The following is a 56,365-nucleotide window of genomic DNA, read 5'->3' on the forward strand; positions in this document are numbered from 1 at the left end:
GTGCTGTTGCCGTTCTTCTCGTTCATGACGTTCCTGATCGCGGTGCCGACCGGTGTGAAGTTCTTCAACTGGATCGGCACGATGTGGAAGGGCTCGCTGTCCTTCGAGACGCCGATGCTGTGGGCGATCGGCTTCCTGATCACCTTCACGTTCGGTGGTCTGACCGGCGTCATCCTGGCCTCGCCGCCGATGGACTTCCACATCTCCGACTCGTACTTCGTCGTGGCGCACTTCCACTACGTGGTTTTCGGCACGGTCGTCTTCGCGATGTTTGCCGGTTTCCACTTCTGGTGGCCGAAGTTCACCGGAAAGATGCTGGACGAGCGGCTCGGCAAGATCACCTTCTGGACGCTGTTCGTGGGCTTCCACGGCACCTTCCTCGTCCAGCACTGGCTCGGCGCGGAAGGCATGCTGCGCCGCATCCCCGACTATCTCGCCGCCGATGGATTCACCACTCTGAACACCGTCTCCAGCATCTTCTCCTTCCTCCTCGGACTCTCCCTCCTGCCATTCCTCTACAACGTCTGGAAGACCGCGAAGTACGGCGAGGAGGTCGAGACCGATGACCCTTGGGGCTACGGCCGTTCGCTGGAATGGGCGACGTCCTGCCCGCCGCCGCGGCACAACTTTCTCACGCTGCCGCGTATTCGCTCCGAATCCCCGGCGTTCGACCTGCACCACCCGGAGATCGCCCGCGAGATCGACGCCATGACGGCTGCCGAGGACGCCGCCGTCGCCGAAATCGGAGCACGCACATGAGTGAGGGAACGCGGATGGGCGGAGAAGCGCAGCAGGCCGAGGGAACGGAGAGCGGCGGAGAAATGCAGAAGGCCGAGGGGACGGGAAGCAGCGGAGGAATGCGGAGGGCCGCGGAAATGCAGCTGGACCAGGCCGTCAACGAGATCGAGGGATTTCTCCTCTGGGAGGCGGAGAAGGACCGGGCACGCACCCGAGCGGAGGCCTTCTGCGCCGGCCTGCCCTGGCTCACCGACACCCAGCGGCGGGAAGTGGAGCTGCGCTACTGCCAGGACCAGTGCGACGCGTCGCGGGCCTACCTGGAGCGCATCGCGACCCGGAGCGCCGCTTTGCGGACCGAGTACGAAGGTGTCTACCGGGCCCTGCGGCGACGGTTGATCACCGCATTCCTGAGCGGCTCGGTGGCCGTGGCGGTGCTGGTGGCCATGGTGGCCGTCGGTATGAGCGCACGCTGAGAGGGTGACGCCCGCCCGTGGAGCGGCCGTCACCCCTGGCTCATCGGGGCGCTCAGCCGGTGACGGTGATCTGGGAGGCGGGATCGGTCGTGTCGCTGACCGTGTAGGCGGCGTTGAACGTCGAGGTCGTCGCGCTGGTCGGACAGCCGAAACCGCCCACGACCTTCACCGGCACCGACGCATTGGTGAAGGTGAGGGTGGACGGCGCGCCGTTGGTCCAGCTGCCGTTCACCGTTGCCGCCGAGGTGGGGGCCGCGGTCACCGTGCAGGACGCCAGCCCGCTGGTCCGGAGCACGAACCCGCCGGCCGGGATGGTCAGTCCGGCGGTCACCGGTGTCCCGTACTGCATGGCCACGCCCCAGGTGCCGGTCGTGGTGACGGTCGCGCTGACACCCGGCATGCTCGTCGTGCAGGAGCCGTAGGTCGCCGGGGTGGTGGAACTGCTCACCGGGCCGGCCGGGTTCTGGTTGCCGGGCGCCGCCGGGACCTGCCCACTGGAGACGGAGGTCGAGCAGGTGACGGTCACCACTCCGGCCTTGAAGGTGGCCTTGCCGCTGAGCGTGGCGGTGAAGCTGTGACCTGCGGGGCTCACGGTCGTGGACGGCGCGGTGGCGGAGGGCGTCCCGGTCGGCTGCGCGGTCGCGGGGCTCGTCACGGCGAGGGCGAGCCCGAGGGCCGCGACGATCCCGGTTCCGGCGGTGCGTAAGACGCGCTGACGGGGCGTGCGGCGGGTGGGGTGCGTCATCGTCATCGTGGTTCTCCTTCTGAGGGGTGGGTGCCGGAGGAGCGGTACGGCAGGTGGTGCGGGCAGCGGTCCGTCCCGTACGCGGACGAGGGTGTGGGGGAGCGCGTACGGGCGGACGGCGGACAGCGGACGGCGGACGGCGGGGCGGGAGCTGGCTAGGGTTCGCAGGGCGCGGGCGCGCCGCTGCCCGGCGCGGCAGCGGATCCGGGTGCCTCGGGGGCTTCGGGTTCCGTCGGTGCGACCGGCTGCCAGGCAAAGATCATCGAGCCGCCGAGAATCCCGATGACGGTGCCGATCAGAAAGCCACCGAGGTTGGACATCACCAGCGCGGCCGCCGCACACAGCACGGTGAGCACGCCTGCGATACCCCGGTAATGCGGGGCGAACCACGCCGAGAGCCCCATCACGATCATCACCAGCCCCATCAGGACCGACGGGATGCCGGCGATCCCCTGTTGCAGCATGATCTTCAGCGGTGCCAGGGGGATGGCGCAGATCTCGGCGCCGGCGATGACGGCCGCCAGACCGCCCCAGAAGGGCCGTCCCGTCCGCCAGCGCCGCCAGGTCAGAAGCATTCCTTCTTGCCCTTGGAGATCTTCATGCTCAGACCGGACAGCTTGAAGGTGCCCGCATTGGTGGCCCAGGCGGTCTGCCGGAGCTTGCTGATGCTGACGTCATCGGCCTGCTGGGCGAAGAGGTCCTGCATGCCCTGGGCGCTGTCCGGTCCCTTGTCGAGGGTGGAGGCGTCCCGGCCGATCTCGATCTGGTGGAAGGACGCGTTGCCGGAGAGCTGGGTGGCGTCCACGAAGAGATTGGTCGCCTCGACGGGCGTGCTGCCCGTCCCGGCGCTGAGGTTGAGCGAGATGTCGCCGACGACGGGAAGATGGGTGACGACCGACTGGCACAGATGGTTCAGCTGGGCGGTCTTGATGGCGGTGACGGCGACCGGCAGGAGATCTCCCCTGGCGTTCGTGTCCACACTGCCGTACTGGGCGAATCCGTCGCCCTTGAGGCTGTCAGCGGAGACCTTGAACTGCTGTCCCGAGACGGCGAATGACGCCGCCAGTGCCCCGTTGGCCAGGGCGATGCCCAGGGCTGCGGTGCCGGCGAGCGCCGGGACGGACAGCACGGCGAACTTCCGCCAGCTGATGCGTCCCGTGACGGGTCTGCCTTGTGCGTCTTTCATGGCGGTATGTCCCCTTCGAGGAGCGGTGGAGCGCACTGTCGAAACGCGTGGGGGAATGCGTGGGCGCAGGGTTGCGCGTGGTGCTGAAGGCGCGCGCGGGGGAGCCGGGGTGAGCAGAGAGGGAGAACGTGCGGCTCGGGCGCAGACGGTGCTGAGCGGTGCGCGCAGAAGGCGAACTGCCGGGTGTTACTGGCGAGTTGAATGTAAGTCTGCCAATGACAGCTGGCAAGGTTGAGGGAGGAACCGGTTTCGGACATACCGCTGGTCCGGCTTCCTCTGTACGGCTCCGCGCGCATTGGGTGGTGGCCCAACGGGGCTACGGGCAGATGCGGTGCGCCGCGTCCGCCCGGGGGCCCATACGCCGGCGGGACGCCCACCCTCCTCGATCGGGGTGGGCGTCCCGCCCGTATGCCGGTGCGTCTCCGCCGCCGCGCTCCTGCGCCACGGCGTCGTCGTCAACCGTAGTGAACCTGCAGTTCCTTGACGCCATTGATCCAGGCCGAGCGGAGCCGGCGCGGGTCGCCCGCCAGGGAGATGCCGGGCACGGCATCCGCGATGGCGCCGAAGATCAGGTTGATCTCCAGGACGGCGAGGGACTTGCCGAGGCAGAAGTGCGGGCCGCCGCCCCCGAATCCCAGATGAGGGTTCGGGTCCCGGGTGATGTCGAAGACCTCGGGGCGGTCGAAGACCTCCGGGTCGTTGTTGGCGGAGGAGTAGAAGATCCCTACCCGCTGGCCCTTCTTGATCTCCGCGCCGCCCAGCTCGGTGTCCTGGGTGGCGGTGCGCTGGAAGGAGACCACCGGGGTCGCCCACCGGACGATCTCCTCGGCCGCCGTCCCGGGGCGCTCGCGCTTGTAGAGCTCCCACTGGTCGGGATGGGTGAGGAAGGCATGCATCCCGTGTGTGATCGCGTTACGTGTGGTCTCGTTGCCGGCCACCGCCAGCAGCAGCACGAAGAAGCCGAACTCGTCGGAGCCGAGATTCCCTTCGTGCTCCGCCGCCACCAGTTGGCTGACGATGTCCTTGGCCGGGCATTCCTTGCGGACCGCGGCCAGGTTCATCGCGTAGGAGATCAGCTCCGTGGCCGCGTTGAGGCCGACCTCTTCGGTGATGGCCAGTTCGGGATCGTCGTACGCGATCATCTTGTTCGACCAGTCGAAGATGCGCGCCCGGTCGTCCTGGGGGATGCCGATGAGTTCCGCGATGGCCTGGAGGGGGAGTTCGCAGGCGATGTCGGTGACGAAGTCCCCCGAGCCCTTCCGGCGCGCCTCAGCGACGATCTGCGCCGCCCGGTGGCGCAGCGCGTCCTCCAGGGCACGGATCGAGCGCGGGGTGAAGCCGCGCTGCACAATCTGACGGACCCTGGTGTGCTCGGGCGGGTCCATGTTCAGCATGATGAGTTTCTGTACGTCGATCTGGTCGCGGGTCATGGCCGCGTTGAAGCGGATGATCGAGGTGTTGAGGTTCGCGGAGAAGATCTCGGGCTTGGTGGACACCTCCTTGACGTCCTGGTGACGGGTGACGACCCAGTACCCGTCGTCACCGAAGCCGGCAATGCCGTGCGGCTGGGCGTTCCACCACACGGGCGCGGTCCGCCGCAGCTGTGCGAACTCGGGGAGTGGAACGCGGGACTGGTAGACGTCGGGATCGGTGAAGTCGAACCCGTCGGGCAGCGCGGGACATGGCATCGGCGGCTCCTGGTCCATCCGAGAAGTCTGACGGTTCCTCAGATATGGGTCGCGGTGAAGGTAATAACGAGTTCTACAAGTGGCAAGGGGCGTGGCGACTCCGGTTGTGGACAAGGGTGTTGCACGCCCCTTGCGCCCCGGAGCGCGTCTCATAAGACTGTTTGTAGAAGTAGAACGCGTACTAGTTCTTCTTCCGTGGGTGCCGGGACATCCGCGGACGCGAGGAGAGGACGAGTCAGTCATGGCCGCGGAACCCGTCATCGTCGAAGCAGTACGCACCCCCATCGGCAAGCGCGGAGGTGCGCTCGCCAACCTCCATCCCGCCTACCTCCTGGGTGAGACCTACCGCGAACTCCTCGCCCGTACGGGCATCCAGCCCGACTGTGTCGAACAGATCGTCGGCGGCACCGTAACCCACGCCGGCGAACAGTCCATGAACCCGGCACGCAACGCCTGGCTGACGATGGGCCTCCCGTACGAGACCGCCGCGACCACCGTGGACTGTCAGTGCGGATCCTCCCAGCAGGCCAACCACATGGTCGCCAACATGATCGCAGGCGGTGTCATCGATATCGGCATCGGCTGCGGCGTCGAGGCGATGTCCCGGGTACCGCTCGGCAGCGGCTCCAAGCACGGCCCCGGCAAGCCCTGGCCCGACGAGTGGAACGTCGACCTGCCCAACCAGTTCGAAGCGGCCGAACGCATCGCCCGAAACCGGGGGCTGACCCGGGAGAACGTCGATTCGCTCGGCCTGATCTCACAGGAGCGGGCGGCCACCGCCTGGGCCGAGGAGCGCTACAAACGGGAGACCTTCGCCGTCCAGGTACCCACCACCGAGGACGAGCAGGCCGCGGGCCAGGGCATGTGGCGGCTGGTCGACCATGACGAGGGACTGCGCGACACCAGCATGGAGGCGCTGGGCGGCCTCAAGCCCGTCATGCCGACCGCCGTCCACACGGCGGGCAACTCCTCCCAGATATCCGACGGCGCCGCCGCGCTGATGTGGGCGTCCAAGCGCATGGCACGCGCCCTCAGACTCAAGCCACGGGCCCGCATCGTGGCCCAGGCGCTCGTCGGCGCCGATCCGCACTTCCATCTGGACGGCCCCATCGACGCCACCCGCGCGGTGCTCGGCAAGGCCGGGATGTCCCTCAAGGACATTGACCTGGTCGAGATCAACGAAGCCTTCGCGTCCGTCGTGCTCTCCTGGGCGCAGGTCTTCGAACAGGACCTGGAGAAGGTGAATGTGAACGGCGGCGCCATCGCCCTCGGCCACCCGGTCGGCGCCACCGGCGCCCGGCTCATCACCACCGCACTTCACGAACTCGAACGCAGGGACAAGGAATTCGCCCTGATCACCATGTGCGCGGGCGGGGCGCTGGCGACGGGCACGATCATCCAGCGGCTGTAGCGGCTGTAGCGGCTGTAGCGGCTGTTGCGGCGAGCCGCCGGCCGTCGGCCTCCGAGGACCGCCGGGCGAGGGGCGGGGGTGTTCCCCGGCCCCTCCCCGACCTGAGGAAAACCACAGCTGAGTTGGGTGGAAATCCGCATTCTGCGGCGCGCGCGATCTCCGTACCGTCAACGACATGACGAACAGAACACCGCGCCAGCACTCGCCCTCCCCATCCTCTTCCCGTTCCCCTTCCTCCTCTCCCGCTCCCACTCCCACTCCCACTCCCGCTCCCGCTCCCGCTCCCTCCTCTTCCCCTCCGGCAGCGGCCGGGACCGGGCTCGCCTCCGGTGGGCCGTCCGCATCCGGTACGCGCGCCGGGGCGGGGGCATCGCGCGGGCAAAGACGCGTCCCGCGCGGCCTGGCCGCCGGCGCCGCCCTCGTGCTGGCGGCCCTCACCACGGCCCCGGCCCTCGCGGCGCCGTCGGCAGTGACGACACAGCCGGCAGAGTCCGGAGAGACGGTCCGCGCGGTCGCCGCACCGCGGACCGGCCAGGGGCGAGGGACACTCCTCTCCCTCACGCCCCTCGGCCGGCAGAGCCGGGCCGAGGTCATCACCCAGGCACAGAAACAAGGCATGGAGGCCGGCACCGCCCGGCATGGCGTCGCCGCATACCGCCTGACCTACCGCACGATCACCCCCGACGGCCGCCCCACCACCGCCTCCGGGCTGCTCGCCCTCCCCACGGGCAGCGGCTCCCGCCACCTCCCGCCGGTCGTCCACGCCCACGGCACCCTCGCCTACCGCGGCTACGCCCCCTCGATGACGGACGGCCCCGACCGGGCGGTGTCGGTGCTGTACGCCTCGGCCGGCCGCGCCGCCATCGCCCCCGACTACCTCGGCCTCGGCACCGGCCCCGGCCGCCACCCGTACATGGACGCCCGGTCCTCCGCCTCGGCCTCCCTCGACATGCTCCGGGCAGCGCACTCGGCCGCCCCGAAGCTCGGCGCCGCCCTCGACCGCACGGTGTCCCTCACCGGTTTCTCGCAGGGCGGGCAGGTGGCCATGGAACTGGGCCGCGAGCTGCACCGCGGCGCCGACCCCCGGTTCCGCCTCGGGATGCTTGCCCCGGTCGGCGGGCCGTATGACCTCGACGGCGCGGAACTCCCCGGGATGTTCGACGGCCGCATCGACCCCGGGTCCGCCGTCTTCTACCTCTCCTTCTTCCTCACCGCCCAGAACCGCCTGCACCCGCTCTACAACGACCCCGCCGAAGTGTTCCGCGCCCCCTACGCCGACCGGGTCGAGGACCTCTTCGACAGTGAACACCCGGCGGAAGACATCGCCGGCAAGCTGCCCGAACGCCTCGAAGACCTGCTGACAGACACCTGGTACCAAAAACTCCGGCACCCTTCCGGGGCCCTGCTGGAAGCGCTCCGCGCCAACGACCGCACCTGCGACTGGAAGCCGGGCCGAGGCGTGCGGATAACCCTCTACTCCGCCACCGGCGACCGGGATGTCCCCCTAGCCAACACCCGCAGCTGCGCACGGCAGTTGGCCGACCACGGCGCCAGGGCCACGGTTGTCGACCAGGGCGCCGACGCCGACCACAACACGTCCTTCCTGCGCTCGGAGCCGTCACTCGCCCGCACGCTGCCCCGCGCCCGCTGATACGGCTCCGGAGGGGATACGGCTCCGGAGGGCCCCTGGGGCGTCCGGCGATGCGGCCGACGATCACCCGCGGCCAGCGGTCACCGGCCAGAGGTCAGCGGTCACTGGCCAGCGGTCACCGGCCAGAGGCCAGCGGTCACCGGCCACCCGGCAGGGGTGGGCCGCAGGTCAGCGGGAGGCGGCCCCTCGGGGCGGATCGGGAGCGAAGGAGGTGGGGACGTCGAAGGCCGCGCGGCGCGTGGCGCGGCGCAGGGCCTTGAGGACGGTGCCCCCGAGGGTGAAGGTGAGGATCACGGTGACCAGAGCCCGGGGGAGGTCCCAACCGAGGGAGGTGGCAAGGCAGTAGGCGAGATAGCGGGCGAGGTTCTGATCGAGCGGGTCGCCCGGGACGAAGGAGACCCCTGAGGTCAGGCCCGCGATATAGGGCCAGCCCTGGAGGTTCATGACCAGGCCGTAGAGGACGGCGGAGATGGCTCCGTAGGCGGCGAGCACGACGAGTTCACCGCGGCCGCGCAGCCGGTCGGGCCCCGGCAGCAGGCCGGCGCCCATCGACACCCACCCCATCGTCAGCATCTGGAACGGCATCCAGGGGCCGACACCGCCGGTCAGCAGCGCCGACGCGAACATCGCCACGGAACCCAGTACGAATCCGAACCCGGGCCCCAGGACCCGGCCCGAGAGCACCATCAGGAAGAACATCGGCTCGATGCCGGCCGTCCCCGCGCCCAGGGGGCGCATCGCGGCCCCGGCCGCGGCCAGTACGCCGAGCATCGCGATGGCCTTGGCGTCCAGGCCGCTGTCGGCAATGGTGGCCACGACGACGGCGAGCAGCATCGGCAGCAGCGCGGCGAACAGCCAGGGCGCGTCCTTGGAATGGGCGAGCCCGGAGGCGGAGTCGGCGAGCAGCGGCCAGCCGAAAGCCATCACGCCGATGGCCGAGATCAGGGCCAGAGCGGCAATGGAGCGGGGACCGAGCCGAACGGCACGGACCTGGTGACCGGTGCCGGGGCGGCCGGAGCCGGAGACGGGGCCGAGGCCCTCCGGACGGGGTGGGGGCACGGTCATGCGAGGGCCTCCAGGGCGCGGGCCACCTGAGGAACGGTCAGCCAGGGCAGCGGAGCGAGGACCTTGGCGACCTGCGGCGCGAAGGAAGGAGAGGAGACCACGACCTCATCGGTGGGACCGTCGGCGACGATCTCGCCGTCGGCGAGGATGACGACGCGGTGCGCCAGTTCGGCGGCGAGTTCCACGTCATGGGTGGCCAGGACGATGGCGTGGCCCTCGGCGGCCAGGTCGCGCAGCACCTCGATCAGACGGGCCTTGGCGGCGTAGTCCAGACCGCGGGTGGGCTCGTCGAGAAGGAGCAGAGGCGGACGGGCGGTCAGCACGACCGCGAGGGCAAGGGCGAGCCGTTGGCCCTCGGACAGATCACGGGGGTGAACGGATTCCGGGACATCCGGCAGCAGCCGGGCGACCAGGGCCCGGCAGCTGCCGGCGGGGGCGCCCGCGTCCTGGTCGGCCGCGGTGCACTCGGCGGCGACGGTGTCCGCGTAGAGGAGGTCACGAGGTTCCTGGGGGACCAGCCCGACATGCCGCAGGAGGTCTCCGGGACTGGTGCGGTGCGGGACGGCGCCACCGACCCGCACCGTGCCGGACGACGGCTGATGCATCCCGACGAGGGTGGTGAGCAGGGTGGATTTCCCCGCACCGTTACGCCCCATCAGAGCGATCGTCTCGCCACCCCGCACGGTCAGATCCACCCCGTGCAGCGCCTCGGTCCGCCCCCGGCGCACACCGAGCCCGGAGACGTCCGCGGCAGCATCCGGCGTTGCCGGCGTGCCCCCCGTGCCCCTTCCTGGCGCCTGTGGCGGGACGCCCGTCAGCTGCTCGCGCAGGGGGGCGGCCTTGCGGCGGGCATCGCGGACGGAGAGGGGGAGAGGGGACCAGCGGGCGAGGCGGCCGAGGGCCACGACCGGAGGGTGGACGGGAGAGACGGCCATGATCTCGGCGGGGGTGCCCATGACCGGGGGCGCGCCGGGGGAGGGAAGCAGGATGACCTGGTCGGCGTACTGGACCACGCGCTCCAGACGGTGTTCGGCCAGCAGGACCGTGGTACCGAGGTCATGCACCAGCCGCTGGAGGACGGAGAGCACCTCTTCGGCCGCGGCGGGGTCGAGCGCCGAGGTCGGCTCGTCGAGGACCAGGACCTTGGGGTGGGTGGTGAGGACCGACCCGATCGCCACCCGCTGCATCTGCCCGCCCGAGAGCGTGGTGATCGCACGGTCGCGCAGCTCGGCCAGGCCCAGCAGGTCGAGGGTCTCCTCGACACGGCGGCGCATCACCTCGGGGGTGAGGCCGAGCGATTCCATGCCGTAGGCGAGTTCGTCCTCGACGGTGTCGGTGACGAAGTGGGCCAGCGGGTCCTGGCCCACGGTGCCGACGACATCGGCCAGTTCACGCGGTTTGTGGGTGCGGGTGTCACGGCCGTCGACGGTGACCCGGCCGCGCAGAGTGCCGCCGGTGAAGTGCGGGACGAGGCCGCAGACGGCGTTCAGGACGGTGGACTTGCCGACGCCGGACGGGCCGACCAGGAGACACAGTTCGCCCTCGGGGACGGTCAGGTCGATGCCCTGGACGGCGGGCGCCGCGGCATCACCGTAGGTGACCGAGACCTGCTCGAACCGGATCACGGGGTGGGCTCCTTCGTACACGGATCGACATCAGAGGCACGGCGGCCGCCACGGGACGCACCACGGGACCCGGCACGGTCCGCGCTCGACGGGAGCGGGGCGACGAACGCGGGCAGCAGCCCCACGAGAACGGAAACGGCCGGCCAGAGAGGGAGGACGGGGGCGGTGAGCGGGACGGCGGGCGGGTGCAGGGCGGCCGGCGCATAGTCGTTCGCCCAGATCATCAGGGCGGCGACGGCCATGCCGGAGCCCGCGACCAGCCAGGCGCGGGCGCCCCACCGCTCGGGTCGGTAGCGGCTGCGCACCGTCCGGCGGCCACCGAGCCACAGCCCGGCGAGCGCCGCCGCCAGCCCGGCGAGGAGCAGTGGCAGCCCGTAGCCGCCCCCGGTGTCGCCCAACAGCCCATAGGTTCCTGCGCAGACGCCGAGCAGCCCGCTGAGGGTGAGCACGGACGTGGTGTGCCGTACGGCGGGCGGCACCTGGGCGCTGCGGCCGTAGCCGCGCGCGTCCATGGCCGCGGCCAGCGCCACCGAACGCTCCAGCGCACCCTCCAGCACCGGCAGCCCGACCTGGAGGAGTGCCTTGAACCCGCGGTCGGGACGCCCGCGCAGCCGGCGGGCGGCGCGCAGCCGCTGGACGTCGGCGACCAGGTTCGGTGCGAAGGTCATCGCGACGACCACCGCGACGCCCGCTTCGTAGAGCGCACCGGGCAGGGACTTCAGGAGCCGGGCGGGGTTGGCGAGCGCATTGGCGGCGCCCACACAGATGAGGAGGGTGGCCAGTTTCAGCCCGTCGTACAGGGCGAAGACCATGCCCTCCGCGGTGACCCGGCCACCGATCCGGACGCCCTTCGCCCAGTCCGGCAGCGGCACTTCGGGCAAGGTGACGAGGGTGTGCGTACCGGGAATCGGCGAGCCGAGGAAGAAGGCGAAGACCAGCCGGATGGCGATCACGACCAGCCCGAGTTTGACGAACGCGCCGTACGAGCGGGCCCACGGCGCGTCCGTGCGGCGCGCCGCGACGACATACCCGGCCACGCCCACCAGCAGCCCCAGCAGCAGCGGATCGGTGGTGCGGGAGGCCGCGGTGGCCAGGCCCAGCGCCCACAGCCACCAGGCGCCGGAGTGCAGCGCGGTGGTGCGGGTCGCCTGCGGGGCGCTCATCCGCGTCGGCGGCGTGCCTGCCACACCGCTGCCGCACCCAGGAGGACGACGGCCGCGACCCCGCCGAGCAGCCCGGCGGACGGCCCGCCGTCCCCGCTCCCGTCGCCCCCGCCGTTCGCGCCGTCACGGTCCCCCGCCGCCCCCGCGGACGGCGCAGCGGAGGCCCCGGCCCCCTTCGACCCGTTCACGGCCTCCGCGCACCCCGCCTTCGGATAGCCGGCGATGGCACACAGCAAGGCGTTGGCGTCGTAGCGCAGCGGCCGGGCGACCGCCGCCAGCGCCTCGCCCGCCGAGGCGTCCTCGGACACCTGGGCACACTCCGACCTGGCCTTCGGCGGCCGCTCGCCGCCGGGCGCGTCCGCCGCGGTGCCGAAGTCCAGGACGATGCCGATCCGCTTGCGGCCGTCCTTGGCGGGGGTGTCGCGGCAGATCGCATCGAAGCCGGCGGCCGTGCGCGGCTTGCCGGCCGCGGCGGAGTCTGCGCCGACGGTGAAGCGGAAGCCCTCGACCGCGCCGTCGGCCGGCCGCAGGGTGGCCGGCCCCTGGGTGGCATACGTCCAGGAGCCGCCCTTGCTGTCCCAGAACGACCAGTAGCGATACTCCTGCCCCTGCGCGGGCCCGGCGGCCAGGCCGGTGACCGTACCGGCCAGCAGCACGGCGCCGGCGATCCTGGTACGCCGCATCAGAGCTGGTTCTTCTTACGGTTGCTCAGCAGGAACCCGATGCCGGCGCCGATGGCGAGGCCGACGCCGATGACCCACCACACGCTGATGCTGCCGCCGTCCGTGGAGTCCTCGGCGTCCTCGGTGTCCTTTTGCGGTGCGGCGGCCGGCTTGGGGCCGGTGGCGTTGAGCGCGGCCACCAGGTCGGTGCCGCCGAAGGAGCGGGGGTCGGTGCCGGTGGCATGCGCGGCCAGCACCAGCTGGGCGTACGCGGCGGGGCCGCTCTGCCCGGCCCAGTCCGCTGCGTTCTTCTCCAGCCACTTCAGCGGCTTCGCGGCGGCGGCACCGTGCCCGCCGGCCGCCAGCGCCACCACGGCGTCGGCGGTGTTGCCGACGTCGGGCTGCTTCTCGGCGCCCGGCATCGCGGAGAGCAGATGCTGCCCGTTCTTGTCGAGCTGGGCGACGAGGTAGGCGCCGCCGCCCTCCGCTGCCTGTGCCGGATCGCCCTTGCCCGCCTTCTCGCTCCCGTCCTTGCAGTTCAGCGGCTTGACCGGGGTCTCTTCCCGGTGATCGGCGGGCGCGACGACAAAGCCCTTGCCGCGGGCTCCGGTCGCGGCGGCCGCCGTGGCGTCGGCGTTCGGGGCGGCGCCCTTGAGCTGGAAGGTGAACGCGCCGCGCTCGCCCTCCTTCGCGTCGCAGCCCAGCTGGAAGGTGAGCAGCCCGTCGTAGGGGGTCTTGCCGCCCTTCTTCGACGTCACCGACTGCGGCTTCTCACCCGCCGCCGCGAGGGCGCCGATGACCACGGACGTGGAGTTGGCGTCGCTGGCCGAACCGGCCATCGAACTCCAGCCGCCGTCCTCGTTCTGCACCGATTTCAGCCAGTCCACGGCCTTCTTCACGGCGTCACCGTGCCCGCCGAGCGCGGCCAGCGCCTGCACCGCGGCGGCCGTCTGGTTGGTGTCCCGCATGGTCTTGCTGTCGCAGGGCTTGCCGGGCTCGGCGCGGAAGGCGGTGAACGAGCCGTCGGCGCACTGCTGCCCGACCAGCCAGCGCACGGCGGGCGCCGCGGGCCGCAGCCCCACCGTGTCCTGTGCCAGCAGCGCGAGCGACTGCCGCCAGACCCCGTCGTACTGCGGGTCCTTGGTGCCGTACAGGCCGTCCGGCAGCTTCTTGGGGGACGCGGACGGGGAGTCGGCGTACGCGGCGGGGGCAGCGGCCGCGCCCAGCACCGCCGCGGCAGCCAGCGCCGTGGCGGCGCGGCGCGCCAGGAGGGCGACGGGGTGCGTCAGGGGGGCCTGGTGAGCCATGGAAGCCATGGGGGCCATCGGGTCGGTGCCTCTCGGGTCGGGTCGTGGCGATGTACGCAGCCACGCTCGGCCGGCCACCCGCGCGCCGATCCCCTTGGATCGCGGACGCGGTGGCACCGGGCTCAGCTCCGTATACCTCGACGGTGCCGCGCACCGGCCGTCCGTGTGGCGGACGGTTCCGGTGGCGGGAGCCTTGGTCGTGCCCTCTCGGGTGCTCCGGCTCGTACGGCCGTCCCTGCCGGGTCAGCCGGCGCGGTACGGACGGGCCGTCCTCACGGTTGCGGGTCAGCGCCGGATTTCCACCGGCTTCCCCCGATCGGGTACGGATGAAGTTGTCCCGCACACCTTAACCGGCACCCGGCGGGCGCTCGCTCGCACGTACGAGCCGACCGAACCAGACGCGAGCCGGGCGGAGCCGCGCACGAGCTGGGCGGACGGGATCCGGGCACAAGCCGGGCACGCAGGCCGGGCGCGAGCCAGTCACGGGCCGGGCGAACGGATCCGGGCGAACGGAGCCGGGCGCGAGCCAGTCACGGGCCGAGCGCACGGAGGCTGGGCGCCGAACCGGCCATGCGCCGAACCGGCCGGGCGCCGGGTACACGTCAACCAGCCCGCTCGTCCCCCCTCCCCCTCCCCCTCCCACCCCGCATCGCCGCGGAATTCGCCACAGAACGCGAGGACGAGACGACCGCTACCCCACCGCCTGGTACCTCACCGGATCGGAGCCCGGCACCCGCTCCGCATGCCCCAGCTTCACCAGACGGCGCAGATGGGCCTCGGCCTCCGAGACAGCGATGTTGCGGGAGCCGTACGGGATCTGCTCCCAGGGGCGGTTCCACTCCATGGCCACGGCGAGCTGCCAGACGGTGCGCGGTTCCTGGAGCAGGGTTCGCAGCCGGGCCAGCCGCTCCTCGTGGTGGGTGATCAGCTCGCGCACCCGGCCGCCGGCGTCGGCGAAGGCGTGCTGGTGCGCGGGCAGTACCTCGGCGGGGGCGAGCCGGCCGACGCGTTCGAGGGAGTCGAGGTAGTCGCCCAGCGGGTCGGTGCCCTCCTGCAAGCTCGCCATGTCGTGCGGGCCGGGAGGACCTCCCTCGTCGTCCGGGGCCTGGTACCGGCCGATGTGCGGGGTGATGCCGGGCAGGAGGTGGTCGCCGGAGAACAGCCGGCCGAAGCCGGGGGCCCGCGCCGAGGGATGTTCCTCCTCCAGGTGGAGGCACACATGCCCGGGGGTGTGACCGGGCGTCCAGATGGCGCGCACCCGGCGCCCCGGCAGGTCGAGCAGCGCGCCGGGTTCGATGCCGCGGTCCGGCAGTGCGGCCCGCCGGCCGGGCAGTTTCCGGCCGCCTCCGGTGGCGCGTGCCGTGCGCAGGGGCGCCAGATGGTCGTCCGGTGCGCCCGCGGCCGCGAGCTTGGTGAGCAGGTAGTCGAGCCACTGGCCGGGTTCGGCCGCGCGTGTGCGGCGGACCACCGCGGTGTCGGCGGCGTGCATCGCGATCCAGGCGCCGGAGGCCTCCCGGACCTTGGCGGACAGACCGTGGTGGTCGGGGTGGTGGTGGGTGATCAGGACGCCGTGGAGATCGGTGAGGTCGAACCCGCAGGCGGTGACGCCGGCGACGAGGGTGTCCCAGGAGTCCGGGTCGTCCCAGCCGGTGTCGATGAGCACCGGCCCGCGGTCGGTCTCCAGGAGGTGGACGAGGGTGTGGCCGAGCGGGTTGTCCGGGATGGGAACGGCGATGCTCCACACCCCGCCCTTGTGGTCGGTCACCTGCGTGGTCATCCCGGTCCCCTCTCGGTGTGGCCTACACCCGGTACCCGGCCTCACTATAACTAGAACTCGTTTCAATGCGGCCTGAAATGCCCCTCCTGCTGGGGTGAGTTGGGATTCGGCCGGTGCCGTGGACTCCTCGAACTAGAACTGGTATCAGTTCGTGATGCGGTGAGCCGGCGAACGCGCAGGCCGAGGATTTGGGTCGGATGCGCCGCCGGCAAGCGCGTCCGATGCACCTCGGCAAGGACAGGGAACCGGCAGGGATCGCCGGACAGGCGGCCAACCCGCAGGAGGCGGCAGCGATGAGCGACCTCGTCGAGCACGGAAAGCTCTACATAGGCGGTGAGTGGGCCGATCCGGCCGGCCGGGACACGATCGAGGTCGTCTCGCCCCACACCGAACAGGTCATCGGCCGGGTGCCGCACGCCTCGCGGGCCGATGTCGACCGTGCGGTGGCAGCGGCCCGTGCGTCCTTCGCGTCCGGGGTGTGGGCGAACACCCCGCTGGCGGACCGGATCGCGGTGGTGACCCGTATCAAGGACGCCTTCGCGGCCCGCAGCGAGGAGATCGCCAGGGTCATCAGCGCGGAGAACGGCACCCCGTTCACCTCCGGTGTCATGGTGCAGTCGCTGGCCGCGATGCTGGTGTGGGACGCGGCGCTCACGGTGGCCCGCGACTTCCCGTTCGAGGAGCGGCGGAGCGGGGTGCTGGGGCCGCTGCTGGTGCGGCGGGAGCCGGCCGGAGTGGTCGCGGCCGTGGTGCCGTGGAACGTCCCGCAGTTCACCGCCGCCGCCAAGCTCGCGCCGGCGCTGCTGGCCGGCTGCTCGGTGGTGCTGAAGGTGTCACCGGAGACCCCGCTGGACGCGTACCTGCTCGCGGAGATCGTGACGGAGGCCGGGCTGCCGGCCGGGGTGCTGTCGATCCTGCCGGCGGACCGCGAGGTGAGCGAGTACCTGGTCGGGCACCCGGGCGTGGACCAGGTGTCGTTCACCGGCTCGGTGGCGGCGGGCAAGCGGGTCATGGAGGTCGCGGCCCGCAATCTCAGCCGGGTCACGCTGGAGCTCGGCGGCAAATCCGCGGCGGTGATCCTGCCGGACGCGGATCTGGACGCGGCGGTGGCCGGCATCGTGCCGTTCGCCTGGATGATCAACGGCCAGGCCTGTGTGGCGCAGACGCGGATCCTCGCCCCGCGCAGCCGCTATGACGAGATCGCCGAGCGGTTCACCGCGGCGGCCTCGGCGCTCACCGTCGGCGACCCGCTGGATCCGGCCACCGAGGTCGGCCCGCTGGTCGCCCGCCGTCAGCAGCAGCGCTCGCTGGACTACATCGCGCTCGGGCAGAAGGAAGGCGCCAAGGTGCTGACCGGCGGCGGCCGACCCAAGGGGCAGGCCACGGGCTGGTATGTCGAGCCGACCCTCTTCGGCGGGGTCGACAACTCCATGCGGATCGCCCGTGAGGAGATCTTCGGCCCGGTCATCTGTCTGCTGCCGTACGACGACGAGGCGGCGGCGGTACGGATCGCCAACGACTCCGACTACGGGCTCTCCGGCTCGGTGTGGACGGCCGATGTCGACCACGGCATCGAGATCGCCCGGCAGGTGCGCACCGGTACGTACTCGGTGAACACCTTCAGTATCGACATGCTCGGCCCGTTCGGCGGCTACAAGAACTCCGGCATCGGGCGGGAGTTCGGGCCCGAGGGCTTCGGTGAATATCTGGAGCACAAGATGATCCATCTGCCGGCGGGTGCCTGATGGGGGACCGCTGGCAGGTGGTGGTGGACCGGAGTGTCTGCATCGGGTCGGGGATGTGCGCCGCCGCGGCGCCGGACGGCTTCCGGCTCGACGCGGCCCGGCAGTCGCACCCGGTGGCGCCGGAGGCGGACGCCGCCGAGAGCCTCCTGGCGGCGGCCGAGGGGTGCCCCGTGGAGGCGATCACCCTCACCGTGTCCGGCAGCGGCGAGGCGGTCTTCCCGCCGGAGGAGTGAGCGACGGCCCGCACCGCCGGCGGCGTGGCGGCCCGGGGTGCGGGGCGGGCTGCGGGGCGGGTGCCCCGTGGCGGGAGCCCGTAGGGGGTGTGGGGCGGTGTCCCGTAGGGGGTCGGTGGGCCCCTTGCGGGGCCAACTACCCGTGGCGGTGGCGGAGTTAACGCCCGCTGTCCGGCGAGGTGAGGTCGATCAGCCGGCACACCGTCTCGATGTCTATCTTCACCTGGGCGATCGAGGCCCGGCCCGACAGCCAGGTGATCAGGGCCGAGTGCCAGGTGTGCTCGATGACCCGGACCGCGGAGAGCTGTTCGGGGGTGGCGGGGCCGTCCAGCCCCATCGCGTCGAGGATGATCGCGGTGGTCAGCCGGGAGACGGTGTCCACCTCGGGGCTGACGGAGCGGTCCGCGAAGGTCAGCGCGCGCACCATTGCATCCGCGAGATGCGGTTCGCGCTGCAGCGCACGGAACGCCCGCATCAGGGTCTGGGCGACCCGCGCGCCCGGGTCCTGCTCCGACGGCGGGCGCTTGCGCAGCGTCTCGTGCATGTGCTGGAGCTGGTCCTGCATGGTGGCGACCAGCAGATGCACCTTGGAGGGGAAGTAGCGGTAGAGGGTGCCGAGCGCGACGCCCGAGGACTCGGCGACCTCGCGCATCTGCACGGCGTCGAAGCCACCACGGGACGCCAGCTTGGCGCTGGTGTGCAGGATGCGGCGGCGCCGGGCCTCCTGACGCTCGGTCAGGGGAGGACTCGCGGGAAGGGTCGGTCTGGCCGCCTTGGATTCCGTAGTCATATTTCCCATTCCGTGGCATTCCGTCCGCGATGCGGCGAGTGCCGGTGGTGTGCTCGGCACAGCATGGCAGGGGGGCGGGTGGTGGCGCGAATCACCTGGTGCGGCTCTTTTCGCCTCGTTCTCGGCCGGTAGATTCGAAGCTCGCTGAACTGATCAGTAGCCAATCAGTTCTGAAACTTGTTCTAGATTACCGCCAGCGGTTACGCTCCGGCGAAAGTCCAGTGAGAAGGGGGCCGAGCGTGACCGCAGAGGCCGTCCAGGCAGCCGCGCCTCGCCCCGCAGAGGCCTCCCCGGCCTCCGCCCCGACGAACGGCGAGCGTCCCCTGCGGATCGCGATGCTCACGTATAAGGGGAACCCGTTCTGCGGCGGACAGGGCGTCTATGTACGCCACCTCTCGCGCGAACTCGCCCGCCTCGGCCACTCCGTCGAGGTCATCGGCGCCCAGCCCTACCCGGTCGTCGACGACGGGGTGACCCTGACCGAGCTGCCCAGCCTGGACCTCTACCGCCAGCCGGACCCGTTCCGTACGCCGAAGCGCGGCGAGTACCGCGACTGGATCGACGCCCTTGAGGTCGGCACGATGTGGACCGGCGGCTTCCCCGAGCCGCTGACCTTCTCGCTGCGGGCCCGGCGCCATCTCGCCGCCCGCCGCGGCCAGTTCGACGTCGTCCACGACAACCAGACCCTCGGCTACGGCCTGCTCGGCGGCCCCGGCGCGCTCGGTGCCCCGCTGGTCACCACCATCCACCACCCCATCACCGTCGACCGGCGGCTCGACCTGGAAGCCGCCGACGGCTGGAAGCGCCGCGCCTCCGTCCGCCGCTGGTACGGCTTCACCCGGATGCAGAAGCGCGTGGCCCGGCGGCTGCCGTCCGTGCTGACCGTCTCCGGCTCCTCCCGCCAGGAGATCGTCGACGACCTCGGGGTGTCCGCCGGCCGGATCCATGTGGTGCATATCGGCGCTGACACCGACCTGTTCTCGCCAGATGCCTCGGTGCCCGAGGTGCCGGGCCGGATCGTCACCACCTCCAGCGCGGATGTCCCTCTCAAGGGACTGATCCACCTCGTCGAGGCGCTCGCCAAGGTGCGCACCGAGAACCCCGACGCGCATCTGGTGGTCGTCGGCAGGCGCGCCGACGACGGGCCGGTCGCCGCCGCCATCGAGCGGCTCGGACTGTCCGGCGCCATCGAGTTCGTCAAGGGCATCAGCGACCCCGAACTCGTCGACCTGGTGCGCAGTGCCCAGATCGCCTGCGTCCCCTCCCTCTACGAGGGCTTCTCGCTGCCCGCCGCCGAGGCGATGGCCACCGGCACGCCCCTGCTGGCCACCACCGGCGGTGCCATCCCCGAGGTCGCCGGCCCGGACGGCGAGACCTGTCTCGCGGTGCCCCCGGGTGACGCCGGTGCGCTGGCCGGCGGGCTGCTCCGCCTCCTGGGCGACGAGGCGTTGCGGCGCCGGCTCGGCGCGGCCGGCCGGGAGCGGGTGCTGGCCCGCTTCACCTGGCGTCAGGCCGCCCTCGGCACCGCCGAGCGCTACCGCGAGGCCATCGCCCTCCAGAGAGGCCGGTCCGGCGCCCGCGCCCTCCCCCGGGCGGCGTCCGGAGGGGCCGCCCCCAGCGCGCCCGCGCCGAGCGCCGCCGGCCACGCCTAGTGGCCCGACCGGCCCGTACCTCTTTCCGCAGCCCCCACCGCCACCAACCGCCGGACGAAAGCAGAACGCCGTGCTGACCGTCGACTTTTCCCGCTTCCCGCTCGCCCCGGGCGACCGTGTGCTCGACCTGGGGTGCGGCGCCGGCCGGCATGCCTTCGAGTGTTACCGGCGCGGCGCGCAGGTCGTCGCCCTCGATCAGAACGGCGAGGAGATCCGCGAGGTCGCCAAGTGGTTCGCCGCGATGGAGGAGGCGGGTGAGGCCCCGGCGGGCGCCTCCGCCACCGCCATGGAAGGCGATGCGCTGAACCTGCCGTTCCCCGACGACAGCTTCGATGTCGTGATCATCTCCGAGGTGATGGAGCACATCCCGGACGACAAGGGCGTGCTCGCCGAGATGGTCCGGGTGCTGCGCCCCGGCGGCCGGATCGCCGTCACCGTCCCCCGCTACGGCCCCGAGAAGGTCTGCTGGGCACTCAGCGACGCCTACCACGAGGTCGAGGGCGGCCATATCCGTATCTACCGCGGCGACGAACTGCTGGGCAAGATACGGGAGGCCGGTCTGGAGCCGTACGGCACGCACCACGCGCACGGGCTGCACAGCCCCTACTGGTGGCTCAAGTGCGCCTTCGGGGTGGACAACGACAAGGCGCTGCCGGTGCAGGCGTACCACAAGCTGCTGGTCTGGGACATCATGAAGAAGCCGCTGGCCACGCGGCTCGCCGAGCGGGCACTGAACCCCGTCATCGGCAAGAGCTTCGTCGTCTACGCCACCAAGCCGCAGCTGCCCCAGGAGGCCGCCGCCGAACCGGCCGCCACGGAGGCGGGTGAGCCCGCCGACGCCTCCGCCACCCGGGCCGCCGAGCCGGCTGCCCAGTCCGCCGCGAAGGCCCGGAAGTCCGCGCCGGGCACCAGGTCCGGTGCCAGGTCCGGTGCCAAGGCGCCCGCCAAGTCCGGTGCGGCGCCCGCCAAGGCAGTCTCCGAGGCGCCCGCCAAGGCCGCCTCCAAGGCCGCGCCCAAGGCCCCTGCGAAGTCCGCCTCCAAGGCCTCCGCCAAGCCCTCCGCCGGGGCTGCCAAGTGACAAGTCCCGGGCGTACCGAACGGCTCGTCCTGCCGGGGGTGCTCACCGCCGAGCAGGCCGCCCGCACGGTGGCCGGCATCCTGGCGGCCCAGCGGCCGGACGGCGCGATCCCCTGGTTCCGGGGCCACCACCTCGATCCGTGGGACCACACCGAGGCCGCCATGGCCCTGGACGCGGCCGGCGAACACGAGCACGCCGAGGCCGCGTACGACTGGCTGGCACGGCACCAGAACCCGGACGGGTCCTGGTACGCGGCCTACGCCGACGGCGACGCCGAGGCCCCCACCGACCGCGGCCGGGAGACCAACTTCTGCGCGTACCTCGCGGTCGGCGTCTGGCACCACTACCTGTCCACCGGCGACGAGACCTTCCTCGACCGCATGTGGCCCGCGGTCCATGCCGCGATCGAGTTCGTCCTGGAGCTCCAGCAGCCCGGCGGCGAGATCGGCTGGAAGCGCGAGGACGACGGCACGCCCGTCAACGACGCGCTGCTGACCGGCTCGTCCTCCATCTACCAGGCGCTGCGCTGCGCGCTCGCGCTCGCCGAACAGCGCGAGGAGCCGCAGCCCGACTGGGAGCTGGCCGTCGGCCGCCTCGGCCATGCGATACGCAGCCACCCCGAGCGGTTCCTGGACAAGTCCCGCTACTCCATGGACTGGTACTACCCGATCCTCGGCGGCGCGGTCCGCGGCGCCCAGGCCCGCGAGCGCATCGACGCGGACTGGGAGCAGTTCGTCGTGCCCGGCCTGGGCGTGCGCTGTGTGCTGCCCAACCCCTGGGTCACCGGCGGCGAGAGCGCGGAACTGGCGCTCGCCCTGTGGGCGATGGGGGAGTCCGAGCGGGCCGTACAGATCCTCAAGTGGATGCAGCACCTCCGCGCCGAGGACGGCATGTACTGGACCGGCTATGTCTTCGACGACGACGCGATCTGGCCCCGCGAACTCACCTCCTGGACGGCCGGTTCGCTGCTGCTCGCGGTGGCCGCCCTGGGCGGCGACGAGGCCACCACCACCGTCTTCAGCGGCGAGCAGCTGCCGACCGGACTCGATCCGGACTGCTGCCGGTAGGCCCGGGGCCCGTACGGGCTGCCGCCGGGCCCGGTGGCCCGTAGGGTCGTCCCGTATGGACCGGCCGCGTACGGGTCGTCCCCGTGCGGACCGTCCTGTAGGGACCGTCCGTACGGGCCCCCGGGAAGCGGCCGGCAGGGGGCCCGGCTCCGCACGAAAAGGGGAGGCCGGGCCGGGAACCGCCCGCTACTGTGCGCCGCATGACACTCCACGGCTCACTCAGTCACGACGCCTACTGCACCCAACTCCTGGAAGAGACCACGAAGTTCCGGGAGACAGTGCGCGACGCCGATCTGTCCGCGACCGTGCCCACCTGCCCGGACTGGACGCTGGCCGACCTCGCGCGGCACGTGGGCGGCGCCCACCGCTGGGTCGGCACCCTCGTCGCCACCCGGGCCACCGAGAACGTCGACGATGCGGACGTCCCCGAAGGGGACGGGCCCAAGGGCGACGACGCGGCAGCGCTGGACGCCTGGCTCGCGGCCGGCGTCGACCAGGCCGTGGCGGCGCTGCGCGAGGCCGGCCCCGACACCGAGGTATGGACCTGGTCGCCGGTGCAGCGGACGGGTTTCTGGGCCCGCCGGATGACCCATGAGACCGTGATCCACCGTGCCGATGCCGCGCTCACCGCGGGCGCCGCCTTCGACGTCCCGCCCGAGGTCGCCGCCGACTGCCTGGAAGAGTGGCTGCAGTTGTGCGCCCTGCCGCTGATCACGGCACACCGTGCGGAGCACGCGGCTCAGCTCTTCGGCCCCGGCCGCACCCTCCACCTCCACGCCACCGACACCCCTCCCGAGCTGAACGCCGAGTGGCTCCTCGACCTCAGCGGCGACCGGCTCGTCCACCGCCGCGCCCACGAGAAGGCAACGGTCGCTCTGCGTGGCCCGCTCACCGACCTCCTCGCCGTGCTCTACCGCAGGCTGCCCGCCGACAGCGACCGGGTCGAGGTGCTGGGCGAGGGCGCCCTGCTCGACCGGTGGCTGGAGTGGGCGTCGTTCCAGTGAGGCGTCGCCGGCCGTCAGGAGTTGAGCTCGGCCAGCACCCGTAGCGTGTCCGGGTCGGGCGCGGTGACCAGCAGGTCGGTGACCGGGCCGGTGCGCCACAACTCCAGGCGCTCCGCGATCCGTTCACGCGGGCCGACCAGCGAGATCTCATCGGCGAAGGCGTCCGGTACGGCGCGCACCGCCTCCTCGCGGCAGCCTTCGAGGAAGAGCTGCTGCACGCGGCGGGCCTCCTCCTCGAAGCCCATCCGGGCCATCAGATCGGCATGGAAGTTCTTGGCCGCGTGCCCCATCCCGCCGATGTAGAAGCCGAGCATCGCCTTGACCGGAAGCAGCCCCTCGGCGACATCGTCACAGACCACGGCGCGGGCCATGGGGGCGATGAGAAAGCCCTCCGGGGCCCCCGACAGCGACGCCCGGTAGACGTCGGTGCGCTGCGGCGACCAGTACAGCGGCAGCCAGCCGTCGGCGATCCGGGTCGTCTGGGCGATGTTCTTGGGCCCTTCCGCACCCAGCAGGAGGGGGAGTCCGGCGCGCAGCGGGTGGGTGATGGGCTTGAGCGGCTTGCCGAGGCCGGTGCCGTCCGGGCCGCGGTAGGGGTGCGGGTGGAAGACCCCGTCGGCCTCCACCGGGCCTTCCCTGCGCAGCACTTGGCGGATCACGTCCACATATTCGCGGGTGGCGGTCAGCGGGCTCTTGGGGAACGGCCGTCCGTACCACCCCTCGACGACCTGCGGTCCGGACAGCCCCAGGCCCAGCAGGACCCGGCCACCGGAGAGATGGTCGAGGGTGAGCGCATGCATCGCGGTGGCGGTGGGGGTGCGGGCCGCCATCTGTGCGATCCCGGTGCCCAGTTTGATACGGGAGGTGTGGGCGGCGATCCAGGTGAGTGCGGTGAAGGCGTCCGACCCCCAGGCCTCGGCGGTCCATACCGAGTCGTAGCCCAGCCGCTCGGCCGCGCGGGCGAGTTCGAGGTGCCGGGGGTCCGGGCCGCGGCCCCAGTAGCCCAGTGCCAGACCGAGTCGCATACCGATGGCCCCTCTCCGGCGGACGGTGACCCTTGTTGATTCCTGACGATACGTCAGATCAGAGGGGTGTCCGCGAACTGTACGGCCGGGCCGCCGGCAGCGCAACGGCCCCCCGCCCACAGGGGCGAGGGGCCGTGAAAGGACCGCTGTGTGTCCGGTGTCAGCCGCGCTGGATACCGGTGGTGTCCTGCAGGACGCCGCGCCGGCCGTCCTGGGTCTGCGCGATCAGGGCCTGGCCGCGCTGCTCCACCGCCAGGTACCAGGTGCCGGGCGCGAGTTCGGCGATCGGCGCCGGGGTGCCGTCCTCGCCGTACAGCGGGCGCGCGACGGGCACCGCGAACCAGAACGGTGCGAAGTCCGCCGGGCCGCCGGCCGCCGGGGTGGCTCCCGCCGGCCCGCCGGACGTGGCGTCCACCGGAGCCTGCTGACCGTGGGGCTGGCCGGGGTGGGGCTGCTGCTGGCCGCCCGGGTAGCCGTAGCCCTGGCTTGCCTGCTGCTGTGCGCCGGGGTAGCCGTAGCCCGGGTTGGGGCCGGCTCCGTAGGGGGCGGCGGCCTGCGGCTTCGGGGCGCCGATCAGGGCGACCTTGAGGGGCGGGACGAGCGGCGTGGCGATGGCGCCACCGGCCAGGATCAGGGCGGCGATCAGGCCGATGATCAGGCCGGCGCCGGCGCTGCCGGTCTGGATGAGGGTCCAGAATGCCGCCCATGCCGCGAAGACGGTGAAGGCGACGCCGAACTGACCCAGGTCGAGACCGGCGACCTTGCGCGGCTGCGGCAGCGCACGGCTGACGACGATGATCGCCGCGCCGATCACCCCGGCCAGGTACACGTTCATCAGGACGGCCACCGAGCTCCAGGCGTTGACGCTGCTGTAGTCCTGGGCCTGGCAGTACTTGGCGAGCGGTCCGGAGCAGTCCGGGCCGCCGGTGGCGTCGAGGAACGAGGCGATGAACAGCAACACCGCTGCTCCGATCACCACGCCGTCGCCTCGAGTGAGGGAGCGGATGTTCACGTAAGGGTCCTTTGTCGGTTTCGTGGGTCCGGTCGTCGCTGTCGCGGTGCGCGCAGTGCGAGGCACGGCGGTGGCCACCCATCGTAAAGGGGAACCTATCGCCGAATCCGGCGGCCCGTCCTGTTCGTTTCCGCGCACTATCGGTACGTCGTCACGGATCCGGTAACCGGTGGGTTCCGGAGCCGGTCCGGCGGTCCGGTCAGCGTGTCAAGAAGTCCGTAATGCCCTCGGTGATCCCGCGGGCCGCCTTTTGCCGCCAGTGGGCGTCGGTCAATTGCGCGGCGTCCTTCGGATCGCGCATATTGCCGCACTCGATGAACACCTTCGGCACCGTCGAGAGGTTGAGGCCGCCGAGATCGGAGCGCTTGTCGAGCCCGGTGCCGTCGCCGATGTAATTGGAGACCGCGCTTCCGGTGACCGTGCGGAACCGGCCGGCCAGCCGCTCGCCCAACTGCCGCGAGGGTCCGACGATCGCGGCGGTGTCGGCCGGTCCGGCCGTGACGCGCGCGGGCAGGATGACATGGAAGCCGCGGTTGCCGGTGCCCGAACCATCGGCGTGCAGGGACAGTGCGGCATCGGCGTGCGCCTTGTTCCCGATCTCCGCGCGCTCGTCCACACACGGCCCGTAGGGGCGGTCGCCGTCCTGGGTGAGGACGACCTTGGCGCCCTGGTCCTGGAGGAGGGTGCGGGCGCGGCGGGCGACGTCCAGGGTGAACGACGCCTCGGCGTAACCGTCGTTGGTGGAGGTGCCGGTGGTGTCGCACTCCTTGCGGCCGTTGCCGACGTCCACCTGCCGGGCGATCTCCCGGCCGTGGTCGCGGTTGTGCGGATTGTGGCCGGGGTCGATCACCACGACCTTGCCCTTGAGGCCGTCGCGCGGGCCGTGGTCCTTGGTGCCCTTGCCGCCCGGGGCGTGGCTGCCGCCGGGTCCGGTCGCGCCCGCGGACGCGCTTTCCGCCGGGTCGCCCGGTGCGGGCCCCCCGGCTCTTGGCCCGCCGTCGCCGCCCGACGAGTGCCAGGCCAGCCAGCCGCCCAGGCCGGCGGCCACCACGGCGGCCAGCACGACGAGGAGGGTGCCGCGCAGGCGGCGGTGCGGGGGGAGAGAACTGCCGTTCGACACGTCCGCGATCGTAGCCCGCTCAGATGCCCGTCCCGGTGCGCCGCAGTACGTGCAGCGACCGGTGGGCCGAGATCTCGGTGAAGGCGCCGGACTCCAGGGCCCTGCGGTAGATGCGGTACGGGGCCTGGCCGCCGTCCGCCGGGTCCGCGAAGACATCGTGGATGACCAGCAGCCCGCCGGGCGCGAGGTGCGGCGCCCAGCCCTCGTAGTCGGCGGTGGTGTGCTCGTCGGTGTGCCCGCCGTCGATGAAGACCAGGCCCACCGGCGCCTGCCAGACGGCCGCGGCCTGCGGCGACCGGCCGACCAGGGCGATCACCTGGTCCTCCAGGCCCGCGGCGTGCAGCGTGCGGCGGAAGGTGGGCAGTGTGTCCATCCGGCCGACCTCGGGGTCCACGACGGTCGGGTCGTGGTACTCCCAGCCGGGCTGCTGTTCCTCGCTGCCCCGGTGGTGGTCGACGGTGACGGCGATGACCCCGGCGGTGCGCGCGGCGTCGGCGAGCAGGATCGTGGAGCGGCCGCAGTAGGTGCCGACCTCCACCAGCGGCAGCCCGAGCGTCGCCGCCTCGGCCGCCGCCGCGTACAGGGCGAGGCCCTCGTCCACGGGCATGAAGCCCTTCGCCGCCTCGAAAGCGGCGAGTATCTCCGGCTGCGGAGCGGTCGTAGCCGTGGGAGCGGACATGGGCTTCCTCCTGTGGTGCGGTCAGGGGCTCATCGTGCCGTACGGGGCGGCGCGGGTGACGTGCGGGTGTCCCGGTGTGGGGTATTCGGTTATCGGAACGGCGGTTCGCATTTCGCGAGTCGGGCAGCCCGGCTGTTCCTGTCGGTTCCTGCCGGGTTCCGGCCCGTTCCCCGACTGTTCCCGTCGTTTTCTCGTCAGCGGTTTCCGTGCTGCCCGAAAGCGGTGAATTCGGGGGCGGGGGAGCCGGTGGGGCAGGAAGGGGAAGGGAATGGCGTCCGCGACGGAATTCACCGGACCGTTTCCTGTGCGCATCCGAAGCGTTCCCCGGGGAATCCTTCCCGGTTCCTGACCGCTTCGGGACCGGCGCGGGCGGGCCGCCACGCGGTGGCGCGTCCGGGGTGCCCGGGGTGCCGGAGAGGTGCCCGGACCGAACCCGCAACTGACCTTCCGTCAGAATGAAACGTGTTCTAGTCTGCCCCGCATGGGCATCGGAATCACGCAAGAGCAACGTGACCTGGCCGAGGCGGCGGGCGGCTGGGCCGCGCGGGCCATGCCGCCCGAAGCGGTGCGCAAGCTGCTCGACACCGCGCCCGCGCGCCCCGGACGGCCCGCGTACTGGGACCAGCTCGCCGCCCAGGGCCTGCTCGGGCTCCATCTCCCCGAGGCCGACGGCGGCGGGGGCGGTGAACTGCTCGACCTCGCCGTCGCCCTGGAGGAACTGGGCCGCGCTGCGTTCCCCGGTCCCTGTCTGCCCACCACCCTCGCCGCCGCCCTCCTGCACCGCGGCGGCGCCCCGGCCCTCGTACGGGCCCTCGCCACCGGCGCACGCATCGGCGCGGTCGCGCTCGGCACGGGCTCGCTCACCGCCGTCGAAAGCCCCGACGGCTATGTCCTGGACGGCACCGCGCCCCCGGTCCTGTCCGGCGCCGACGCGGATCTGATCGTGCTGGCCGCGGAGGTTATCGGGGAAGCGGAGGCCACCGGGGGAGCGGAGGTCGCCGAGGAAGGGGAGGGCGCTGGGGGAGCGGAGGGTGCCGCGGACGGGGCGGTGCGCGACGGCGGTGGCGGGCGACGGGCGGGGGAGACGGTCTGGCTCGCGGTCGACGCGGGGGCGCTGGCCGTACGCGTCCAGGAGAGCGCCGACCCGACCCGGCCGACCGCCGAGGTGCGCGCGCAGGGAGTGGCGGTGCCCGCGGAGCGGCGGCTCACCGTCGACAGTGACCTGGTCCGCGACCTGGCCGGGGTGCTGTGGGCCGCCGAGAGCTGCGGGACGGCCTCCTGGGCGCTGCACACCGCCGCCGAATACGCCGCGGTCCGCGAGCAGTTCGGCCGCCCCATCGGCCAGTTCCAGGCCGTCAAACACCTCTGCGCCGACATGCTCGTACGCTGCGAGCAGGCCGCCGCCCTGGTCTGGGACGCGGCCCGCGCACTGGACGAGCCGCCCGCGGTCCGCGGACTGGTCGCGGCGCTGGCCACCGCGACCGCCCTGGACGCCGCCGTCAGCTGTGCCAAGGACTGCATCCAGATCCTCGGCGGGATCGGCTTCACCTGGGAACACGACGCCCATCTCCATCTGCGGCGGGCGGCCGTCGCCCGCCAGCTGCTCGGCAGCGGCGACACCCACCGGCTGCGGGCCGCCCGGTACGCCGCCGACGGCGCCCGGCGCCCGCTGCACCTGGAACTCCCCGCCGGGGCAGCGGAGTTCCGGGCCCGGGCCCGGACGGTCATCGACGGTGTCCGCGGCCTCGACCCCGCGGCCGTACGCCGCGCCCTGGCCCCCACCGGCTATGCCGCGCCGCACCTCCCCGCGCCCCACGGGCTGGGCGCGGGCCCCGTACAACAGCTCGCGATCCAGCAGGAGCTGGCCGCCGCCGGGGTCCGGATCAGTGAGCTGGGCATCGCCACCTGGGTCGTCCCCTCGCTGATCGCCCACGGCACCGCGGAACAGCAGGAGCGCTATCTGCTGCCGTCGCTGCGCGGCGATCTGCTCTGGTGCCAGCTGTTCTCCGAACCCGAGGCCGGCTCGGACCTGGCCGCCCTGCGGACCCGCGCCGAGAAGACGGCGGACGGCGGCTGGCGGATCAACGGCCAGAAGGTGTGGACCTCGGCCGCGCAGGGGGCGAGCCACGGCATCCTGCTGGCCCGCACCGACCCGGACGCGCCCAAGCACAAGGGACTGACCTTCTTCCTCGTCGACATGAAGACCCCGGGCATCGACATCCGCCCGCTGAAGGAGATCACCGGCGAGTCGCTCTTCAACGAGGTCTACTTCGATGAGGTGCTGCTGCCGGCCGACGCGGTGGTCGGCGAGGTCGACAACGGCTGGAAGGTGGCCCGCACCACCCTGGACAACGAACGCGTCCACATGGCCGACCAGTTGACCTTCGGCACCGGTCTGGCGGCGCTCCTGGACCGCGCCGCCGCGCTGGACGCATCGGTGCAGGCGCGGGTGGGCGCGCTGGCCGCCGAGGCGCACGCGCTGGGCTGCATCGGGCTGCGCACCACGCTCCAGCAGGTGTCGGGGCTGGAGCCGGGGGCCGGTGCGAGCATCCGCAAGCTGGTGCAGACCCCGCACCAGCAGAAGGTCGCCGAGCTGGCGCTGGAGCTGCTCGGCCCGGCCGGCGCGGTGCGCGAGGGGGCCGGCGAACGGGCGCTGCACGGCTTCTTGATGTCGCGCTGTCTGACCATCGCCGGCGGCACCACCCAGGTGCAGCTCAACGTCGTGGCGGAGCGGCTGCTCGGCCTGCCCCGCGACCCGGAGCCGCGCCCCTTGATCTGATGCCCGGACTCGGCCACCTCCAGGAGGACACGTATGGCTGGCAAGGCGTACATCGTCGGCGTCGGGATGACCCGGTTCGAGAAGCCCGAGACCCGCGACTGGCAGTACTGGGACATGGCGAAGGAGGCGGGCGGCAAGGCGCTCGCGGACGCCGGGATCGGCTACGAGGCGGTCGAGCAGCTGCCGGTCGGCTACTGCTACCAGGCCTCGACGGCCGGGCAGCGCGCCGCCTACGAACTGGGCCTGACCGGCATCCCCGTCTACAACGTCAACAACAACTGCGCGACCGCCTCGACCGCGCTGATGATGGCCCGCCAGTTCGTCGAATCCGGCCTCAACGACTGTGTCATGGCACTGGGCTTCGAGAAGATGAAGCGGGGCGCGCTGGGCGGCGGCGCGGACAGCGGCGACTTCAGCACCTCGCCGGTGGCGCGCCACTACGGAGTGATGGCCGCCGCCCACGGCTTCGAGATGACCCCGCCCACCGCCCAGATCTTCGGCAACGCGGCCCGTGAGCACATGGAGCGCCACGGCACCACCGCCGAACAGCTCGCCGCCGTCGGCGCCAAGAACCACCGCCACTCCGCGCACAACCCGTACGCCCAGTTCCAGGACGTCTACACGGTCGAGGAGGTCCTCGCCGCCAAGACCATCCACCGGCCGCTGACCAAGCTGCAGTGCTCGCCGACCTCCGACGGCGCGGCCGCGGCGGTGCTCGCCTCCGAGCGGTTCGTGCGGGAACACGGCCTGGCCGACCGGGCGGTGGAGATCGTCGCGCAGGCCATGACGACGGACACCGAGGAGAGCTTTGCCTCCGGCTCCTGTATCGATGCCGTCGGCAAACCGATGTCCCGGGCCGCGGCCCGGCAGGTGTATGCGGCCGGCGGCCTCGGCATCGAGGATGTGGACGTCATCGAGCTGCACGACTGCTTCTCGGTCAATGAGCTGCTGACTTATGAGGCGTTGGGCATGTGCGCGGACGGGGCGTCGGGGAAGCTGGTCGCCGACGGTGCCACGACCTACGGCGGCCGCTGGGTGGTCAATCCGTCCGGCGGCCTGATCTCCAAGGGGCATCCGCTGGGCGCGACGGGGCTGGCGCAGGCCGCCGAGCTGGTCTGGCAGCTCCGCGGCACCGCGGGCGAGCGGCAGGTCCCCGGCGCCCGCGTGGGCCTGGCCCACAACATCGGCCTGGGCGGCGCCGCGGTGGTGACCCTGCTGCGCAGGTGAGCCCGAGCGGTGCGGGGGCGGGCCCGACGGTGAGACCGAGCGGTGCGGCGGGTGGGCTCCGAGGGTGAGACCGAGCGGTGCGGCGGGTGGGCCCTGATGGTGAGGCCTGATGGTCGCGGTAGCGGGGCCCTGCCGGTCCGATGGTCACGGTGACCGGGCTCTGCCCGTCTGTTGGTCACGGTGACCGGGCCCGGCCGGTTTGTTGGTCACGGTGACCGGGCCCCGCCGGTCTGATGCTCACGGTAGCCGGGCCCCGCCGGTGGGACCCGGCCGACGTTAACTCGCCCCCGCCGATGGGTAGTTGGTTCCCCGGGGGCGACCTCGACCCTTAGGGGCCCGCCACCCCCGCCCCCTAAGGCCCCCGCCCACCGTCCCCGCCTCCCTGCGACTTCCGGCCTAGGTCTCCTGTCAGGTGGCTGATGCACCGATATACCGATGCAGGATGCAAGCGACGAATGCAAACATGGTCGGCATGCCGCCGATAGCCAGCCCCGCCACCCTGCCCGAGACCGCGCGCCGGAGGACGGCCCCGCCGGCCTGGCTGGTGATGCTGTTGGTCTGCTCCGGGCAGTTCCTGGTCATCCTGGACGTCTCCGTCGTGAATGTGGCGCTGCCCGCCATGCGGACCGGCCTGGGCCTGAGCGAGCTGGGTCTGCAGTGGATCGTCAATGCCTACGTCATCACCTTCGCGGGCTTCATGCTGCTCGGTGGCCGGGCCGCCGACCTCTTCGGCCGTAAGCGGATCTTCGTCCTGGGGCTGGCGCTGTTCACGGTCGCGAGCCTGGGGGGCGGACTGGCGCAGGAGCCCTGGCAGCTGATCGCGGCCCGTACGGTCCAGGGCGTCGGCGCGGCCGTGCTCTCGCCGGCCACCCTCACCATCCTGACCACGTCGTTCCCGGCCGGCCCGGCCCGTACGCGCGCCATCGCCACCTGGACCGCGGTCGGCGCCGGCGGTGGCGCGGTGGGCGGTCTGGTGGGCGGGGTGCTCACCGAATTCCTGTCGTGGCGCTGGGTGTTGCTGATCAATGTGCCGGTCGGGGCGCTGGTGCTGGGCGGCGCGGTGTTGTGGCTCACCGAGAGCCGGCAGGGTGCCGGGCGGCGGCTCGATGTGCCCGGCGCGCTGCTGGTGACGGCCGGGCTCGGGCTCGTGGCCTACGGGATCGTGCAGACCGAGACGGACGGCTGGGCGTCGCGGTCCGCGCTGCTGCCGCTGGCCGCCGGGCTGGTCGTGGTGGCGGCCTTCCTCGCCGTCGAGGCGCGCGCCAAGGCCCCGCTGATGCCGCTGGGGCTCTTCCGGCTGCGCTCGGTCTCCTCGGCGAACGGGGCGATGGTGCTGGCCGGCGCCGCGATGTTCTCCATGTGGTACTTCCTGTCCCTGTATGTGCAGAACGTGCTGGGCTACCGGCCGCTAGAGGCCGGGCTCTCCTTCATCCCGCACTCGCTGTCCATCGTCCTGGGCTCCAAGATCGCGCCCCGGCTGATGAACCGTCTGGGCGCCAAGCCGCTGGCCATCGCCGGTGCGGTGATCTCCGCGTCCGGCATGGTCTGGCAGGGCACGATGGACGTCGACGGCACCTATCTCGGCACGATCCTCGGGCCCGGCATCCTGATGGCGCTGGGCGCGGGCCTGACCGCGACGCCGATCGCCTCCATCGCTACCTCCGGGGCGGACCCCGCCGACCAGGGCCTGGTCTCCGGCCTGATGAACACCTCCCGTCAAATGGGCGGCGCGCTGGGCCTGTCGGTCCTGTCCACCCTTGCCGCATCCCGGATCGAGGCGGGCCACGGCCCGAAGGCCCTGGCGGACGGCTATGGACTGGCCTTCCAGGTCGGCTCGGTGGTCCTGCTCGCCAGCGTCCTGCTGATGGTCGTGGCACTGCCGCAGCGACGGGCGGACGTCGCCGACGGCTGACAGACACCGGCAGCCTCGCCTGCGGCCGGGCGGGCCCGCGGGCGCCCGGCCGGTCCGCTGCGCGCTCTCCCCGCTACAGCCACCCGTTCCGCCGCGCCGCCCGCACCGCCTCCATGCGGTTGCGGGTGCCGGTCTTGCCGATGGCCGCGGAGAGGTAGTTGCGGACAGTGGCCTGGGAGAGGTGGAGCCGGCCGGCGATATCGGCGACCGTGGCGCCGTCCACGGCGGCGGTGAGGACATCGCGCTCCCGCTGGGTCAGCGGATTGGGGCCGGCGCTCAGTGCCGCCGCGGCGAGGCCGGGGTCGATGACCCGCTCGCCGGCCAGCACCCGGCGGATCGCCGCCGCCAGCTCCTCCACCGGGCCGTCCTTCACCAGGAAACCGGACGCTCCGGCCTCCATGGCGCGGCGCAGATAGCCGGGGCGGCCGAAGGTCGTCACTATCAGCACCTTGCAGGACGGCAGGTGTTCGCGCAGATCGGCCGCGGCGTCCAGGCCGCTGCGTCCGGGGAGTTCGATGTCCAGGAGGGCGATATCGGGACGGGTGTCGAGGGCGGCGGCGACGATCCGGTCGCCCGCCGCGACCTGCGCCACGACCTCCATATCCGCTTCCAGGTCGAGCAGCAGCGCCAGCGCGCCCCGCATCATTCCCTGGTCCTCCGCCAGCAGGACCTTGATCACCTGGCCCGCTCCTCCGCATCCGCCCTGTCGTCCGTGCCGGCCGGGAGTTCGGCCGTGACCCGGAAGCCGTGCCGGCCGTCCGGGCCGCTGTGCAGTGTCCCGCCCGCCGCGGCCAGGCGCTCGGCCAGTCCCTTCAAACCGGTGCCGCCGACCGGCCCCGACCGGCCGGGCGTCGCCGCACTGCCCGCACCGCCGGTGCCGTCCGCGGGGGCCGGGCCGCGGGTGCCGTCCGCGCCGTCCGCACCGCCGGTGCCGTCCGCAGTGGGTATGCCGTCCGCCTCCCGGCCGCCGTCCACGTCGCTGGCGCTGCCGGTGCCGGTGCCGGGCATCCGGTCGCGGAGCCAGGCCAGGCCGGGGGCCGGGGCAGTACCGGAGCTTACGGGACCACGGCCGTCGTCCGTGATCGTCAGCCGCACCCGTTCCTCGTCGGCGTGTACCGCGATCTCGCAGCGGGTGGCGCGGCTGTGCCGGACGGTGTTGGTGACGCCCTCGCGGACCACCCAGCCCAGCAGCGCCCCGGCCTGCGGGGGCAGCGGCGGCCCGGCCTGGCGTACGACGGGCTCGATGCCGGCCGCCTCCAGCGCGGAACGGGCCCGGTCCAGCTCGGTGGTCAGACCGCCCTCGCGATAGCCGCTGACCGCCTCGCGGATCTCGGTCAGCGCCTGCCGGCCGACCGCCTCGATATCGGCGGCCTGGGCGAGCGCCGCGTCCAGATTGCGCGGCGCCAGCCGGCGGACCGCCTCGGCCTTGACCACCACCACGGACAGGGTGTGCCCCAGCAGGTCGTGCAGATCGCGGGAGAAGCGCAGCCGCTCCTTCTCGACGGCGCTGCGGGCGAGTTCCTGGCGGGTGGCGTTCAGTTTCTGGATGGCGTCGAACAGGCTCAGGACCGTGGCCGTCACGATGCCGGACAGGAAGGTGCCGTACCCGATGCCGAACGAGCCCCACGGGTCGTCGTCGTGCCGGCCGGCCAGAAATCCGGCCGCCCCGCTGAGTGCGATCAGCCAGAGGGCGAGCTTCTTGCCGCGCAGCGCACGGACCGTGCCGGAGGCCAGTGACAGCAGCGGGAAGAACAGGAACCAGTGGCCGCCGAACCCGATCGTGATGGCGAAGGTGATGGCGGTCAGTATCCCCAGGGCGTACAGCGGACGGCGGGAGTGCCGCAACCGCGGGTTGAAGGAGGACCAGACGACGGAGATGTAGAAGGAGTTGAAGGCGAGCAGCCCGAGACCGGCCAGCCAGGGGTTGCCGCTCTTGCCCTGGATGGTGTTGGAGATGGCGCCCATGCCCATCAGAAGCCAGGGCAGGAAGGCGTACTTGCCCGGCCCGTTGTCCGGCTTCTTGCCCGGCCGCCCGGTCCGGCAGGAGTCCTTGGTGCCGTCCGCGCCGCCGGGACTCTTCTCGCCCGCGGTCCGATGCTTCGTGTGCTGCACTGTCGCTTCCCAGGTCTGCGCCATCGCCGGTCACACTGTTCGTGCGGCACGACGGTACGCGTACACCGCGTATCCGCCGAAGAGTGCCAGCCAGAAGGCCAGCACCGCTACTGATCCCAGGCCCGGTGCGCTGCCGTCGGTGACGCTCCGGCCGAGCTCGGCGAAGCGGTTGCCTGGCGTCCACAAGGACAGCGAGCGCAGCCAGCCGGGGAACAGCTCGGCCGGGAACCACAGACCGCCGATGATCGACAGCAGCAGCATGCAGCCCGTGTTGACCACACCGGTGGACTGCGCGGACAGGCGGTAGCCGTTGCCGAGGCCGAGCAGGGTGAAGGGGGCGGTGCCGATCCACAGCAGCCCGGCCAGCGCGGCCCACTGCCAGGCCGGCATCCGCACGCCGTTGACCAGCGCGCCCACCAGCAGCACGGAGGCGAGGGCCGGCAGCACCGTCACCGAGCCGGTCAGCCCGCGGCCCACCACCACCCGCAGGGGGCTCAGCGGGGTGATGCGCAGCTGGCGCAGCCAGCCCAGCTGCTTGTCCTCGGCGACACCGGTGCCGGTGCCGATCGCCGCGCCCAGCGCGCCGTACGCGGCCATGCCGACCATCGAAGTGATCTTCCACTCCGGGTCGGCGCCGCCCGGTCCCCCGCCGATGTTGGTCATCAGCAGATACATCAGCACCGGCATCCCGATACCGAAGAGGACAAAGCCCCGGTCGCGGAGGGTGCGGCGGACTTCGAGACGGAGGTAGTCGAGCATCACACGATCTCCTTCGCGGACCAGGCGCCGGCGGCGAGTGCCGCCGCAGCAGGGGCGGCTTCGCCGGAGGTGAGTGCGAGGAACGCGTCCTCCAGGCTGGCGGGGGTGACCTGCAGTCCGCGGACGAGCCCGAGCCCGGTCAGCGCCATGACCGTCGCGTCGGAGTCCGTCGTCCGCAGCAGGGCGCGGTCGCCGCGTATCTCCACGGCGCTCACGCCGGGCAGTCCGGACAGCGGTCCGGTGGCCGCGCCCGCGAGGTCGAAGGAGACCCGCGAGCCGCCGGCCCGCCGCTTGATCGCCGCGCCGCTGCCGTCGGCGACCACCCGGCCGCCGTCGATCACCACGATCCGGTCGGCGTGCTCATCCGCCTCCTCCAGATAGTGGGTGGAGAACAGGACGGTGTGGCCGCGGCGGGCATAGGTCCGCATCGAGCGCCAGAAGGCGCGGCGCGCCTCGACGTCCAGCGCCGCGGTCGGCTCGTCGAGCACCAGCAGCTGGGGGTTGCCGGCCAGCGCCACCGCGAAGCGGACCCGCTGGGCCTGCCCGCCGGACAGCCGGTCCACCCGCCGCCCGCCGAAGTCTTCGAGGCCGGCCAGTTCCAGGGCCTCGGTGACGTCCATGGGGTGGGGGTAGGTGGCGGCGACGAAGGTGATCAGTTCGCGGACGGTGACCCGCGGAATGGCCTTGCCGTCCTGCAGCATGGCGCCCACCCGGCCCGCCCGCACCGCCGACTCCGGCGGACCGCCGAACAGCCGGACCGTCCCTGAGCTGGGCGGCAGCAGCCCCAGCAGCATGTTGAGGGTGGTGGATTTCCCCGCGCCGTTGCGCCCGAGCAGCGCCACCGTCTCGCCCGCCGCTATCTCCAGCTCCAGTCCGTCCACGGCCCGCATCGCGCCATAACTCCGTGTCACCCCGGAGAATCCCACCGCTGCGGCGCCGTGCGCCCTTTCCGCCGTGCTGCCGGGCCTTGTCGTCTCTGGCATGCCCATCCTGTCTCTCGTCTGCATGCCTTCGACGTTACGGAGCGTGGCCGGGCCGCGGCAGAGGCGAATGTCGATGATCCCCCCTGACAAATGTCATGGGTCCGCGCAACGAAGGTGAGGGTCCGCGCAACGAAGGTGGTGGATCGGGGCTACGGCGGTGGTGGATCCGCGCGACGACGGTGGTGGATCCCGGCGACGAAGGTGGTGGGCCCGTGCTTTGCGCGTCATGGCCCGCGCGTCATGCCCTGCGCGTCATGGTCCGCGCGTCATGGTCCGCGCGTCATGGCCCGCGCGGCGTGGGCCATGGGGTCGTGCGGCGCAGGCCGACGTGTGCGTGGCCCGTGCGGCGCAGGCCGACGTCTGCGTGGGCCGCGCGGCGCATGTCAGGGGCCGGGGCCGGGAGGGTCTCGGCCGTCCGCGGGACCCGTATCTGACAATGCGTCAGAGGGCTTCCGGGTATCGGACGGATCGGCTATACATGAGAGCCATCGGCTAGAACGCGTTCTAGAAGTGTGTCCTGTGTGCTGTCGGAGCGCGGCCGCGCCGACCAGAAACGACCCCGGCACGGTCGACGGTGCGGACGGCCGGGCCGGGGTCTTCCCTCGTGGTGAAGGAGCAAGCAGCCCCATGCCCATCGACGCCGCCAAGGCCACCTCCGCCGAGCCGCGGACCACCGAACTCGCCTGGGACCACAAGGACGTCCAGCTCTACCACCTCGGCATCGGCGCCGGTGCGGCCACCCCGGAGAAGCCCCACCCCGCCACCGACCCGGACGAACTGCGCTACACCCTGGAGAGCGCACTGCACGTCCTGCCCAGCTTCGCCACCGTCGCGGGCGGCGGGATGGCGCTGGCCGGGGGGCTCTCCGCACCCGGCATCGACGTCGACCTCGCGGCGGTCCTGCACGGCGGCCAGACCGTCACCGTGCACCGCCCCCTCCCGGTACGCGGCCGCGCCACCCAGACCTCATCCGTGCCCGCCGTCCACGACAAGGGCAAGGCCGCCGTCATCGTGCTGCGCTCCGAGGTCGCCGACGACGACGGACCCCTGTGGACCTGTGACACCCAGATCTTCGTCCGCGGCGAGGGCGGCTTCGGCGGCGACCGCGGTCCCTCCGCCCGCCTCGAATTCCCCGACCGCGCCCCCGATCTGAGCACCGAACGCCATATCCGCGCGGACCAGGCGCTGCTCTACCGCCTCTCCGGCGACTGGAATCCGCTCCACGCCGACCCCGAGTTCGCCAAGCTCGCCGGCTTCGACCGGCCGATCCTGCACGGGCTGTGCACCTACGGGGTGACGCTCAAGGCCGTCGTCGACACGGTGCTCGGCGGCGATGTCGCGCGGGTGCGGTCGTACACGACCCGTTTCGCCGGTGTGGTCTTCCCCGGGGAGACGCTGCGGATCCGGCAGTGGCGCGAGCCGGGCCGGGTCCAGGTGTCGGTCACCGCGGCCGACCGGGACGAGGCGCCGGTGCTGGCGGACACCGTGGTGGAGCACAGCTAGGGGGATGCACCCTGAGGCCGATCCCATAGACAGCCTTGCCGGTCCGGGCGGGGGCTGGAGTGTCGTCCGTACGAGAGGAGCCGTGACATGCGCGCAGCCGTACAGCACGAGACAGGGCAGGACAAGCTCGAAGTCCTCGACGACATCGAGGCGGTGGGGTTTGGCCCCGGCAAGGTCAGGATCCGGATCCGGGCGACCGGACTGTGCCACTCCGACCTCTCGGCGATGAACGGGGTGCTGCCGCAGCCCGCGCCCTTCGTCCCCGGGCACGAGGGCGCCGGTGAGATCCTCGACGTCGGCGACGGCGTCACCGGACTCGCCCAGGGAGACCGCGTTCTGATGTGCTGGCTGCCCGCCTGCGGCAGCTGTCCGTCCTGCCGGCGCGGCCAGACCCATCTCTGCCTGGCCGGATTCATGAACGCCGGCACGCCCAACTTCCGGCGCCCCGGCGGGGATGTCTTCGGCTTCGCCGGCACCGGCACCTTCACCGAGGAGGTCGTGGTCGCCGCCCACTGCGCGGTCCCGATTCCGGACGACGTCCCGTACGAGATCGCCGCGCTGATCGGCTGCGGTGTCACCACCGGGCTGGGCGCGGCGATCAACACCGCCAAGGTGGCGGCCGCTTCCTCGGTGGCGGTGATCGGCTGCGGCGGTGTCGGTATCTCCGTCATCCAGGGCGCGAAGGCCTGTGGCGCGGCCCAGATCATCGCCGTCGACCCGGTGCCCGCCCGCCGGGAGGCCGCGCTGCGCTTCGGCGCGACCGAGGCCGTCGCCCCGGAGGAGTTCGCCGACGCCAAGGCCCGGATCACCGCGGGGGAGGGCTTCGACTATGTCTTCGAGGTGGTCGGCAAGTCCGCCACCGCCCGTACCGCCTACGAGATGACCCGGCGCGGCGGCACCCTGTGTGTGGTCGGCGCGGGTGCCATGGACGACACCTTCCAGGTCAATATGTTCGAGCTCTTCTTCGACGAGAAGCGGATCCTGCCGTCCCTGTACGGCGGCGGGGATGCGCTGCGCTCCTACGAGCGGGCCATCGCCCTGTGGCGGGCGGGCCGGATCGACCTCGAAGGCCTGATCACCCATCGCGTCCAGCTCGCCGAGATCAATGACGCGCTCGACCAGATGCGCTCCGGCACCGCGCTGCGCACCTGCATAGAGATCTGACGCCCACCGTTCACCCCTCGCAGCGCACCGCACCGCACCGCGTGCCGCGACCACTGGAGAGGACAGGAATGGCACAGCCACTGGAGGGCCTGACCGCGATCGTCACCGGCGCCGGGCGCGGTCTGGGCCGCGCCGAGGCCCTCGAACTCGCCCGCCTCGGCGCACAGGTCGTGGTCAACGACTACGGGCAGCCGGGCCGCGACGGTTCCGGCGAGGCCTCCGCGGCGCCCGCCGAGGACGTCGTCGCCGAGATCCGCGCCGCGGGCGGCACCGCCGTCGCCCACCTCGGTGATGTCGCCGATCACGCACAGGCCCGCGCGCTGGTGCGGCTGGCGGTCGAGACCTACGGAAAGCTCGACATCCTGGTCAACAACGCGGGCATCCTGCGCGACCGGATGGTGTTCTCGATGACCGAGGACGAGTGGGACTCGGTCATCCGCGTGCATCTCAAGGGCCACTTCAACACCACCCACTTCGCCGCGGCGCACTGGCGCGAGCGCGCCAAGGCGGCCGGCGGCCCGGTCCACGGGCGGATCGTGAACACCTCCTCCGAGGCGTTCCTCGCGGGCTCGGCGGGTCAGCCCAACTACGCCGCGGCCAAGGGCGGCATCGTCGGCCTGACGACCTCCACGGCGCTGGCACTGGGCAAATACGGGGTGACCGCCAACGCGATCTGCCCACGCGCCCGCACCCGTATGACCGAGGACGTCTTCAGCGGCTTCCAGGAGCCCACGGACGGGCGGCTGGATGCGCTCGCGCCCGACCATGTCGCACCGCTCGTCGGCTATCTCGCCTCACCGGCCGCGGCCCGGGTCAACGGCCAGCTGCTGGTCGTCCACGGCGGCATGGTCGCCATCGCCGAACGCCCGCGGATCGCCGCCAAGTTCGACACCACGAAGGAAGTCTTCAGCTTCGAGGAGCTCGATGATCTGCTGACGCCGTATTACGCACAGCGCCCGCCGGACGAGACCTTCGCGGCGGCCGAGGTGCTGAGCCTCAAGCACGGCTGAACCGACGCGGACCACGCACAACGGCCGTGGCCGCCGGCCGCGTCCAGCGGTGCGGCGGCCACGGCCTCCCGCGCGGTCCGGCGGTGGGGGCGCGCCGGACCGGCGCTATGCGTCCTGCGTCTGCTTGTCCCGGCGGTGCCGGCCATGAGGGGTGGAGCCGGACTCCTCCGCGGCGGCCGGGCCACGGTGCCTGCCGGAGCTTGCGGCCGCGGCGGCCTGGGCGGATGCCTCCTGAGGGCGCGCCTGGGTCGTGTCGGTTCGGGCTTCGGACATGAAAAGGGTCACTCCGTCAGTTCGCTTACAGCTGTACGCGTCGGGACCTCGCCCGACGACCGCCACGGCTGCTCCCGAGCGGCACTGCCGGTGGCCGGTCAACCGGCTGCGCAGCCCCCGCCCGAAATTCTAACGGGGCCGGAAATCACGCTCCACCGGGTCTGCCGGGCCGCCAGAGGTGCCTCTTGCAAGGGAACTGGCCTGCACATTTGGGGATGTCCGGGGGTGTGCTGCGGTTCCGCGTCCGTGTCCTGAGGTTGTGCAGATGCTGTGGAGCGGTTGTCGGTTTCCCCTGCATCCGGGACAATCCCCCCGCCGCTTTCGGCACCGTCCCCGGAGGGCGGCTCCTCCGCCAGTGCCATGGGTTCCATGGGTTCCACCGGCGCCATGGGTTCCACCGGCCGTGGCGGTTCCACCGGCTCGGACGGCTCCACCGGTTCCACCGGCCGGTGCGGCCCCCTCAACCCCGCGGCCCATGTCGGCTCCGCCTGCCCCGCGGTCCGCGTCCGCGCCAGCTGCCTCACCGGCCCCATGGGCCCCATGGGCCCGATGGGCAGCACCGGTTCCACAGGCCGCACCGGCCGCCCCGACCCCACCCCCTCCACCGTTTCCCCCGGCACCGTCATCCGCGCCACCCCGCACGGCTCCGCCTCCGTCGCGTACGGCAGCTGCAGTTCGCCGGCCGCCGTCCACAGGCCGGTCCCCGCCAGCCAGCCCTCCGGGGCCGGGTACTGCCGCAACTGCCGCCCCGAGGGCCGCCAGACGCCCAGCCAGGTGCCGCTCGCCGCGGCCATCCGGAACGCCACTGCACAGCTCTCCGGCGCCAGCATCTGCCCCGGTTGCACCGCGAACGGCGTGACCGTCCCGCCCGTGGGCCGCAGGCACTCCGGGAAGCGCACCGGCAGGCTGCTGCCCAGGACGCCCCAGCCCAGCCGGTCGTGCCCCGGGGCGTCCGAGCGCACGAGCAGCAGCCCGCTGTCCGGATCGGCCAGCAGCAGCCGGTCGTTGCTCTCCTCGGTGATCTGCAGCAGCAGGCCGGTCTCGCCGCCCCGCTCCAGATCGACCATCACGGTCTTGGTCCGGCCGTCCAACTCCCGGTCCAGCGCCAGCAGTCGGCCGCAGCGGTCCAGCCACACACCGCCCGTGCAGCGCCCCGGGATCCGGGTGACCCGCTCCGGCCCGTTCGCCCCGCCGTGCACCAGCCACAGCGTGGTGTGGTCCGCCCCGGGCGCAAGGGCGTACGCGAGGGTCCCGCCGGGGGTGGGCGGCAGCAGGGTCAGCCGAGGGGCTGCCACGGCGCCCAGCAGGAGTTCGCCGGTGCCGGGGCCCGCCGGGTAGAGCAGGGAGACGGCGAAGCGGTCGGCGACCCGGCGCAGGATCAGCACCCGTCCGTCCGTGAGCGGCAGCAGTGCGCTGTCCGGCTCCTCGGGCTGGGTGCCCTGCAGCGGCACGGCGTATGGCTCGGGGCCGCTCAGCGTCCAGCGCTCCGGAAACCAGCTTCCGTCGGCGTCGTCGTGCCGGGCGAGCCGGGCGCCGTACGAGCCGTCGGCGGCGATCGTCAGGCGCCCGGCGTGCGGGCCGGCCGGCGCCATGGTGTCCTCAGTGGCACAGATCGTCATCGAGTGGTCACCTCCAGTCGGCAACCGAAGCTAGTTTTCGCACTTCCAGCCGAACGCTGCAAGTTGTCGCACTTCACGCATAAGGGTGCTAGTTGTCCGGTTCGCCGGTGCCGGGCGGGGTGGTTGTGCTCCGGGTTCTCTCACTCCATCAAACGCCCCCCGAGGCGGACCGGAGGACTTCAGGGCCTCCCGCCGGGGCGTGGTGGCCGCCGCGTGCGCTATTCTTTAATTGCTCAGTCAGTTAATTAATGGAGTGGGGTGCGGGATGCCACGAACGGCCGACCCAACGCTGCACGCGCGGCGGCGAGAGGCGATCCTCGCCGCAGCCAGCCGCCTCTTCGGGGTACAGGGATTCGAGTCGACGACGGTCGCGCAGATCGCGTCGGCCGCCGGGCTCAGCTCAGGCAGCGTCTTCTACTACTTCGCCGACAAACAGGCCCTCTTCCGCGCGGTCTTCGAGCAGGATCTCCCGCGCGCGGAGGCGCTCATCGCCCGTCACGAGGGGGCCGACGACCCCCTCGCCGCCGTCCTCGACGCCGTGACCGAGCTGGCCGCGGAGGCCGAGGACCCGGGCGCCTCGGGCATGGTCGTCGAGCTGCTGCGTCGCATCGCGCACGACGCCGAGCTCCTCGACGTCGTCGGCCGCACGTCCCGGGTGGTGCGCGACGGGCTGGCGGGACTCCTCGCACGCGGGATGGAGGCAGGCACCGTCGACCCGGAGCTCGACCCTGCCGAGGCCGCCGCCTGGCTGGAGAACGTGGTGGACGCCGCGTACCTGGGTGCCCGCCCCGACCACTCCCCGCTCCCCGCACTGCGCCGCACCGTCGCGCGCTACCTGGCGCCCGCGGGGACGGACCGAGAGCCCGCGAGGACGGAGCAAGAGAGTGAGAACACCGATGGTCAAGCATGAGCCCCCCGTCACTGCGCGGCTGCCCAAGGCGTGGCTGTGGGCCGTCATCCTGGGCGGGGCCGCGCTCGGCCTCGGCGCCGCGTTCGCCGTGGGCCCGCTCGCCGACTGGATGATCAGCTTCTTCGACGGCGCGCCGGGCCCGTTACGGCTGGCGGCCGCACTGCCGCTCGGGTGGGCCGTGCCGGCGCTGACGCTCGTCGGCGCTGTGATCGGGGCGTTCGTGGCGGGCACCTGGTACAAGGAGAATCCCGTGATCGAGGTGGGTGCCGACAGCGTCGTCGTCCACGACGCCACCGGCGGCTGCCACGTCGAACGAGCCCGTATCGCCGAGGTGTTCACCGACGGCCGCGAGCTGGTGCTTCGCGGTGCCGACGGCCGGGAGCCCGTCCGCACCCGGGTGGACCGCGGCCTCGTGGGCCGTCTGCAGTCCGCGTTCGAGCAGCACAGCTATCCCTGGCGCGGCACCGTCGACCCGCACGAGGCGGATTACACCACCTGGGTCGACAACGGGCCGGGCCTCGACGAGCGTGCCCACACGTTGCTGCGGATGCGGCAGCGGGCGCTCGCCGACGACCGGACGGGTGCCGCCGACGAGGCGCGCGAGGACCTGCGGACGCTCGGCATCAGCGTGCGGGACCGGGGTAAGGCCCAGCAGTACCGCAAGGGGTGAGGCGCCTGTCGGCGGTCGACCAGTGGACAGTACGGGGGGTGTCGTGGCGGGCCTCCACCGCCCGCCTCGCCTCCCCCTCTACCAGGTCCATGCTGACCATGGCTCCGGCACGACGGACGGACCTTCGGGGGCGTCGCCGTCCGCGTTGCCAGCGCAGCCTCGCGAGGGCCGCCGCGATCTGGTGCAACGACAAGACCGGCGCCCCGACCATGCGATCGATGATCACATTCGATCACTGAACACATCGGACTTACTCGTCCAAGGGGAAGGCGGTGGAGGGGCAGGGGTGGAGGACCCGACGCCATGTCATAGCTGGGAGGTAACCTTCCACCCGTGCCCGTACTGTCTGAAGTCCTCACCGCGCTCGACGCCCTCTGGCCCCCCGAGCGGGCCGAAGGGTGGGACGCCGTCGGCACGGTCTGCGGAGATCCCGGCGCCGAGGTCCGTCGTGTGCTGTTCGCCGTCGACCCGGTCCAGGAGATCGTCGACGAGGCGGTGAAGCTCGGCGCCGACCTCCTCGTCACCCACCATCCGCTCTATCTGCGCGGTACGACGACGGTCGCGGCCTCGACCTTCAAGGGCAAGGTCGTGCACACCCTCATCAAGCACGACATCGCCCTGCATGTCGCGCACACCAACGCCGACACCGCCGACCCCGGTGTCTCCGACGCCCTGGCCGGCGCCCTGGACCTGCGCATCGTCGGCCCCCTGGTCCCGGACCCGAGCGATCCGGCGGGCCGCCGCGGCCTGGGCCGGATCTGCGAGCTGCCGCACCCGATGACGCTGGCCGACCTCGCCGCCTACGCCGCCGACCGGCTGCCCGCCACCGCGCAGGGCATCCGGGCGGCCGGCGACCCGGAGCGCGAGATCCGGACCCTCGCCGTCTCCGGCGGCTCCGGCGACAGCCTCTTCGATGACGTACGGGCGGCCGGTGTGGATGCGTTCCTCACCGCCGACCTGCGCCACCACCCGGCCTCCGAGGCCACCCAGAAGAGCCCGCTGGCGCTGCTCGACGCCGCCCACTGGGCCACCGAATGGCCGTGGTGCGAGCAGGCCGCGGCCCAGCTCGACGCGGTCTCCGACCGGTACGACTGGGGACTGCGGACGCATGTCTCCCGTACGGTCACCGACCCCTGGACCGCCCACGCGGCGTCCACCCGACTCGCCACCCCGACGCACACCACAGGAGCCCCACGCTGAACGCCGCGCCCGCCGACCAGATCCGCCTCCTCGACGTCCAGGCCCTGGACGTGAGGCTCACCCAGCTCGCCCACCGGGGCAACAACCTCCCCGAGCTGGCCGAGCTGCAGACCCTGGAGGCCGACCTCATCCAGCAGCGCGACCTGCTCGTCGCCGCCCAGACCGAGGAGAGCGACACCAGCCGCGAGCAGACCAAGGCCGAGCAGGACGTGGACCAGGTGCGCCAGCGCGCCGCCCGCGACCAGAAGCGCCTGGACTCCGGTGCCGTCACCTCCCCCAAGGACCTGGAGAGCCTCCAGCGCGAACTGGCCTCGCTGGCCAAGCGCCAGGCCGATCTGGAGGACGTCGTCCTGGAGATCATGGAGCGCCGGGAGGCCGCCCAGGAGCGGGTCACCGAGCTCACCTCCCGGGTCGAGGCCATCCAGGCCAAGGTCGATGACGCCGCCGCGCGCCGGGACGCCGCCTATGCCGAGATCGACGCCGAGCGCGCGACGGTCGCCAAGGAGCGCGAGCTGACCGTTGCCGACATCCCGGCCGATCTGCTCAAGCTCTACGACAAGATCCGCACCAAGGAGGGCGGCGTCGGCGCGGCCCGCCTCTACCAGCGCCGCTGCGAGGGCTGCCGGCTGGAGCTGAACATCACCGAGGTCAACGACGTGCGCGCGGCCGCCGCCGACGCCGTCCTGCGCTGCGAGAACTGCAGCCGCATCCTGGTCCGCACGCCCGACTCGGGTCTGTAGGCCGTGGCACGCACGCTGATCGTCGAGGCGGACGGCGGCTCCCGGGGCAACCCGGGGCCGGCCGGCTACGGTGCGGTCGTCCTCGACCCGGAGACCGGCGAGGCGCTGGCCGAGGCCGCCGAGTTCATCGGCACCGCGACCAACAACGTCGCCGAGTACAAGGGGCTGGTGGCCGGTCTGCGGGCGGCGTGCGCCCTCGATCCGCAGGCGTGCGTCCGGGTGCGGATGGACTCCAAGCTCGTCGTCGAGCAGATGTCCGGGCGCTGGAAGATCAAGCACCCGGACATGAAGCCGCTGGCCGCCGAGGCCGCGTCGGTCTTCCCGCCCGACCGGGTGACGTACGAGTGGATCCCCCGCGCGCAGAACAAGCACGCCGACCGGCTCGCCAACGAGGCGATGGACGCCGGGAAGATCGGCAAGCAGTGGGAGCCGCGCGACTCCAGGGCGGCGCTCGCCACCGCCGCCGCGCCCGCCCGCAGCGCCGCCGCCCGCGCCGCCGACGAGGCCGCGGAGACGGCGGAGGCGGCGGACGCGGCGCCGAGTGCCCCGCCGGCCGGCTGGGGCGCCCCCGACCTCGGCCCGCCCGCGACCTTCGTCCTGCTGCGGCACGGCGAGACCGCGCTGACGCCCGAGAAGCGGTTCTCCGGCAGTGGCGGCAGTGACCCCGAGCTGTCCGCCGCCGGGCGCCGTCAGGCCGAGGCGACCGCCGCCGCGCTCGCGGCCCGGGGCACGATCCAGGCCGTCGTCAGCTCCCCGCTGCGGCGCTGCCGGGAGACCGCCGGGGCGGTCGCGGCCCGGCTCGGTCTGGAGGTCCGTATCGAGGAGGGCCTGCGCGAGACCGACTTCGGCGCGTGGGAGGGGCTGACCTTCGCCGAGGTGCGCGAGCGCTTCCCCGAGGACCTCGACGCCTGGCTCGGCTCCGCCAGGGTGGCGCCCACCGGAGGCGGCGAGTCCTTCGCGGCGGTCGCCCGCCGGGTCGCCGTCGCCCGCGACAAGCTCCTCGCCCGGTACGCGGGCCGGACGGTGCTGCTGGTCACGCATGTGACACCGGTCAAGACGCTGGTCCGGCTGGCGCTGGGCGCCCCGCCGGAGTCGCTGTTCCGGATGGAGCTCTCCGCGGCGTCGCTCTCCGCGGTCGCGTACTTCTCCGACGGCAACGCCTCCGTGCGGCTGCTGAACGACACCTCACATCTGCGGTAGCGGGTCGTCCCGTACGCCCGCCGCATATCCGCCGTACGGCCAAGGGCCCGGCACCTCGGACGACCGAGGTGCCGGGCCCTTGGCCGTACGGCATCCGTCAGGCCGCCAACGCAGCCGCCTCCTGGGCGAGTTGGCGAATCCGGTCCCAGTCCTTCGCGGCCAGCGCGTCGGCCGGCAGCATCCAGGTGCCGCCGACGCAGCCGACGTTGGGCAGCGCCAGATAGGACGGCGCCGACGCCAGGCCGATCCCGCCGGTCGGGCAGAAGCGGGCCTGGGGGAGGGGTGAGGCCAGCGAATGGAGATAGGGGGTGCCACCCGCCGCCTCCGCCGGGAAGAACTTCATCTCGGTGATGCCCTCGTCCAGCAGGGTCACCACCTCCGAGGCCGTCGAGACACCCGGCAGGAACGGCACCCCGGAGTCCTTCATCGCGCCCAGCAGCCGCGGCGACCAGCCGGGGCTCACCAGGAAGCGGGAGCCGGCCACGAGGGCGGCCTCGACCTGCCCGGGGGTGAGCAGGGTGCCCGCGCCGATCACCGCTTCGGGGACCTCCTCGGAGACGGCCCGGATGGCGTCCAGCGCCGCGGGCGTCCGCAGGGTCACCTCGATCGCGGGCAGTCCGCCCGCGACGAGCGCACGGGCGAGCGGTACGGCGTCGGCGGCATCGTGCAGCACGGCGACCGGGATGACGGGGGCGAGCCCGAGGACCGAAGGGGCGGAGGGCGCGGGGGAGGAGGCGGCGCTGGTCACGCCGCCCATAGTGCGCCCGGCCGCCCACTCTCCGCAATGAACGTTGCACATGCTGCAACGGGGGGTCTTATGGTTCCGCGAGAAGGGGGCTGCCCCCGTCTAGAGCTCTGTGACGATCACATCGACGGCCCACGCCTTGCCGCCCTTCGCGGGAGCCTGCGCCTCCACCGCGTAACCCAGCTCCCGCAGCGCCGCCACCAGCTCCGCCGGACCGTCCGGATCGAGCCCCGCCGACAGCAGATCCCGTACCAGCCGCCCCTTCGTCGCCTTGTTGAAGTGGCTGACCACCGTCCGCTTCTCCACACCGGCCACGATCTTCGACTGCAGCACCCGCACCGTCGCGGTCCGCCCGGCCGGCTCGCCCTTGGGCTTACATGCCGTCGCATACGCCGCCGACCGCAGATCGAGCACCAGCCCCTCCCCGGCGGCCGCCGGCAGCACCTCGGCCATCGGCGCCCGCCAGTACGCGCCCAGCGCACCCAGACCCGGCAGCTTCACCCCCATCGAGCAGCGGTACGACGGAATCCGGTCGCCGATCCGTACCGCGCCCCACAGCCCCGAGAACACCAGCAGCGACCGCTCGGCCCGCTCCCGCGCCGCCGCGTCCAGCGACGCCAGGCCGAGCGCGTCGTAGAGCACCCCGGTGTAGATCTCCCCGGCCGGCCGGGTCCCCGCCGTCCGCAGCCCCGCGTTCTTGGCGATCTCGCCCTTGAGGCCTTCGCTGAGCCCGAGCACCTCCTGGGCCTTGGTCTCGTCCGCCGCGCACAGCTCGACGAGCTCGTCCAGCACCGTCTCCCGCGCCGCGGTCAGCCCCGGCAGCGACAGCGCACCGGTGTCCACCGGAACACCGGCCTCCGCGGAGGCCTTCCCTTCGGACGGCGGCAACAGCACGAGCACGGTGTTTCTCCTTCACGGCGGTACGGGCGGGGTGCGGCCCCGGGAAAGCGTAGAGCCTGCGGCGGCCGGGCGAAGACCGCGCCGGGCGCCCCGGCACGGCGCGCCGGGAGCGGCCGCCCGCCATACGCTCGATGTCATGCCCCGTCTCCATATGCATGTGACCGACGCAGCCGAGGCCCCGCTGCGGGTCGCGCTGCATGAGCTGCGCGGCAGGCTGGAGATCCCGGACCACTTCCCGCCCACGGCACAGGCCGAGGCGGAGAGCGCGGCCCGCGCCCCGCGGATCCCCGCCGCCGATGGCGCCGTGGCGACCGAGCACACCCTGGAGGACGCCACCGACCTCCCCCTCTTCACCCTCGACCCGCCCGGCTCCCTCGACCTCGACCAGGCGATGTTCCTGTCCCGCCGCCCGGCGCCGCCCGGATCGAAGGCCAGGGGCGGCTACCGCGTCCACTACGCCATCGCCGATGTCGCCTCCTTCGTGACCCCCGGCGGGGCCCTGGACGCCGAGGCCCACCACCGTGTGAATACCCTCTACTTCCCCGACGAGCGGGTCCCGCTGCACCCGTACGTGCTGAGCGAGGGCGCCGCCAGCCTGCTGCCCGACCGGGACCGCCCGGCCGTCCTGTGGCAGCTCGACCTCGACGCGGACGGCGCCCTGACCGGCACCTCCGTACGCCGCGCCCTGGTCCGCTCGCGCGCCAAGCTCGACTACGCGGGCGTCCAGCGGATCCTCGACGACCACACGGCCGAGGAACCCCTCGCCCTGCTGCGCGAGATCGGACAGCTGCGGGAGGAGAGGGAGAACGCCCGGGGCGCGATATCCCTGAACGTCCCCGAGCAGGAGATCGTCGAGCAGGACGGCTGCTACACCCTCGAATACCGCGCTCCCCTCCCGGCCTACGCCTGGAACGCGCAGATCTCCCTGCTCACCGGCATGGCCGCGGCCGAGCTGATGCTGGCCTCCGGCACCGGCATCCTCCGTACGCTGCCCTCCGCCCCCGACGGCTCGGTCGCCCGGCTCCGGCTGACCGCCCGCGCGCTCGGCGTCGACTGGCCCCATCACACCTCGTACGCGGCGCTGATCCGCACCCTCGACCCGCGCCGCGCCACCCACGCCGCCTTCCTCCAGGAGTGCACCGCCCTGCTGCGTGGCGCCGGCTACACCGTTTTCGACGGCACCGCGCCCCCTGCCTCCGAGGCCCTGCACGCCGCCGTCGCCGCCCCCTACGCGCACGCCACCGCCCCGCTGCGGCGCCTGGCCGACCGCTACACCTCCGAGCTGTGCCTGGCGGCCTCGGCCGGTGCCGCACCGCCCGAGTGGGTCCGTTCCGCGCTGCCCGCGCTGCCCCGGGAGATGGCGCTGGGCACCCAGCGCGCCAACCAGGTGGAGCGGGCCTGCGTCGACCTCGTCGAGGCGGCGCTGCTGCGCGACCGGGTCGGCGAGATCTTCGAGGCCCTGGTCGTCGAGATCCAGGAGAAGGACCCCACCCACGGCACCGTCCACCTCTACGACCCGGCCGTCATCGGCACCGTCGAAACCGCCCCGGAAGGCCCCGCGCTGCCCCTCGGCCACCGCATCCCGGTCCGCCTCACCGAGGCCGAACCGGGCCACCACCCGGTCCGCTTCACCCCTGCCTGACCGGGGTCCCGCCCGCTTCCGGGGCCCGGCCCGCTTCCGGGGCCCGGCCCGCTTCCGGGGCCCCGTCCCCGCCCGGCACCGTCAGCCGCGCCCGTACGGCCGCGACCGCCGCCCGTGCCTCATCGGCGTGGAAGCGCACCGTACGGATCGTCTCCCGCTGCCCCAACAGCCGGACGGTCACCACCGGTTCGGACAGCTGGACGGTGACCGAGGTCTGCCCCCCGACCGCCAGCTCGGCCACGTCGCCGTTCTTGTCCCGCTCCTTGGTGAACCGGAGGTCGTAGTGCACGGAGGCGATCCGCTCCAGCGGGATCCGTATCTCCCGGCGCGCGCCGTCCCGCAGCCACAGCGCATCCGTCCCCAGCACATGCGGCCGGGTGACCGCCGCCGCCTGGAGCCCCAGCACCGTCAGCACCGTGTACACATCGACGAACAGCATCACCTCGTGCACCACCGCTTTACCGGCGAGCAGCACGCCGAGCCCGACCGTCTCCACCCCGCACACGAACGCCAGCCCGTAGACGAGCGCTGCCTGCGCCCCCGCGTACCCCAGGGCCTGCTCACCCGGCGCCACCCCGATCCGCCGCCGGGCCACCCACCAGCCCAGGCTCATCAGCCACCGCCCCTCATGGGCGGCCAGCCGGCGCAGCGCGGTGCCCCGGCTCATTGCGCACGCTCCGCGACCAGCTGGATCGCCCGGCGTACGGCCCGCGCCTGCGCGGGCGCGAAGTGCGCGTAGTACGCCGCCAGGAAACCGCCGTCCGACTCCGCGCCCGGCCCGGCCGCCCGCTCCCACTGCTCCCTGTCGACCTCCGCGATCACCGCGTCCGGAATGCAGTCGGCGAGCGCCTGCGCGGCCTCCGTCACCCGCGGATCGTCCGGCCCGGCGTCCACCAGCGCATCGAGCAACCCGTACACCTCGTACGTGCGCTCGGCCGCCCCCGGCGCCATGGTCGCCCCGATCATCTCCACCATCCGCTTGTTCCCCTCCTCCCCGCCCATCGACTCGAGCAGCGCCAGCACCTCCCGCTCCTTCGCCGCCATGGCGGGCTCCGGACCCGGCCGTGCGGCCGAGGTACGCGCCATCTCGGCGAAGAGGGCCGCCAGTTCGTCCGACACGGGGCCCTCGGCAGGCAGTCCGCCGTGCTCCTCGGCCTGCCGCCGCACGGCGGCCAGCCGGGCCCGCCGCACCCGGAGCTCCTCCTCCTGCCGGGCCAGATCCGCGTCCAGCGAGTCCAGCACCTCGTGCAGCTCGCGCCCCGCGTCGTCGGCGAGGACGTCCCGCACCTCGTCCAGCCCGAGTCCCAGCTCCGTCAGCCGGCGCACCCGCGCGAGCGCGACCGCGTCCCGCAGCCCGTAGTCCCGGTAGCCGTTGGCCCGCCGTTCCGGCTCGGGCAGCAGTCCGAGATGGTGGTAATGGCGTACGGCACGGGTGCTGATGCCGATCAGACCTGCAAGCTCACCGATTCTCATGCGCTCAGTAGAAACGTTGCCGCTGCGACAAGGTCAAGGCCGTTTCCGGCGCAGCGCGCAGCGCGCAGCGCGCAGGGCGCAGGGCGCAGGACCAGGACGCAGGGCGCACGGCCAGGGTGGGGGAACGGGCCTGGCCGGGACCGGCGCCCCCTACGGGTAGCATGGTCGGCACGGCGGACGAGCCGGCCGGACGGCCGCGTGGGGATCTCACGATCCTCCCGAGGAACGTCCGGGCTCCACAGGGCAGGGTGGTGGGTAACGCCCACCCGGGGTGACCCGCGGGACAGTGCCACAGAAAGCAAACCGCCGGAGGCTTCGGTCTCCGGTAAGGGTGAAACGGTGGTGTAAGAGACCACCAGCCTCCGAGGTGACTCGGAGGGCTAGGTAAACCCCACCCGGAGCAAGGTCAAGAGGGGGCATCGGCTGATGCCCCTGCGCGGACGACCGAGGGCTGCCCGCCCGAGTCCGCGGGTAGACCGCACGAGGCTGCCGGCAACGACAGCCCTAGATGGATGGCCGTCTCCCCCCGGCCCGCAAGGACCGGGGGCGACAGAACCCGGCGTACAGGCCGACTCGTCCGCCGCCACCTGGGACTTTGCCTTGGAAGGGACCCCTGACCTGCGTCGGGGGTCCTTTCTGCTCTTCTAAGATCGCTGGCGCGCTACTGCAGGCGGCCTTGCCTGCGGCGCGAGGTGGCATGGGAACTTGAGGCGGTGTTCTCGGAGTCCGCTCCGTTGCCGGCCGCCGCCTACGGGGTCGGTGACGGACATTGCCGGGCAGCCGCGGCCGGTGCCGCCGGTCTTGCTCTTCGCAGAGGCAGATGCCGACTTCGAGGTGGTCGACGACGCAGCGGGTGCCGGGCAGCACGGGTGCTCCAGGATCTTGGGTAAAAGTTTCCTCCTGGAGTTCACAGTGACGGTCTGCCCGGACTCATATCTCTTGACGGGCCTCCCCCGGCCCCCCCGTCCATACGAAGAGGGGACGCACATGGATCTGACCACGGTCACTGTCGGCATCATCTCGATCATCGTCGCCAAGTCCTTTGCCTTGCTCGGCTTGTGGATGCTTCTGCGCTGGCGGGTACGGCGCGAGCAAATCCGATGCGAGCACCTCACCAGTGCCGTCGAGGCTGTCGCCACCGGAGGTCAGCTGGAGTTCGACGAGCAGCAGGGTGGCCTCCGCTTGAAGATCACCTGTCCCCCGACCGGAAGGAAGCATCAGGCAGCGTGAGGGACCATGATCCGGCCAGTGGCGCCGACATCCCACCCACCCCATCAACCCCCCGTCGCGAAGCCTTCGACATGCGCAGCCGTGCACGTATCGCGGCGGACGAGGAGTTTTCGGACTTCTACCGCAGTAACATCCGCAAACTGGTTGGCTTCCTGGTCAACCATGGCGCCGGGGTGACTGTCGCAGCGGACTTGGCCCAAGACACGATGTTCAAGGCGTACCGGCGCTGGTCCGAGATCAAACAGCCGCTGGCATGGGTCCATACAGTCGCCTCCCGCGCGTTAGTCCGCAAAATTGCCGACGTCCAAGAAGAACCCGTCGAGCAAGTCCCTGAGCCCACATCGCTGTTGCCCCGCCCGGATGCAGTCACAGAATGGGAAGTCCGGCACGACACGCTAGGCATGCTGAGCGGCCTGCCGCCACGGCAACGCCAGGTGCTGGCCTGGACGCTGAGTGGCTACACCCCCTCTGAGATAGCCCAGCAACTGCACCTGTCTTCCGATGCGGTGCGCGCGAGCCTCAAGAAAGCCCGCCGTACGGTCACCGTCTACATCAAGGAACGGGAGGAGGAGCAATGACCGACCACCACGACAATGAAGCGGACCGTCGGCTCGACCAGCACAAGCGCGCACTCCTGGATGACCTCGGTGCCGTACTCGACATCGAAGCCGGCCTCCGTGAGATCCTTCTCCAGTCACGCCACGACACTCTCCTGAGTGACCTTGGCACCATCCTTGACGTCGAAGCCGGCTTGTCCGCCATCCTTCCTCCGGCGACCCCACCCCTGCCAGCCATTCGGCCAGACACGAAGGCGGCCTGGGAGGGCTCCACTGCCGCGGAGCGGTTCTTCCTGTCTGTCAGTCCACAGGTCCGCGTAGCGCTACGTGTCCACCCCGACGTCATAGCCGCATGCCGCCTCCTTGAACGCGCTCGCGATCTCGACCAAAGCCTCGACCACGGTCTCGTCCTCGCCCGACTCCTTACTTTCGACCGCGACCTCGCCGCCGATCTCGCCCGCGCCCTCGACCTCGCCCTCGCCCGCGCCCGCGACCTCGCCCTTCATCTCGATCTCGACCGCGACCGCACGCTCGCTCTCGCTCGGGCCCGTGATCTGGCCCGTATCCTCGACCGTCTTCACGACCTCGCCCTGGTCCTCGTCGCGGACCTCGACCGTGACTTCGACCGCGCCGTCGTCCATGTGCTCGGCCAATTCCTCAGCCGCGTTCGTGACCTCAGCCACGACTTTGTCGACATCTGCATCACCGAGGTGCGGCGATGCATTGCAGGGGGACTTGACCGAGACCTGCCAGTTCTCAATGAGGACGAACTCAATGCCTTCCTGGATGACTTCACCACAACCGATCTGCGCACCGCCGACCTGGATGGCATCGACCTGGGTGGTGTCCGTTGGTCGGAACTCGGAACTCGGTGGCCGGCGGCGGTGGACATCGAAGGCCTCAAGACCCGATCCGAGGAAGCCCCTCCAGGAAGCGGAATTTACGTGGTCCGGTCGGGAACGGCGTCGATGCGTGGCCTGGTAGGGCTGCTGTAGGCGAGTAGCCCACGGTCCATGTCAACGCGCTGCAGTACTTCACAAGCCATTCGCCGGCACGTCAGCGGATTGCCGGGCCGGGGCAGACGCGCGGCTGTAGCCGCAAAGCTGCCGTACGCCCACGGACGTATGGCCGTTCAGCGCAGCATGACGGAGAACTGCCCGACACGGTCCGCGATGAACGAGATTTTCGTGACCCGAACCCCCGTGGGCGGTTGGGGGGAGAATCAACCAGCGATCGCCCCCGGCGGATGTCGAGTTCCTGCTGCTCATCGGGCACCATCAGATGCCGGCCACGGCGATCCCCCCTCGCCGTGAGCCCGATCCGATACGTGGAGGCAAGAGTGGCTGAGTCCCCGCGCAGTGCTGACCGGCCGGGGCCGCTGCCCAGCGGCCGGCACCGCCTCAGCCGTGAACAGGTGGTGGCGTCGCAGCGGTTGCGCATGCTGACGGCCACCGCCGAGGCGATGAAGGACAAGGGGTACGTGGGGACCTCGGTCGCCGAGATCATCCGGCGCGCCGGGGTGTCGCGGGAGACGTTCTACCAGCAGTTCCGTTCCAAGGAGGACTGCTTCATCCAGGCTCTGGACGCCGCCACCAAGCAGCTGGCGGGCCTGCTGGAGACGGCTTGGCAGCCGGCGGCCGGCTCCCCGAAGGCCACCCGGTCGGTGCCCCCGGAGGAGACCTTCCGCCGGCTGCTGCGCCTCTATCTGCAGACCCTCACCGAACAGTCCGCCTTTGCCCGGCTGTTCCTCGTCGAGGTGTACGCCGCCGGGCCCGAGGCGATGGCGATCCGCATGGCATGGCAGCGATGGTTCGCGGACGCCATCGCCGAGATCTTCCCCGTGGGCGACGAGGGCGGTGCGGACGAGCGGAGCTTCGGCTGCGAGGCCCTGGTCGCGGCCGCCGCGCATCTGGTGACGGCGCGCCTGGTCGCGGGGGACCTCAAGGGCCTGCGCGGGTTGGAGGATCCGCTCGTCCGCCTCGCGGTACGGCTCCTTGGCTGAGCGGTCAGCCGGCTGCGGGGAGCCAGGGGAAGTGCGCCAGTTGGCCCCGTAGACCGGCGGGCAGCAGCGGTGTGACCGCCGTGCGGTATCCGGCCACCTGATGCCGGGCCTCTGTCAGATCGCTCTTGAACAGTTCGTTGGGCGTCCTGCCCGGGATCGGCAGCCCGGGGCCGCAGAGCGGGATCTTCGGCGTCTGGCGGTTGAGCTGGTCGCCGCCGCCCGAGACGGTGTGCGGGTTGATGTCATAGCCGTGGTCGCCGGTGAAGTAGCCGACCACGCCGTTGGCGAAGCACACCAGGTTCGTGAGCAGGTTCTCGGAGTGGCAGATGCCGTCGTTGGTGTTGCAGATCTCCTTGACCGTCAGGTCGCCGAAGCCGCGCGGTCCCTTCATGGTCATGCCCGGCAGGATCGTCGGCAGGTTCGTCTCGATACCGCCCGGGCCGCCGTCCACACCGGGCCGCCGGGGGTCGCCGTAGAGCACGCCGTTGATCTGGTCGTGCGGGACGGCATCGCTCCCGGAGAGGGCGGCCAGCTCATCGCCGGCGACGATCGCGCCCTGCGAGTAGCCGGCGATGGTCACATGACTGGCGGAGCACTCGCCGTGGAAGCTCTTCACCGCCGCGTCGAGCTTGGCGATGCCCTCGGCCACCGAGTCGTCCAGCGTCTTGGGGTCGCCGGGGTAGGGGGCGATGGACGCCGAGTAGTGGATTTTGGTGAACGAAACGCCTTCGGGGAGCGCGGCGTTGCTGCGGTCGTAGACCGTGGCGTCGCCATCGAGGTGACCCCCGACCTCGAAGATCATCGTGTTCGGGCAGTCGGCCCGGGTCTGCGCCTGCGGGGCGGCGGCGACGGCTTGCGG

The 56,365-nt window shown here is 72.1% G+C and carries 51 protein-coding genes, 1 other RNA gene, 1 pseudogene and 1 riboswitch (1 of these 54 cut by a window edge); of the genes and pseudogenes, 27 read left to right on the forward strand and 26 right to left on the reverse strand.

Features of this window, described 5'->3' with window-relative positions; genetic code table 11:
- Together AB0C46_RS31815 and AB0C46_RS31820 are read left to right on the forward strand one after the other, a co-directional pair.
- A partial coding sequence (locus AB0C46_RS31815) for a cbb3-type cytochrome c oxidase subunit I (RefSeq protein ID WP_362832087.1) occupies positions 1–759 on the forward strand: 759 nt, incomplete at its 5' end.
- Positions 756–1,211 (forward strand): hypothetical protein, encoded by a 456-nt coding sequence (locus AB0C46_RS31820; protein ID WP_362832088.1) that lies wholly within the window; start codon positions 756–758, stop codon positions 1,209–1,211. The genes AB0C46_RS31815 and AB0C46_RS31820, both read left to right, overlap by 4 nt.
- 52 nt (positions 1,212–1,263) lie before the next feature.
- Here AB0C46_RS31820 and AB0C46_RS31825 read toward each other — a convergent pair whose 3' ends face one another.
- The 4 genes from AB0C46_RS31825 to AB0C46_RS31840 all read right to left on the reverse strand — a co-directional run bounded on the left by AB0C46_RS31825 (position 1,264) and on the right by AB0C46_RS31840 (position 4,830).
- On the reverse strand, positions 1,264–1,962 hold the full coding sequence (locus tag AB0C46_RS31825; protein WP_362832089.1) for a hypothetical protein: 699 nt from the start codon (positions 1,960–1,962) through the stop codon (positions 1,264–1,266).
- Between the two features lie 149 nt (positions 1,963–2,111).
- Positions 2,112–2,531 (reverse strand): DUF6114 domain-containing protein, encoded by a 420-nt coding sequence (locus AB0C46_RS31830; RefSeq protein WP_362832091.1) that lies wholly within the window; start codon positions 2,529–2,531, stop codon positions 2,112–2,114.
- Entirely contained in the window at positions 2,522–3,142 is a 621-nt protein-coding gene (locus AB0C46_RS31835; RefSeq protein ID WP_362832092.1) for a DUF6230 family protein, read from the reverse strand. Before AB0C46_RS31835 ends, AB0C46_RS31830 begins: the two co-directional genes overlap by 10 nt.
- 455 nt (positions 3,143–3,597) lie before the next feature.
- On the reverse strand, positions 3,598–4,830 hold the full coding sequence (locus AB0C46_RS31840; protein WP_362832094.1) for a cytochrome P450: 1,233 nt from the start codon (positions 4,828–4,830) through the stop codon (positions 3,598–3,600).
- A 241-nt stretch (positions 4,831–5,071) separates the two neighbouring features.
- Here AB0C46_RS31840 and AB0C46_RS31845 point away from each other — a divergent pair, with 241 nt between their 5' ends.
- Complete coding sequence (locus AB0C46_RS31845; protein WP_362832095.1) at positions 5,072–6,241, forward strand: steroid 3-ketoacyl-CoA thiolase; 1,170 nt, start codon at positions 5,072–5,074, stop codon at positions 6,239–6,241.
- Between the two features lie 469 nt (positions 6,242–6,710).
- Entirely contained in the window at positions 6,711–7,892 is a 1,182-nt protein-coding gene (locus AB0C46_RS31850; protein ID WP_362832096.1) for an alpha/beta hydrolase, read from the forward strand.
- Between the two features lie 168 nt (positions 7,893–8,060).
- On the opposite strand, the gene AB0C46_RS31855 is transcribed toward AB0C46_RS31850, so the two are convergent.
- The 6 genes from AB0C46_RS31855 to AB0C46_RS31880 all read right to left on the reverse strand — a co-directional run bounded on the left by AB0C46_RS31855 (position 8,061) and on the right by AB0C46_RS31880 (position 15,491).
- Positions 8,061–8,957 (reverse strand): ECF transporter S component, encoded by an 897-nt coding sequence (locus AB0C46_RS31855; protein ID WP_362832097.1) that lies wholly within the window; start codon positions 8,955–8,957, stop codon positions 8,061–8,063.
- Positions 8,954–10,582 (reverse strand): ATP-binding cassette domain-containing protein, encoded by a 1,629-nt coding sequence (locus tag AB0C46_RS31860; RefSeq protein ID WP_362832098.1) that lies wholly within the window; start codon positions 10,580–10,582, stop codon positions 8,954–8,956. Before AB0C46_RS31860 ends, AB0C46_RS31855 begins: the two co-directional genes overlap by 4 nt.
- Positions 10,579–11,745, reverse strand: coding sequence for a CbiQ family ECF transporter T component (locus AB0C46_RS31865; RefSeq protein WP_362832177.1), 1,167 nt, complete (start codon positions 11,743–11,745; stop codon positions 10,579–10,581). The genes AB0C46_RS31860 and AB0C46_RS31865 overlap by 4 nt, the downstream gene beginning before the upstream one ends.
- Complete coding sequence (locus AB0C46_RS31870; RefSeq protein ID WP_362832099.1) at positions 11,742–12,428, reverse strand: SCO2322 family protein; 687 nt, start codon at positions 12,426–12,428, stop codon at positions 11,742–11,744. The genes AB0C46_RS31865 and AB0C46_RS31870 overlap by 4 nt, the downstream gene beginning before the upstream one ends.
- A complete protein-coding gene (locus tag AB0C46_RS31875; RefSeq protein ID WP_362832101.1) occupies positions 12,428–13,732 on the reverse strand; it encodes a prenyltransferase/squalene oxidase repeat-containing protein in 1,305 nt (434 codons plus the stop codon). The genes AB0C46_RS31870 and AB0C46_RS31875 overlap by 1 nt, the downstream gene beginning before the upstream one ends.
- A gap of 170 nt (positions 13,733–13,902) precedes the next feature.
- Positions 13,903–14,064, reverse strand: a riboswitch (cobalamin riboswitch).
- A gap of 341 nt (positions 14,065–14,405) precedes the next feature.
- A complete protein-coding gene (locus tag AB0C46_RS31880) occupies positions 14,406–15,491 on the reverse strand; it encodes an MBL fold metallo-hydrolase (RefSeq protein WP_362832102.1) in 1,086 nt (361 codons plus the stop codon).
- A gap of 293 nt (positions 15,492–15,784) precedes the next feature.
- On the opposite strand from AB0C46_RS31880, the gene AB0C46_RS31885 reads away from it, so the two are divergent.
- Positions 15,785–17,236, forward strand: a complete 1,452-nt coding sequence (locus tag AB0C46_RS31885) for an aldehyde dehydrogenase (RefSeq protein WP_362832178.1) — start codon at positions 15,785–15,787, stop codon at positions 17,234–17,236.
- Positions 17,236–17,469: a ferredoxin gene (locus AB0C46_RS31890; protein WP_362832104.1), complete on the forward strand. Its 234-nt coding sequence runs from the start codon at positions 17,236–17,238 to the stop codon at positions 17,467–17,469. The genes AB0C46_RS31885 and AB0C46_RS31890 overlap by 1 nt, the downstream gene beginning before the upstream one ends.
- 157 nt (positions 17,470–17,626) lie before the next feature.
- On the opposite strand, the gene AB0C46_RS31895 is transcribed toward AB0C46_RS31890, so the two are convergent.
- On the reverse strand, positions 17,627–18,259 hold the full coding sequence (locus AB0C46_RS31895) for a TetR family transcriptional regulator (protein ID WP_362832105.1): 633 nt from the start codon (positions 18,257–18,259) through the stop codon (positions 17,627–17,629).
- A gap of 239 nt (positions 18,260–18,498) precedes the next feature.
- Here AB0C46_RS31895 and AB0C46_RS31900 point away from each other — a divergent pair, with 239 nt between their 5' ends.
- The 4 genes and pseudogenes from AB0C46_RS31900 to AB0C46_RS31915 all read left to right on the forward strand — a co-directional run bounded on the left by AB0C46_RS31900 (position 18,499) and on the right by AB0C46_RS31915 (position 23,060).
- Complete coding sequence (locus tag AB0C46_RS31900; RefSeq protein ID WP_362832107.1) at positions 18,499–19,911, forward strand: glycosyltransferase family 4 protein; 1,413 nt, start codon at positions 18,499–18,501, stop codon at positions 19,909–19,911.
- Between the two features lie 70 nt (positions 19,912–19,981).
- Positions 19,982–20,710 (forward strand): annotated as a pseudogene (locus tag AB0C46_RS31905) (class I SAM-dependent methyltransferase); the annotation flags it as partial.
- Positions 20,711–20,985: 275 nt separating this feature from the next.
- Positions 20,986–22,056: a prenyltransferase/squalene oxidase repeat-containing protein gene (locus AB0C46_RS31910; RefSeq protein ID WP_362832108.1), complete on the forward strand. Its 1,071-nt coding sequence runs from the start codon at positions 20,986–20,988 to the stop codon at positions 22,054–22,056.
- Between the two features lie 200 nt (positions 22,057–22,256).
- Complete coding sequence (locus tag AB0C46_RS31915) at positions 22,257–23,060, forward strand: maleylpyruvate isomerase family mycothiol-dependent enzyme (RefSeq protein ID WP_362832109.1); 804 nt, start codon at positions 22,257–22,259, stop codon at positions 23,058–23,060.
- A gap of 14 nt (positions 23,061–23,074) precedes the next feature.
- Here AB0C46_RS31915 and AB0C46_RS31920 read toward each other — a convergent pair whose 3' ends face one another.
- The 4 genes from AB0C46_RS31920 to AB0C46_RS31935 form a co-directional block, all read right to left on the reverse strand.
- Complete coding sequence (locus AB0C46_RS31920; protein WP_362832111.1) at positions 23,075–24,085, reverse strand: LLM class F420-dependent oxidoreductase; 1,011 nt, start codon at positions 24,083–24,085, stop codon at positions 23,075–23,077.
- Positions 24,086–24,245: 160 nt separating this feature from the next.
- Positions 24,246–25,097, reverse strand: coding sequence for a hypothetical protein (locus AB0C46_RS31925; protein ID WP_362832112.1), 852 nt, complete (start codon positions 25,095–25,097; stop codon positions 24,246–24,248).
- A 199-nt stretch (positions 25,098–25,296) separates the two neighbouring features.
- Complete coding sequence (locus AB0C46_RS31930; protein WP_362832113.1) at positions 25,297–26,217, reverse strand: N-acetylmuramoyl-L-alanine amidase; 921 nt, start codon at positions 26,215–26,217, stop codon at positions 25,297–25,299.
- A gap of 19 nt (positions 26,218–26,236) precedes the next feature.
- Entirely contained in the window at positions 26,237–26,896 is a 660-nt protein-coding gene (locus AB0C46_RS31935) for a class I SAM-dependent methyltransferase (RefSeq protein ID WP_362832114.1), read from the reverse strand.
- Positions 26,897–27,377: 481 nt separating this feature from the next.
- Here AB0C46_RS31935 and AB0C46_RS31940 point away from each other — a divergent pair, with 481 nt between their 5' ends.
- The 3 genes from AB0C46_RS31940 (at position 27,378) to AB0C46_RS31950 (ending at position 32,814) form a co-directional block, all read left to right on the forward strand.
- Positions 27,378–29,675 carry an acyl-CoA dehydrogenase gene (locus tag AB0C46_RS31940; RefSeq protein WP_362832115.1) on the forward strand — a complete coding sequence of 766 codons (2,298 nt, stop codon included), beginning with the start codon at positions 27,378–27,380 and terminating at the stop codon, positions 29,673–29,675.
- 33 nt (positions 29,676–29,708) lie between these two features.
- Positions 29,709–30,902, forward strand: coding sequence for a lipid-transfer protein (locus AB0C46_RS31945; protein ID WP_362832117.1), 1,194 nt, complete (start codon positions 29,709–29,711; stop codon positions 30,900–30,902).
- 472 nt (positions 30,903–31,374) lie between these two features.
- A complete protein-coding gene (locus AB0C46_RS31950) occupies positions 31,375–32,814 on the forward strand; it encodes an MFS transporter (RefSeq protein WP_362832179.1) in 1,440 nt (479 codons plus the stop codon).
- A 73-nt stretch (positions 32,815–32,887) separates the two neighbouring features.
- Here the strand turns inward: AB0C46_RS31950 and AB0C46_RS31955 are convergent, their stop codons facing one another.
- The 4 genes from AB0C46_RS31955 to AB0C46_RS31970 form a co-directional block, all read right to left on the reverse strand.
- On the reverse strand, positions 32,888–33,493 hold the full coding sequence (locus tag AB0C46_RS31955) for a response regulator transcription factor (RefSeq protein WP_362832118.1): 606 nt from the start codon (positions 33,491–33,493) through the stop codon (positions 32,888–32,890).
- Positions 33,490–34,785 (reverse strand): histidine kinase, encoded by a 1,296-nt coding sequence (locus AB0C46_RS31960; RefSeq protein WP_362832181.1) that lies wholly within the window; start codon positions 34,783–34,785, stop codon positions 33,490–33,492. The genes AB0C46_RS31955 and AB0C46_RS31960 overlap by 4 nt, the downstream gene beginning before the upstream one ends.
- Positions 34,786–34,956: 171 nt before the next feature.
- Positions 34,957–35,685 carry an ABC transporter permease gene (locus AB0C46_RS31965; RefSeq protein WP_362832119.1) on the reverse strand — a complete coding sequence of 243 codons (729 nt, stop codon included), beginning with the start codon at positions 35,683–35,685 and terminating at the stop codon, positions 34,957–34,959.
- Positions 35,685–36,575: an ABC transporter ATP-binding protein gene (locus AB0C46_RS31970; protein WP_362832182.1), complete on the reverse strand. Its 891-nt coding sequence runs from the start codon at positions 36,573–36,575 to the stop codon at positions 35,685–35,687. Before AB0C46_RS31970 ends, AB0C46_RS31965 begins: the two co-directional genes overlap by 1 nt.
- Positions 36,576–37,295: 720 nt before the next feature.
- Here AB0C46_RS31970 and AB0C46_RS31975 point away from each other — a divergent pair.
- The 3 genes from AB0C46_RS31975 to AB0C46_RS31985 all read left to right on the forward strand — a co-directional run bounded on the left by AB0C46_RS31975 (position 37,296) and on the right by AB0C46_RS31985 (position 40,345).
- A complete protein-coding gene (locus AB0C46_RS31975; RefSeq protein WP_362832121.1) occupies positions 37,296–38,171 on the forward strand; it encodes a MaoC/PaaZ C-terminal domain-containing protein in 876 nt (291 codons plus the stop codon).
- Positions 38,172–38,258: 87 nt separating this feature from the next.
- Positions 38,259–39,335 (forward strand): Zn-dependent alcohol dehydrogenase, encoded by a 1,077-nt coding sequence (locus AB0C46_RS31980; RefSeq protein ID WP_362832122.1) that lies wholly within the window; start codon positions 38,259–38,261, stop codon positions 39,333–39,335.
- 68 nt (positions 39,336–39,403) lie between these two features.
- The gene (locus tag AB0C46_RS31985; RefSeq protein ID WP_362832123.1) at positions 39,404–40,345 is read left to right on the forward strand and encodes a 3-oxoacyl-ACP reductase; all 942 of its coding nucleotides are present in this window, start codon (positions 39,404–39,406) and stop codon (positions 40,343–40,345) included.
- Positions 40,346–40,450: 105 nt separating this feature from the next.
- Here the strand turns inward: AB0C46_RS31985 and AB0C46_RS31990 are convergent, their stop codons facing one another.
- Entirely contained in the window at positions 40,451–40,618 is a 168-nt protein-coding gene (locus AB0C46_RS31990) for a hypothetical protein (RefSeq protein WP_362832124.1), read from the reverse strand.
- Positions 40,619–40,716: 98 nt separating this feature from the next.
- Positions 40,717–42,237, reverse strand: a complete 1,521-nt coding sequence (locus AB0C46_RS31995; protein ID WP_362832125.1) for a hypothetical protein — start codon at positions 42,235–42,237, stop codon at positions 40,717–40,719.
- A 265-nt stretch (positions 42,238–42,502) separates the two neighbouring features.
- Between AB0C46_RS31995 and AB0C46_RS32000 the strand changes: the two genes are divergently transcribed.
- The 5 genes from AB0C46_RS32000 (at position 42,503) to AB0C46_RS32020 (ending at position 46,957) form a co-directional block, all read left to right on the forward strand.
- Positions 42,503–43,147: a TetR/AcrR family transcriptional regulator gene (locus AB0C46_RS32000; RefSeq protein ID WP_362832126.1), complete on the forward strand. Its 645-nt coding sequence runs from the start codon at positions 42,503–42,505 to the stop codon at positions 43,145–43,147.
- Positions 43,134–43,817: a hypothetical protein gene (locus AB0C46_RS32005; RefSeq protein ID WP_362832127.1), complete on the forward strand. Its 684-nt coding sequence runs from the start codon at positions 43,134–43,136 to the stop codon at positions 43,815–43,817. Before AB0C46_RS32000 ends, AB0C46_RS32005 begins: the two co-directional genes overlap by 14 nt.
- Positions 43,818–44,150: 333 nt before the next feature.
- Complete coding sequence (locus AB0C46_RS32010; protein WP_362832128.1) at positions 44,151–45,017, forward strand: Nif3-like dinuclear metal center hexameric protein; 867 nt, start codon at positions 44,151–44,153, stop codon at positions 45,015–45,017.
- Positions 45,014–45,757, forward strand: a complete 744-nt coding sequence (locus AB0C46_RS32015) for a C4-type zinc ribbon domain-containing protein (protein ID WP_362832183.1) — start codon at positions 45,014–45,016, stop codon at positions 45,755–45,757. Before AB0C46_RS32010 ends, AB0C46_RS32015 begins: the two co-directional genes overlap by 4 nt.
- A gap of 3 nt (positions 45,758–45,760) precedes the next feature.
- Complete coding sequence (locus AB0C46_RS32020) at positions 45,761–46,957, forward strand: bifunctional RNase H/acid phosphatase (RefSeq protein ID WP_362832130.1); 1,197 nt, start codon at positions 45,761–45,763, stop codon at positions 46,955–46,957.
- 97 nt (positions 46,958–47,054) lie between these two features.
- On the opposite strand, the gene eda is transcribed toward AB0C46_RS32020, so the two are convergent.
- Positions 47,055–47,714, reverse strand: coding sequence for a bifunctional 4-hydroxy-2-oxoglutarate aldolase/2-dehydro-3-deoxy-phosphogluconate aldolase (eda, locus tag AB0C46_RS32025; RefSeq protein ID WP_362832184.1), 660 nt, complete (start codon positions 47,712–47,714; stop codon positions 47,055–47,057).
- A gap of 90 nt (positions 47,715–47,804) precedes the next feature.
- Complete coding sequence (gene yaaA / locus AB0C46_RS32030) at positions 47,805–48,602, reverse strand: peroxide stress protein YaaA (RefSeq protein WP_362832132.1); 798 nt, start codon at positions 48,600–48,602, stop codon at positions 47,805–47,807.
- A 136-nt stretch (positions 48,603–48,738) separates the two neighbouring features.
- Between yaaA and AB0C46_RS32035 the strand changes: the two genes are divergently transcribed.
- Complete coding sequence (locus AB0C46_RS32035; protein WP_362832133.1) at positions 48,739–50,244, forward strand: RNB domain-containing ribonuclease; 1,506 nt, start codon at positions 48,739–48,741, stop codon at positions 50,242–50,244.
- Here AB0C46_RS32035 and AB0C46_RS32040 read toward each other — a convergent pair.
- Both AB0C46_RS32040 and AB0C46_RS32045 read right to left on the reverse strand, forming a co-directional pair.
- Positions 50,231–50,911, reverse strand: a complete 681-nt coding sequence (locus AB0C46_RS32040; protein WP_362832135.1) for a hypothetical protein — start codon at positions 50,909–50,911, stop codon at positions 50,231–50,233. The genes AB0C46_RS32035 and AB0C46_RS32040 overlap by 14 nt on opposite strands.
- Complete coding sequence (locus AB0C46_RS32045) at positions 50,908–51,717, reverse strand: MerR family transcriptional regulator (RefSeq protein WP_362832136.1); 810 nt, start codon at positions 51,715–51,717, stop codon at positions 50,908–50,910. Before AB0C46_RS32045 ends, AB0C46_RS32040 begins: the two co-directional genes overlap by 4 nt.
- A gap of 178 nt (positions 51,718–51,895) precedes the next feature.
- Here AB0C46_RS32045 and rnpB point away from each other — a divergent pair.
- The 5 genes from rnpB (at position 51,896) to AB0C46_RS32070 (ending at position 55,506) form a co-directional block, all read left to right on the forward strand.
- Positions 51,896–52,297: RNase P RNA component class A (rnpB, locus tag AB0C46_RS32050), an RNA gene on the forward strand.
- 407 nt (positions 52,298–52,704) lie between these two features.
- Complete coding sequence (locus tag AB0C46_RS32055) at positions 52,705–52,947, forward strand: hypothetical protein (RefSeq protein WP_362832137.1); 243 nt, start codon at positions 52,705–52,707, stop codon at positions 52,945–52,947.
- Positions 52,944–53,525: a sigma-70 family RNA polymerase sigma factor gene (locus AB0C46_RS32060; RefSeq protein ID WP_362832139.1), complete on the forward strand. Its 582-nt coding sequence runs from the start codon at positions 52,944–52,946 to the stop codon at positions 53,523–53,525. Before AB0C46_RS32055 ends, AB0C46_RS32060 begins: the two co-directional genes overlap by 4 nt.
- A complete protein-coding gene (locus AB0C46_RS32065; RefSeq protein WP_362832140.1) occupies positions 53,522–54,499 on the forward strand; it encodes a hypothetical protein in 978 nt (325 codons plus the stop codon). The genes AB0C46_RS32060 and AB0C46_RS32065 overlap by 4 nt, the downstream gene beginning before the upstream one ends.
- A gap of 344 nt (positions 54,500–54,843) precedes the next feature.
- Positions 54,844–55,506, forward strand: a complete 663-nt coding sequence (locus tag AB0C46_RS32070; RefSeq protein WP_362832142.1) for a TetR/AcrR family transcriptional regulator — start codon at positions 54,844–54,846, stop codon at positions 55,504–55,506.
- Between the two features lie 4 nt (positions 55,507–55,510).
- On the opposite strand, the gene AB0C46_RS32075 is transcribed toward AB0C46_RS32070, so the two are convergent.
- On the reverse strand, positions 55,511–56,365 hold the 3' portion of the coding sequence (locus AB0C46_RS32075) for a PE-PPE domain-containing protein (RefSeq protein WP_362832143.1). 63 nt of this gene lie beyond the right edge of the window; only the last 855 of its 918 coding nucleotides appear in the window; the start codon falls outside the window, past its right edge; the stop codon is at positions 55,511–55,513.

Origin of the sequence: Streptomyces sp. NPDC048637, from assembly GCF_040650675.1 — a bacterium.
In the GTDB taxonomy this organism is placed as follows: domain Bacteria; phylum Actinomycetota; class Actinomycetes; order Streptomycetales; family Streptomycetaceae; genus Streptomyces.

Coding starts and splice junctions, on each gene's coding strand:
- AB0C46_RS31840 (WP_362832094.1), bottom strand. CDS start 4,830: ATGCCATGTCCCGCGCTGCCCGACGGGTTCGACTTCACCGATCCCGAC.
- AB0C46_RS31890 (WP_362832104.1), top strand. CDS start 17,236: ATGGGGGACCGCTGGCAGGTGGTGGTGGACCGGAGTGTCTGCATCGGG.
- AB0C46_RS32040 (WP_362832135.1), bottom strand. CDS start 50,911: ATGAGCCGGGGCACCGCGCTGCGCCGGCTGGCCGCCCATGAGGGGCGG.
- eda (WP_362832184.1), bottom strand. CDS start 47,714: ATGGGCGGCGTGACCAGCGCCGCCTCCTCCCCCGCGCCCTCCGCCCCT.
- AB0C46_RS31825 (WP_362832089.1), bottom strand. CDS start 1,962: ATGACGATGACGCACCCCACCCGCCGCACGCCCCGTCAGCGCGTCTTA.
- AB0C46_RS31960 (WP_362832181.1), bottom strand. CDS start 34,785: ATGGGCATGGGCGCCATCTCCAACACCATCCAGGGCAAGAGCGGCAAC.
- AB0C46_RS32055 (WP_362832137.1), top strand. CDS start 52,705: ATGGATCTGACCACGGTCACTGTCGGCATCATCTCGATCATCGTCGCC.
- AB0C46_RS31975 (WP_362832121.1), top strand. CDS start 37,296: ATGCCCATCGACGCCGCCAAGGCCACCTCCGCCGAGCCGCGGACCACC.
- AB0C46_RS31990 (WP_362832124.1), bottom strand. CDS start 40,618: ATGTCCGAAGCCCGAACCGACACGACCCAGGCGCGCCCTCAGGAGGCA.
- AB0C46_RS32035 (WP_362832133.1), top strand. CDS start 48,739: ATGCCCCGTCTCCATATGCATGTGACCGACGCAGCCGAGGCCCCGCTG.
- AB0C46_RS31980 (WP_362832122.1), top strand. CDS start 38,259: ATGCGCGCAGCCGTACAGCACGAGACAGGGCAGGACAAGCTCGAAGTC.
- AB0C46_RS31845 (WP_362832095.1), top strand. CDS start 5,072: ATGGCCGCGGAACCCGTCATCGTCGAAGCAGTACGCACCCCCATCGGC.
- AB0C46_RS31875 (WP_362832101.1), bottom strand. CDS start 13,732: ATGGCCCCCATGGCTTCCATGGCTCACCAGGCCCCCCTGACGCACCCC.
- AB0C46_RS31995 (WP_362832125.1), bottom strand. CDS start 42,237: ATGACGATCTGTGCCACTGAGGACACCATGGCGCCGGCCGGCCCGCAC.
- AB0C46_RS31895 (WP_362832105.1), bottom strand. CDS start 18,259: ATGACTACGGAATCCAAGGCGGCCAGACCGACCCTTCCCGCGAGTCCT.
- AB0C46_RS31870 (WP_362832099.1), bottom strand. CDS start 12,428: ATGCGGCGTACCAGGATCGCCGGCGCCGTGCTGCTGGCCGGTACGGTC.
- AB0C46_RS31940 (WP_362832115.1), top strand. CDS start 27,378: ATGGGCATCGGAATCACGCAAGAGCAACGTGACCTGGCCGAGGCGGCG.
- AB0C46_RS31985 (WP_362832123.1), top strand. CDS start 39,404: ATGGCACAGCCACTGGAGGGCCTGACCGCGATCGTCACCGGCGCCGGG.
- AB0C46_RS32065 (WP_362832140.1), top strand. CDS start 53,522: ATGACCGACCACCACGACAATGAAGCGGACCGTCGGCTCGACCAGCAC.
- AB0C46_RS31835 (WP_362832092.1), bottom strand. CDS start 3,142: ATGAAAGACGCACAAGGCAGACCCGTCACGGGACGCATCAGCTGGCGG.
- AB0C46_RS32005 (WP_362832127.1), top strand. CDS start 43,134: ATGGTCAAGCATGAGCCCCCCGTCACTGCGCGGCTGCCCAAGGCGTGG.
- AB0C46_RS31820 (WP_362832088.1), top strand. CDS start 756: ATGAGTGAGGGAACGCGGATGGGCGGAGAAGCGCAGCAGGCCGAGGGA.
- AB0C46_RS32000 (WP_362832126.1), top strand. CDS start 42,503: ATGCCACGAACGGCCGACCCAACGCTGCACGCGCGGCGGCGAGAGGCG.
- AB0C46_RS31880 (WP_362832102.1), bottom strand. CDS start 15,491: ATGACCACGCAGGTGACCGACCACAAGGGCGGGGTGTGGAGCATCGCC.
- AB0C46_RS31945 (WP_362832117.1), top strand. CDS start 29,709: ATGGCTGGCAAGGCGTACATCGTCGGCGTCGGGATGACCCGGTTCGAG.
- AB0C46_RS31965 (WP_362832119.1), bottom strand. CDS start 35,685: ATGCTCGACTACCTCCGTCTCGAAGTCCGCCGCACCCTCCGCGACCGG.
- AB0C46_RS31915 (WP_362832109.1), top strand. CDS start 22,257: ATGACACTCCACGGCTCACTCAGTCACGACGCCTACTGCACCCAACTC.
- AB0C46_RS31920 (WP_362832111.1), bottom strand. CDS start 24,085: ATGCGACTCGGTCTGGCACTGGGCTACTGGGGCCGCGGCCCGGACCCC.
- AB0C46_RS31865 (WP_362832177.1), bottom strand. CDS start 11,745: ATGAGCGCCCCGCAGGCGACCCGCACCACCGCGCTGCACTCCGGCGCC.
- AB0C46_RS31885 (WP_362832178.1), top strand. CDS start 15,785: ATGAGCGACCTCGTCGAGCACGGAAAGCTCTACATAGGCGGTGAGTGG.
- AB0C46_RS31950 (WP_362832179.1), top strand. CDS start 31,375: ATGCCGCCGATAGCCAGCCCCGCCACCCTGCCCGAGACCGCGCGCCGG.
- AB0C46_RS31855 (WP_362832097.1), bottom strand. CDS start 8,957: ATGACCGTGCCCCCACCCCGTCCGGAGGGCCTCGGCCCCGTCTCCGGC.
- AB0C46_RS31935 (WP_362832114.1), bottom strand. CDS start 26,896: ATGTCCGCTCCCACGGCTACGACCGCTCCGCAGCCGGAGATACTCGCC.
- AB0C46_RS32045 (WP_362832136.1), bottom strand. CDS start 51,717: ATGAGAATCGGTGAGCTTGCAGGTCTGATCGGCATCAGCACCCGTGCC.
- AB0C46_RS31970 (WP_362832182.1), bottom strand. CDS start 36,575: ATGCGGGCCGTGGACGGACTGGAGCTGGAGATAGCGGCGGGCGAGACG.
- AB0C46_RS31830 (WP_362832091.1), bottom strand. CDS start 2,531: ATGCTTCTGACCTGGCGGCGCTGGCGGACGGGACGGCCCTTCTGGGGC.